This is a genomic window from Marinoscillum luteum (assembly GCF_044005705.1).
Taxonomy (GTDB): domain Bacteria; phylum Bacteroidota; class Bacteroidia; order Cytophagales; family Cyclobacteriaceae; genus Marinoscillum; species Marinoscillum luteum.
On record NZ_JBIPKE010000013.1, the window covers coordinates 1 to 57,021 of the forward strand.

Annotated in this window: 54 protein-coding genes, 3 tRNA genes and 1 pseudogene (1 of these 58 only partly in view); 23 read left to right on the plus strand and 35 right to left on the minus strand. The window is 44.8% G+C overall.

Annotated elements, in window-relative coordinates; genetic code table 11:
* Nucleotides 1-341: 341 nt before the first annotated feature.
* A tRNA-Pro gene (locus tag ACHKAR_RS04860) sits at nt 342-415 on the minus strand.
* Between the two features lie 462 nt (nt 416-877).
* Between ACHKAR_RS04860 and ACHKAR_RS04865 the strand changes: the two genes are divergently transcribed.
* The 3 genes from ACHKAR_RS04865 (at nt 878) to ACHKAR_RS04875 (ending at nt 4,350) form a co-directional block, all read left to right on the plus strand.
* Nucleotides 878-1,294 (plus strand): Fur family transcriptional regulator, encoded by a 417-nt coding sequence (locus ACHKAR_RS04865; protein WP_159580997.1) that lies wholly within the window; start codon nt 878-880, stop codon nt 1,292-1,294.
* Nucleotides 1,284-3,689 carry a TonB-dependent receptor gene (locus ACHKAR_RS04870; RefSeq protein WP_395416405.1) on the plus strand — a complete coding sequence of 802 codons (2,406 nt, stop codon included), beginning with the start codon at nt 1,284-1,286 and terminating at the stop codon, nt 3,687-3,689. The genes ACHKAR_RS04865 and ACHKAR_RS04870 overlap by 11 nt, the downstream gene beginning before the upstream one ends.
* A 70-nt stretch (nt 3,690-3,759) precedes the next feature.
* Nucleotides 3,760-4,350 carry a hypothetical protein gene (locus ACHKAR_RS04875; RefSeq protein WP_255465172.1) on the plus strand — a complete coding sequence of 197 codons (591 nt, stop codon included), beginning with the start codon at nt 3,760-3,762 and terminating at the stop codon, nt 4,348-4,350.
* Here the strand turns inward: ACHKAR_RS04875 and ACHKAR_RS04880 are convergent.
* Nucleotides 4,341-5,219, minus strand: a complete 879-nt coding sequence (locus ACHKAR_RS04880) for a diacylglycerol/lipid kinase family protein (RefSeq protein ID WP_395416406.1) — start codon at nt 5,217-5,219, stop codon at nt 4,341-4,343. The two genes, ACHKAR_RS04875 and ACHKAR_RS04880, sit on opposite strands and share 10 nt — an antisense overlap.
* A gap of 26 nt (nt 5,220-5,245) precedes the next feature.
* Here ACHKAR_RS04880 and ACHKAR_RS04885 point away from each other — a divergent pair, with 26 nt between their 5' ends.
* Genes ACHKAR_RS04885 through ACHKAR_RS04905 form a run of 5 tightly spaced genes read left to right on the plus strand, consistent with a single transcriptional unit; the run spans nt 5,246 to nt 7,826 of the window.
* Nucleotides 5,246-6,151, plus strand: coding sequence for a phosphatase domain-containing protein (locus ACHKAR_RS04885; protein WP_395416407.1), 906 nt, complete (start codon nt 5,246-5,248; stop codon nt 6,149-6,151).
* A gap of 14 nt (nt 6,152-6,165) precedes the next feature.
* Entirely contained in the window at nt 6,166-6,801 is a 636-nt protein-coding gene (locus ACHKAR_RS04890) for a pyridoxamine 5'-phosphate oxidase family protein (RefSeq protein WP_395416408.1), read from the plus strand.
* A 2-nt stretch (nt 6,802-6,803) separates the two neighbouring features.
* Complete coding sequence (locus ACHKAR_RS04895) at nt 6,804-7,082, plus strand: GNAT family N-acetyltransferase (RefSeq protein ID WP_395416409.1); 279 nt, start codon at nt 6,804-6,806, stop codon at nt 7,080-7,082.
* Nucleotides 7,072-7,383: a GNAT family N-acetyltransferase gene (locus ACHKAR_RS04900; RefSeq protein WP_395416410.1), complete on the plus strand. Its 312-nt coding sequence runs from the start codon at nt 7,072-7,074 to the stop codon at nt 7,381-7,383. Before ACHKAR_RS04895 ends, ACHKAR_RS04900 begins: the two co-directional genes overlap by 11 nt.
* A gap of 17 nt (nt 7,384-7,400) precedes the next feature.
* The gene (locus tag ACHKAR_RS04905; RefSeq protein WP_395416411.1) at nt 7,401-7,826 is read left to right on the plus strand and encodes a (4Fe-4S)-binding protein; all 426 of its coding nucleotides are present in this window, start codon (nt 7,401-7,403) and stop codon (nt 7,824-7,826) included.
* 3 nt (nt 7,827-7,829) lie between these two features.
* Here ACHKAR_RS04905 and ACHKAR_RS04910 read toward each other — a convergent pair whose 3' ends face one another.
* Entirely contained in the window at nt 7,830-11,891 is a 4,062-nt protein-coding gene (locus ACHKAR_RS04910) for a hypothetical protein (protein WP_395416412.1), read from the minus strand.
* Between the two features lie 358 nt (nt 11,892-12,249).
* Here ACHKAR_RS04910 and ACHKAR_RS04915 point away from each other — a divergent pair, with 358 nt between their 5' ends.
* Entirely contained in the window at nt 12,250-12,705 is a 456-nt protein-coding gene (locus ACHKAR_RS04915) for a hypothetical protein (protein WP_159580979.1), read from the plus strand.
* On the opposite strand, the gene ACHKAR_RS04920 is transcribed toward ACHKAR_RS04915, so the two are convergent.
* Nucleotides 12,694-13,944: a tetratricopeptide repeat protein gene (locus ACHKAR_RS04920; RefSeq protein WP_395416413.1), complete on the minus strand. Its 1,251-nt coding sequence runs from the start codon at nt 13,942-13,944 to the stop codon at nt 12,694-12,696. The genes ACHKAR_RS04915 and ACHKAR_RS04920 overlap by 12 nt on opposite strands.
* A 101-nt stretch (nt 13,945-14,045) precedes the next feature.
* Complete coding sequence (locus tag ACHKAR_RS04925; RefSeq protein ID WP_159580975.1) at nt 14,046-14,222, minus strand: hypothetical protein; 177 nt, start codon at nt 14,220-14,222, stop codon at nt 14,046-14,048.
* Between the two features lie 111 nt (nt 14,223-14,333).
* Here ACHKAR_RS04925 and ACHKAR_RS04930 point away from each other — a divergent pair, with 111 nt between their 5' ends.
* A complete protein-coding gene (locus ACHKAR_RS04930) occupies nt 14,334-14,837 on the plus strand; it encodes a DUF4920 domain-containing protein (protein ID WP_395416414.1) in 504 nt (167 codons plus the stop codon).
* On the opposite strand, the gene ACHKAR_RS04935 is transcribed toward ACHKAR_RS04930, so the two are convergent.
* Both ACHKAR_RS04935 and ACHKAR_RS04940 read right to left on the minus strand, forming a co-directional pair.
* Nucleotides 14,828-15,199, minus strand: a complete 372-nt coding sequence (locus ACHKAR_RS04935; protein ID WP_159580973.1) for a hypothetical protein — start codon at nt 15,197-15,199, stop codon at nt 14,828-14,830. The two genes, ACHKAR_RS04930 and ACHKAR_RS04935, sit on opposite strands and share 10 nt — an antisense overlap.
* 1 nt (nt 15,200) lies before the next feature.
* Nucleotides 15,201-17,618 (minus strand): penicillin acylase family protein, encoded by a 2,418-nt coding sequence (locus tag ACHKAR_RS04940; protein WP_395416415.1) that lies wholly within the window; start codon nt 17,616-17,618, stop codon nt 15,201-15,203.
* 186 nt (nt 17,619-17,804) lie between these two features.
* On the opposite strand from ACHKAR_RS04940, the gene ACHKAR_RS04945 reads away from it, so the two are divergent.
* On the plus strand, nt 17,805-18,389 hold the full coding sequence (locus ACHKAR_RS04945; RefSeq protein ID WP_395416590.1) for a sugar transferase: 585 nt from the start codon (nt 17,805-17,807) through the stop codon (nt 18,387-18,389).
* Nucleotides 18,386-19,495, plus strand: coding sequence for a DegT/DnrJ/EryC1/StrS family aminotransferase (locus ACHKAR_RS04950; protein WP_395416416.1), 1,110 nt, complete (start codon nt 18,386-18,388; stop codon nt 19,493-19,495). Before ACHKAR_RS04945 ends, ACHKAR_RS04950 begins: the two co-directional genes overlap by 4 nt.
* Before the next feature lie 3 nt (nt 19,496-19,498).
* Here ACHKAR_RS04950 and ACHKAR_RS04955 read toward each other — a convergent pair whose 3' ends face one another.
* The 5 genes from ACHKAR_RS04955 to ACHKAR_RS04975 form a co-directional block, all read right to left on the minus strand.
* A complete protein-coding gene (locus ACHKAR_RS04955; protein WP_395416417.1) occupies nt 19,499-20,326 on the minus strand; it encodes an outer membrane beta-barrel protein in 828 nt (275 codons plus the stop codon).
* Nucleotides 20,327-20,481: 155 nt separating this feature from the next.
* Nucleotides 20,482-21,999 (minus strand): amidohydrolase family protein, encoded by a 1,518-nt coding sequence (locus tag ACHKAR_RS04960; protein ID WP_395416418.1) that lies wholly within the window; start codon nt 21,997-21,999, stop codon nt 20,482-20,484.
* Nucleotides 22,000-22,242: 243 nt separating this feature from the next.
* Nucleotides 22,243-22,782: a DUF7010 family protein gene (locus ACHKAR_RS04965; RefSeq protein WP_395416419.1), complete on the minus strand. Its 540-nt coding sequence runs from the start codon at nt 22,780-22,782 to the stop codon at nt 22,243-22,245.
* A gap of 308 nt (nt 22,783-23,090) precedes the next feature.
* A complete protein-coding gene (locus ACHKAR_RS04970) occupies nt 23,091-23,699 on the minus strand; it encodes a hypothetical protein (RefSeq protein WP_395416420.1) in 609 nt (202 codons plus the stop codon).
* Nucleotides 23,700-23,949: 250 nt separating this feature from the next.
* Nucleotides 23,950-24,390, minus strand: a complete 441-nt coding sequence (locus ACHKAR_RS04975) for a hypothetical protein (RefSeq protein ID WP_395416421.1) — start codon at nt 24,388-24,390, stop codon at nt 23,950-23,952.
* A 132-nt stretch (nt 24,391-24,522) separates the two neighbouring features.
* Between ACHKAR_RS04975 and ACHKAR_RS04980 the strand changes: the two are divergent.
* Nucleotides 24,523-24,705, plus strand: a pseudogene (locus tag ACHKAR_RS04980) (IS1182 family transposase); the annotation flags it as partial.
* On the opposite strand, the gene ACHKAR_RS04985 reads toward ACHKAR_RS04980, so the two are convergent.
* The 4 genes from ACHKAR_RS04985 to rpsA all read right to left on the minus strand — a co-directional run bounded on the left by ACHKAR_RS04985 (nt 24,655) and on the right by rpsA (nt 29,345).
* On the minus strand, nt 24,655-24,801 hold the full coding sequence (locus tag ACHKAR_RS04985) for a hypothetical protein (protein ID WP_395416422.1): 147 nt from the start codon (nt 24,799-24,801) through the stop codon (nt 24,655-24,657). The pseudogene ACHKAR_RS04980 and the gene ACHKAR_RS04985 sit on opposite strands and share 51 nt — an antisense overlap.
* Before the next feature lie 199 nt (nt 24,802-25,000).
* The gene (locus tag ACHKAR_RS04990) at nt 25,001-25,804 is read right to left on the minus strand and encodes a myosin/kinesin family protein (RefSeq protein ID WP_395416423.1); all 804 of its coding nucleotides are present in this window, start codon (nt 25,802-25,804) and stop codon (nt 25,001-25,003) included.
* A 1,295-nt stretch (nt 25,805-27,099) separates the two neighbouring features.
* Nucleotides 27,100-27,170, minus strand: a tRNA-Cys gene (locus ACHKAR_RS04995).
* A gap of 69 nt (nt 27,171-27,239) precedes the next feature.
* Nucleotides 27,240-29,345, minus strand: a complete 2,106-nt coding sequence (gene rpsA, locus ACHKAR_RS05000; protein ID WP_395416424.1) for a 30S ribosomal protein S1 — start codon at nt 29,343-29,345, stop codon at nt 27,240-27,242.
* Between the two features lie 216 nt (nt 29,346-29,561).
* On the opposite strand from rpsA, the gene ACHKAR_RS05005 reads away from it, so the two are divergent.
* Nucleotides 29,562-31,229 carry an amidohydrolase gene (locus ACHKAR_RS05005; protein WP_395416425.1) on the plus strand — a complete coding sequence of 556 codons (1,668 nt, stop codon included), beginning with the start codon at nt 29,562-29,564 and terminating at the stop codon, nt 31,227-31,229.
* Nucleotides 31,230-31,323: 94 nt separating this feature from the next.
* Nucleotides 31,324-32,340 (plus strand): UDP-N-acetylmuramate dehydrogenase, encoded by a 1,017-nt coding sequence (murB, locus tag ACHKAR_RS05010; protein ID WP_395416426.1) that lies wholly within the window; start codon nt 31,324-31,326, stop codon nt 32,338-32,340.
* 20 nt (nt 32,341-32,360) lie between these two features.
* Here the strand turns inward: murB and ACHKAR_RS05015 are convergent, their stop codons facing one another.
* The 7 genes from ACHKAR_RS05015 to ACHKAR_RS05045 all read right to left on the minus strand — a co-directional run bounded on the left by ACHKAR_RS05015 (nt 32,361) and on the right by ACHKAR_RS05045 (nt 38,828).
* Nucleotides 32,361-32,804, minus strand: coding sequence for a response regulator (locus ACHKAR_RS05015; RefSeq protein WP_395416427.1), 444 nt, complete (start codon nt 32,802-32,804; stop codon nt 32,361-32,363).
* Nucleotides 32,791-34,383 carry a sensor histidine kinase gene (locus ACHKAR_RS05020; RefSeq protein ID WP_395416428.1) on the minus strand — a complete coding sequence of 531 codons (1,593 nt, stop codon included), beginning with the start codon at nt 34,381-34,383 and terminating at the stop codon, nt 32,791-32,793. The genes ACHKAR_RS05015 and ACHKAR_RS05020 overlap by 14 nt, the downstream gene beginning before the upstream one ends.
* Before the next feature lie 157 nt (nt 34,384-34,540).
* On the minus strand, nt 34,541-35,338 hold the full coding sequence (locus tag ACHKAR_RS05025; protein WP_395416429.1) for an NIPSNAP family protein: 798 nt from the start codon (nt 35,336-35,338) through the stop codon (nt 34,541-34,543).
* 18 nt (nt 35,339-35,356) lie between these two features.
* The gene (locus ACHKAR_RS05030; RefSeq protein ID WP_395416430.1) at nt 35,357-35,602 is read right to left on the minus strand and encodes a CBU_0592 family membrane protein; all 246 of its coding nucleotides are present in this window, start codon (nt 35,600-35,602) and stop codon (nt 35,357-35,359) included.
* Nucleotides 35,603-35,695: 93 nt separating this feature from the next.
* Nucleotides 35,696-36,574: a sugar phosphate isomerase/epimerase family protein gene (locus ACHKAR_RS05035; RefSeq protein ID WP_395416431.1), complete on the minus strand. Its 879-nt coding sequence runs from the start codon at nt 36,572-36,574 to the stop codon at nt 35,696-35,698.
* Between the two features lie 15 nt (nt 36,575-36,589).
* Nucleotides 36,590-38,287 carry a GMC oxidoreductase gene (locus ACHKAR_RS05040; protein ID WP_395416432.1) on the minus strand — a complete coding sequence of 566 codons (1,698 nt, stop codon included), beginning with the start codon at nt 38,285-38,287 and terminating at the stop codon, nt 36,590-36,592.
* Nucleotides 38,288-38,294: 7 nt separating this feature from the next.
* Nucleotides 38,295-38,828, minus strand: a complete 534-nt coding sequence (locus tag ACHKAR_RS05045) for a gluconate 2-dehydrogenase subunit 3 family protein (protein ID WP_159580937.1) — start codon at nt 38,826-38,828, stop codon at nt 38,295-38,297.
* Between the two features lie 171 nt (nt 38,829-38,999).
* On the opposite strand from ACHKAR_RS05045, the gene ACHKAR_RS05050 reads away from it, so the two are divergent.
* Entirely contained in the window at nt 39,000-39,374 is a 375-nt protein-coding gene (locus ACHKAR_RS05050; protein ID WP_159580935.1) for a transmembrane 220 family protein, read from the plus strand.
* Nucleotides 39,375-39,437: 63 nt separating this feature from the next.
* Here ACHKAR_RS05050 and ACHKAR_RS05055 read toward each other — a convergent pair whose 3' ends face one another.
* The 5 genes from ACHKAR_RS05055 to ACHKAR_RS05075 form a co-directional block, all read right to left on the minus strand.
* On the minus strand, nt 39,438-40,547 hold the full coding sequence (locus ACHKAR_RS05055) for a Gfo/Idh/MocA family protein (protein WP_395416433.1): 1,110 nt from the start codon (nt 40,545-40,547) through the stop codon (nt 39,438-39,440).
* 87 nt (nt 40,548-40,634) lie between these two features.
* Nucleotides 40,635-41,531, minus strand: a complete 897-nt coding sequence (locus tag ACHKAR_RS05060) for a DUF2279 domain-containing protein (protein ID WP_395416434.1) — start codon at nt 41,529-41,531, stop codon at nt 40,635-40,637.
* Nucleotides 41,532-41,735: 204 nt separating this feature from the next.
* Complete coding sequence (locus ACHKAR_RS05065; RefSeq protein WP_395416435.1) at nt 41,736-42,491, minus strand: helix-turn-helix domain-containing protein; 756 nt, start codon at nt 42,489-42,491, stop codon at nt 41,736-41,738.
* Between the two features lie 139 nt (nt 42,492-42,630).
* A complete protein-coding gene (locus ACHKAR_RS05070; protein WP_395416436.1) occupies nt 42,631-43,050 on the minus strand; it encodes a nuclear transport factor 2 family protein in 420 nt (139 codons plus the stop codon).
* Between the two features lie 72 nt (nt 43,051-43,122).
* A complete protein-coding gene (locus ACHKAR_RS05075; RefSeq protein WP_395416437.1) occupies nt 43,123-43,668 on the minus strand; it encodes a carboxymuconolactone decarboxylase family protein in 546 nt (181 codons plus the stop codon).
* 238 nt (nt 43,669-43,906) lie between these two features.
* Between ACHKAR_RS05075 and ACHKAR_RS05080 the strand changes: the two genes are divergently transcribed.
* From ACHKAR_RS05080 to ACHKAR_RS05090, 3 genes are all read left to right on the plus strand, one after another.
* Nucleotides 43,907-44,293 carry a nuclear transport factor 2 family protein gene (locus ACHKAR_RS05080; RefSeq protein ID WP_395416438.1) on the plus strand — a complete coding sequence of 129 codons (387 nt, stop codon included), beginning with the start codon at nt 43,907-43,909 and terminating at the stop codon, nt 44,291-44,293.
* Between the two features lie 67 nt (nt 44,294-44,360).
* A complete protein-coding gene (locus ACHKAR_RS05085) occupies nt 44,361-45,848 on the plus strand; it encodes an alpha/beta hydrolase (RefSeq protein ID WP_395416439.1) in 1,488 nt (495 codons plus the stop codon).
* Between the two features lie 96 nt (nt 45,849-45,944).
* The gene (locus tag ACHKAR_RS05090; RefSeq protein ID WP_395416440.1) at nt 45,945-46,421 is read left to right on the plus strand and encodes a DUF3291 domain-containing protein; all 477 of its coding nucleotides are present in this window, start codon (nt 45,945-45,947) and stop codon (nt 46,419-46,421) included.
* A gap of 96 nt (nt 46,422-46,517) precedes the next feature.
* On the opposite strand, the gene ACHKAR_RS05095 is transcribed toward ACHKAR_RS05090, so the two are convergent.
* Both ACHKAR_RS05095 and ACHKAR_RS05100 read right to left on the minus strand, forming a co-directional pair.
* On the minus strand, nt 46,518-46,943 hold the full coding sequence (locus ACHKAR_RS05095) for a response regulator (protein WP_159580919.1): 426 nt from the start codon (nt 46,941-46,943) through the stop codon (nt 46,518-46,520).
* On the minus strand, nt 46,943-48,415 hold the full coding sequence (locus tag ACHKAR_RS05100) for a sensor histidine kinase (RefSeq protein WP_395416441.1): 1,473 nt from the start codon (nt 48,413-48,415) through the stop codon (nt 46,943-46,945). The genes ACHKAR_RS05095 and ACHKAR_RS05100 overlap by 1 nt, the downstream gene beginning before the upstream one ends.
* 298 nt (nt 48,416-48,713) lie before the next feature.
* Between ACHKAR_RS05100 and ACHKAR_RS05105 the strand changes: the two genes are divergently transcribed.
* Nucleotides 48,714-49,076 carry a helix-turn-helix domain-containing protein gene (locus ACHKAR_RS05105; RefSeq protein WP_395416442.1) on the plus strand — a complete coding sequence of 121 codons (363 nt, stop codon included), beginning with the start codon at nt 48,714-48,716 and terminating at the stop codon, nt 49,074-49,076.
* A 465-nt stretch (nt 49,077-49,541) separates the two neighbouring features.
* Here ACHKAR_RS05105 and ACHKAR_RS05110 read toward each other — a convergent pair.
* Nucleotides 49,542-49,614, minus strand: a tRNA-Met gene (locus tag ACHKAR_RS05110).
* 119 nt (nt 49,615-49,733) lie between these two features.
* On the opposite strand from ACHKAR_RS05110, the gene ACHKAR_RS05115 reads away from it, so the two are divergent.
* A complete protein-coding gene (locus ACHKAR_RS05115; protein ID WP_255465170.1) occupies nt 49,734-49,862 on the plus strand; it encodes a hypothetical protein in 129 nt (42 codons plus the stop codon).
* A 2-nt stretch (nt 49,863-49,864) separates the two neighbouring features.
* On the opposite strand, the gene ACHKAR_RS05120 is transcribed toward ACHKAR_RS05115, so the two are convergent.
* Genes ACHKAR_RS05120 through ACHKAR_RS05135 form a run of 4 tightly spaced genes read right to left on the minus strand, consistent with a single transcriptional unit; the run spans nt 49,865 to nt 55,822 of the window.
* Nucleotides 49,865-50,398, minus strand: a complete 534-nt coding sequence (locus ACHKAR_RS05120; RefSeq protein WP_395416443.1) for a hypothetical protein — start codon at nt 50,396-50,398, stop codon at nt 49,865-49,867.
* A gap of 2 nt (nt 50,399-50,400) precedes the next feature.
* Nucleotides 50,401-51,699: a TolC family protein gene (locus ACHKAR_RS05125; RefSeq protein WP_395416444.1), complete on the minus strand. Its 1,299-nt coding sequence runs from the start codon at nt 51,697-51,699 to the stop codon at nt 50,401-50,403.
* The gene (locus tag ACHKAR_RS05130) at nt 51,696-54,755 is read right to left on the minus strand and encodes an efflux RND transporter permease subunit (RefSeq protein WP_395416445.1); all 3,060 of its coding nucleotides are present in this window, start codon (nt 54,753-54,755) and stop codon (nt 51,696-51,698) included. Before ACHKAR_RS05130 ends, ACHKAR_RS05125 begins: the two co-directional genes overlap by 4 nt.
* A 2-nt stretch (nt 54,756-54,757) precedes the next feature.
* Nucleotides 54,758-55,822, minus strand: coding sequence for an efflux RND transporter periplasmic adaptor subunit (locus tag ACHKAR_RS05135; RefSeq protein ID WP_395416446.1), 1,065 nt, complete (start codon nt 55,820-55,822; stop codon nt 54,758-54,760).
* A gap of 383 nt (nt 55,823-56,205) precedes the next feature.
* Between ACHKAR_RS05135 and ACHKAR_RS05140 the strand changes: the two genes are divergently transcribed.
* Nucleotides 56,206-56,928 (plus strand): GntR family transcriptional regulator, encoded by a 723-nt coding sequence (locus tag ACHKAR_RS05140; RefSeq protein ID WP_159580907.1) that lies wholly within the window; start codon nt 56,206-56,208, stop codon nt 56,926-56,928.
* A gap of 2 nt (nt 56,929-56,930) precedes the next feature.
* Nucleotides 56,931-57,021 carry the start of an ROK family protein gene (locus ACHKAR_RS05145; protein WP_395416591.1) on the plus strand. It continues 824 nt past the right edge of the window, so the window shows 91 of its 915 coding nt (coding positions 1-91); its start codon is at nt 56,931-56,933; its stop codon lies beyond the right edge, outside the window.

Genomic DNA, 57,021 nt, shown 5'->3' on the forward strand with positions numbered 1-57,021 from the left:
TTTGGCCTTGTTCGTTCTTGTGATGAACTGAACTCCGAAGGTGTTTGTAGTTCTCATGACAATTCAGCTTTTGAGTGTTTGTGTTAAAATGATTCCTCTCGTGGTGAACTGCTTCCACAAGGTCACTCAAACAGACCTAAAGCAGTTCAAAATACTCAATGCAACTATCTGTTTTACAGCTATTTGCATCAATCTGGTGAACTAAAATAAACTATTCATTTGGTTCACCGGATAGGTCTCATTTTTGCTGAAATTGTCTAAATCGAACTGATACATAAAAAATAAAAAAGCCCGCAAATCGTAAGATTTGCAGGCTTTTGGGTTCTGATGAACCTTTGTTGTCGGGGCGGCAGGATTCGAACCTGCGACCCCCTGGTCCCAAACCAGGTACACTACCGGACTGTGCTACGCCCCGAACAGTTTTGCTCTGATTATGTGCCGGAACTGCTTCCCTGCTCAAAATCAGGATGCAAATATAGAATTTTTTGCCTCCATAAAAAGGGATGCCAGAAAAAAATATCCATTAATTCAGTAAAGCGTGTGAGCCACACCTTTTCCCACTCTGGAGGTTACTTTTAATCAGTTCGTTGTATTAAAAAAGGTATAAAAAATCTTTATATAATTATAAATAAACCAGCTATGTCTTTTTTTACACGTATTCTTATTGCCGTCATTTGCTTGACTATTTTGGCCTCACTTGGTTCCTGTACCGCCACGAATACCAAGAATTATTCATGGACTGACCTCCAGCACTCCAGAGATTTAGACAAGAAAAAGGGGAAGCAGTCAAAAAAGTACCAACGTAGTTTTGCGAAGACGCATCACTATTGATTAAAAGTTTGCAACACTATTGCATAAGACTTACTTTTGCAATGGAATGAAATATAGCGAACTCAAGCAAATTTTAAAGAATCATAAACTCCGGGTCACAGACTCACGGATGGACGTGTTGGAGCACTTTCTTACCCATAAGAAGGCACTCTCCTTTAAGGACCTGGAGGAAAAGTTTTCAACCTACGATCGTGTAACACTTTATCGCACACTGAATTCGTTTACCGAAAACGGAGTTTTGCACAAGATACCTGACGACAGTGGTTTCGCCACCTTCGGGGTGTGCTATGATACCTGTAGCTCCGATCACCATCATCACAATCACATGCACTTCAAGTGCAATGAGTGTGGGAAGATCGAGTGTGTGGATGAGCATCTGCCTGTGATAGAACTCCCGGGTTACCAGATACAGGAGGCAAATCTCATTTTGAACGGCATATGCAAGTCCTGCGGTGAGGCTTAAGTTATTTATTGTTCTCGTTTTTGGGGTTAATCTGTTTGCCTGGGCTCAGGATTTGTGTGTCAATCAAATCCAGGGGCAGGTGCTCGATCTCGATACCAGGCAACCCATTCCGTACGTGACGGTGATCGTAGAGGAAGAGCCCGGCAAAGGTGCTATTACGGATGCGCAGGGCGTTTTTGAGATTAAGGGCTTGTGCGAGAAGGAATTCACCCTGGTGGTATCACATGTGGGGTACAAGGAAGCAAGCCATCATCATGATAGTTATCATGATCACCCTACCATTTTATTAGCTTCGGACGATCACTTGCTCGAAAGTGTGGTAGTAGAGGGTATCTATAACCAGACGAGCCTACAGACCATTAGTATCGATCGGCTTTCCAGTGAAGATTTCATTGCGGCCCAATCCGAATCACTCGGTGAGCTAGCGGGCCGCATCACGGGAATCAGCACCATTAGTACAGGACAAAATGTTGTGAAACCTATTATCCATGGATTGCACAGCAATCGGGTGTTGATTGTTAATAATGGGGTTCGGCATGAGTTTCAGAACTGGGGGATAGAACATGCCCCTGAGATAGATCCTTCACTGGCCGGTTCGGTGGAGGTGGTGAAGGGTGCCGCAACGGTACGGTATGGGCCAGATGCCCTGGGGGGTGTGATTCTGGTCAATCCACCAAAACTGGAGTTGGGAGCTGGTTTTGAGGGTACAGCTGGAGTGGTGGCCAAGAGTAATGGCAGATCAGGGGAAGGCGATTTACAATTGAGTTACGGAAGTGATAACCTGGTGGTAGCGGTGAGTGGCGCCATGGTCGGGCAGGGTGACCTCCATACTCCGGATTATGTATTGACCAACACAGGAAAGCAGGAATATAGCTACGCCTCGTCGTTGCGGTACCATAAGCATAAGTTCGATTTGGAAGGTTACTATAGCCACTTCTATCAGAGTTTGGGAATCTTGCGGGGATCTGTGAATGGGAGCCTGGAAGATCTGGCCAATGCCATGGAGAGTGAAGTTCCTCCTGGCACCAGTCCGTTTTCATATGACCTCAATAATCCCAGGCAGCAGGTTACTCACGACTTGATGAAGCTTAAAGGGGGCTATGTCTGGGACAATCAGGATATCTCTTTTCAATATGCTTATCAGCTCAATCATCGTCAGGAATATGATGTGCGCAAGGGTACCAATAACGAGATACCTTCAGTAGATCTGAAATTAGCTACACAAACCTTTGAGGTAGATTGGAATCACCCTGATCTTGGCCATGTCAACGGAAACATGGGATTGCAATGGTTCTATCAGGATAACAACAATGTGCCGGGCACCAATACGGTTCCTTTTGTGCCTAATTACAATGTTATGCGGGCCGGACTTTTTGCCGTGGAGCGATTGGAAGCGGGTAGTACCACTTATGAGTTGGGGCTCAGATATGATTTTCAATACAATTCAGTGCGGGGGAGGGCTCCGAGTAACGAAATTTACAGCAATGAGCTGACTTACTCCCAATTGACTGGTTCTGCAGGTTTGAAACAAACGCTTAAAAATCACCTGAATTTCAGGTCAAACGTGGGCTTAGCCTGGAGGCCACCAAACGTTTCAGAACTATACATTTTTGGAAAACATCAGGCTTCCATAGAGTATGGCTTATGGCGATACGCCTATGATGAAGAGGGAAAAATTTCGGTCAGCGAGGTTTTGTCTGAGGAGAATAAACCAGTGAAACCCGAAGTAGGCATCAAGTGGATCAATACCCTGGAAGGTGAGCAGGATGGAAATCATTGGGAGCTCACGGCTTATACAAATGTGATTCGAAACTATATATACACTCGTCCGGCAGGCATCACCAATACGGTTCGGGGGGCTTTTCCTTATTTTATCTATGATCAGGGAGATGCGTTGTTTTGGGGGTTGGACGCTGCTTACCGGCTGGAGTTGACTCAGTTTTGGAAGCTCGAAGCTAAATCCAGTTATGTATGGGCGATGAATTTGAAAGAGCGGGAAACGTTTATCAACATTCCTCCTGCCAGAGCAGATGTAGGGTTGGACTATGAAAGAAAACCCGACTTTCTTTCCAGCTCCAGAGTGGCGCTGGGATTGTCCTATGTTTTCAGGTATTTTCAGGAACCCAGAGTAATTACCGTGAGGGAAATATTGGAAGCAGAAGCGGAGGGTCAGGACCTTTTTGCGGAAAATAACGAGATGTTTGATTTTATGGCTGCTCCCGATGGCTATTTCCTGGCCAATTTATCCTGGAGCGCCGCAGTGGGGAAATGGGAGTGGAGTGCACGGATTTCGAATTTACTGAACAAGAGGTACAGGGTGTATACCGACAGGCTGCGGTACTTCGCAGACCAAACAGGCAGAAACGTCCAGTTGTCTCTCAGGTATCGAATTTAATTAATGCAATAGAATTGCATTTATCATTAATATGCAATATTATTGCTTAAGTAAATTAAATCGAAAAACTATGCTTAGAAACAATTGGTTCAGCGCATTTGCCTTACTCATTCTGACTACCTGGACAACAGGTTGCTCAGATAAGGATGTGCCGGATGCAGAGAACGAAGAAGAGATCATTACCAAAGTACAACTCATTTTTTCTCCTACGGAGGGAGCCCCTGTGGTGGTCACGGCATTGGATCCTGATGGTGACGGACCGGAAGATATCGCTCCTTCAGGGCCTATCGTGCTGGCTCCTGCCACAGAGTATGAGTTGTTTATCAAGCTGGAGAACACCATCAGTGATGAAGACATTACCGAAGAGGTGGAGGCTGAGGGGGACGAACATTTGTTCTTCTTTGGTTTTTCAGAAGGGATTTTTGAGAGCCCTACCGGAGATGGTAATGTGGATCAGCGTGCCGATGTGGTCAATTACCTGGATAAGGATGTCGATAATCTCCCCATTGGCTTAATTACCGCTTGGATTACCGGAGAGTCAGGATCGGGGACTTTTCGGGTGATGCTCAAGCACCAACCCGGAATAAAGTCAGCGACTTCTGAGTCTACCGATGGTGAATCCGATGTGGACATCACCTGGACGTTGAATATTCAGGACTGATCTGGGACGACGATCCTGAGCTGGTCTGATAGCACCCTGATGTGAAGGTCTGTAAGTTCACCAATGTATTCCCCATCAGACTGGAAGTCAATCGGGGTACTTGACTGGATCTGCACTTCCTGGTAAGAATAGATGTCAAAAAGCTCAGAGTCCCTGTCAGGTTGGTTTTGTAGGAACAGGTTGTTGATAATAAGTTCGGCTGAAAGCGGTTTCATCATGCAGAGTTCTACCTGCTGATCATCAAACTTGCCCACCGGATTTACTTCATAGCCTGTTCCGTACATCCTGGTATTGGCGATCACAAGAAAGTTGGTTTCAAATTCGGTTTTACTGTTACCTGAGGTAATAATCACCCGGAAATGCCGCTGGAGCATAGGAAGCTCCTGAATAGCACTTATAGCATAACCCATAAAGCCGCTTCTGTTTTCTTCCTCATAGCGCCTGACCAGAGAGGCATTGAGCCCCAGGTCTGCCATATGCAGCATGTAGTGTCGGTCATTGATGAGTGCTACATCCAGGTGACGAGTGCGTTCACCCAGGATATTTTGAAGAGCATTGTCCATGGAGATGCCAAACTCCCCGGCCAGTCCGTTGGCGGATCCTGAGGGGATAATCCCCAGTGGTATCCCCGTGGAGATAAGCAACGGAGCTACCATGTTGATGGAGCCATCACCCCCAGCTACCCCCACTACATCCGGAAGGTAGGTATTTAGTGCATGCTGGATAGCAGCAGCGTCATTACTTCCGGTGGTCTGCAATATTTTGAATTCAGTATGGGAGGTTGAAAAGTGACGGTCTATATCATGAAGAAGTTCATGTGTATTGGCTGATCCGGATACCGGGTTGATAACAAAAAGGTGCTTTTTCATCTTTTATGTTTGAATAATAGATTCTCATGCGCAATTCAGTACCCTTTCTAAAAGTTTACCAAAGTTTCGCAAGTGACCATCTCACTATGGTAATGGGGCATGTTTTGAAAAGTCCGTCTCACCAGCGAGATCGACCGACGAGAAATCCGTTTAAAAATGCCCTGGAGATGTATCGCAGGTATCACGTCAAACCATCTGCGGGTGAGAAAGTTTTTTTGACCCTTGCCGGAAAGGCCATGGAAGTGACTACAGATGGGAAGGGCTTTTTCCAATTTAAGCTATCCACGCCAAGAGATGTGGATACCCTGGAGGTGACAGTAGCGCTCGCAGATTTCCCAACAGAATACGAACACCTGAAACTGGAAGTGCACAGACCTGCCGAGGTGATAGTTTCAGATATTGATGATACCATTTTGGTGTCTCACTCCACCAGCCTGATCCGTAAACTCTATCTTCTGCTGACCAAAAATCATCAAAGTCGACAGGCGTTTGATGGGGTAAAGGATTTTTATGATTCACTAAAGGAGGGTAGGACAGAACCTCTGTTTTTTTACGTGAGTAGCAGTGAATGGAATCTCTATGACTTTCTGGAAAGTTTTGTGGCTGATAAACAATTGCCAGCCGGAGTGTTTTTACTTCAGGATATCAAGAGTGGTATTCTGGATCTTTTTCGCAGTGGTGGTGGTTCTCATTCTCATAAGAAATCAAAAATAGAGACCCTGATAAAGGTGTATCCTGAGGCTAAATTTACGCTGATTGGCGATAGTGGTCAGAAGGATCCCGACATCTATCAGGCCGTTGCTTTGACATATCCTGAACATATTGCTAAGATTTATATCCGGGATGTGAGAAAATCCCGTAGAAGCAAAGTGAAGCAGATGGCCAGTGCTCTGAAAAATTCAGGCGTGGACATGGTATTTTTTAGCGAATAATGGAAATTAACCCTATGAAAGAATCTTTACGGACTTCCAGATATCCCAATCGCACCTTGGAAGACAAAGAACTGATTTACAATATTTTGGATGAAGCGCTGTTTTGTACGGTGGCTTATGCAGATAGCCAGGTGGCTCACCAAATTCCCACAGGATTTTGCAGGCTGGGTGATGAAGTATTCATTCACGGTTCGGTGAAGAGCCATTTTATCACCAAACTTCTGGAATCAGATGAGGTGTCGCTCTCTGTGATGCTTTTTGATGCCCTGGTTCTGGCCCCTACAGCATTCAATCATTCAGTCAATTACCGTTCAGTAGTACTTTACTCCAAAGCGAGGGAAGTGCGCGACGAAGCCCAGAAAGCACGAGTGCTGAGTGCCTACACTGATAAGTACATTCCCGGACGGATGTGTGATCTGCCTCAACCCACCTCGGAGGAACTTGGCGTTACCACAGTGCTGGCACTATCTATAGATAAGTCGCTGGCCAAAATGAGAAGCGGGGGCGTAGGAGTGGATACATCAAAGAGTAACGTCTGGTCCGGGATTGTACCATTTCAGACAGGGTACGGAGCTCCCGAAGTGGATCATGGGAATAGCCAGGTGGAAACGCCCCACTATCTCAATCAACTAATCACCCGAAATACATAATAATGGAAGTAAAACAAGAAGAAACAGGCCATAAGGGGAGCTTTTATGTAGAGCAGGAGGGCCTCCGACTAGCAGAAATGACCTACTCATGGGCCGGTAATGACCGCATTATCATTGATCATACAGAAGTATCAGATAAGTTGCGAGGGATGGGTGTTGGCTTGCAACTGGTAGAGCAGGCCGTTGCATTTGCCAGGGAGAAAGGGATTTCCATTATTCCACTATGTCCATTCGCCAGGTCTGTTTTCAATAAAAAAACCGACTTGAAAGATGTCCTTTGAACCGATGCATCAGAATGTGGAAAAGAGCCAGTTTGAGCTCAATCACAAGGGACACACTGCTTTGTTACTTTATAAGCAAAACAAGGGATCTAAAAGGATTTACCTGGTTCACACGGAGGTGCCGGAAGCCATTCAGAATGAGGGTGTTGGACAGCAATTAGTGAAAGAGGCGCTGGATTTTATAGTGCAAAACGAACTGAAAGTAGTTCCGCTATGTCCGCTGGTAATAGCTTATCTGAAAAGGCATCCTGCATATCATGGGGTGATTGATGAGTCGAGTAAGAAAGACTTTGTGAGATAGTTGTTATATTCACTGACATGGCAACTAAAGAATATACAAACGGAGAAGTAACAGTAGTTTGGAAGTCGGATTTATGCATTCATTCCGAAAGATGTTTTCACGGCCTTCCGGAAGTTTTTAATCCCAATAACCGACCCTGGATCAATGCTCAGGGAGCTCCCACTGACAAAATAGTGGAGCAAGTGAGTAAGTGTCCATCTGGTGCTTTGTCTTACTATCTCAATGCGGACGGCAAGCCCGTGGCTCGGGAGGTGATCACAGAGGAGCAGATCGTAGAAGTAACCCCCAATGGCCCACTGATGGTTTATGGGAATCTGAAAGTGAAGTTGACCGATGGGAGTGAAGCTACTAAAAACAAGGTGACAGCTTTTTGTCGATGTGGAGGATCTTCTAACAAACCATTCTGCGATGGTACGCATAAGAAGATCGGGTTCGTTGGCTAGCAACTAGTTTGTGCTCTTTTCCAGTTTTTCGAGGATCTCTTCATTCTTCTGCCTGATTTCCTTCTTATTGTTAGTGGCGCCTATGCTGCTGACTACCCCGCTGAGCATGGCTTTGCCCCAGTAATTAAAAATCGACTTGGATTGGTCTCTTTCGTGAAAAATATCACCTTCCCGCACAAAGAGAAAGTGCGGATTTCGGGTATTGACCACAAAAGTATTGGCAAAAAATGACTTCATCGAAACACCCAGACCTTTCGTCTGAAGAGTCTCATGGTTCAATACAGACAACTTGAGGTTGTCATAGTAGAAGCGCATTTCGCCCACGGCATTGTCCTCATTCCCTTCAAAGGAAAACGTCAACGATTTACTCATTCCATCCCTGATTTGAACGAAAGCAGTGTTTTCAAGAAACCGGTTCATTTCTGTCAGATCCATGTTTCCTACCCGACCACTGGCGGTGTACAGGTCAAGTTCACTGGCCAGATCGAACTTCACCTGAAAGAGGAAGTCACCACTGTTCATAAGTGTGCCTTTGGTTTTGAAGATCATAAATTTACGATTGCTAATTCTGGCCGGATCGTTGGTGAAGTTGGTCAGAGAGCCACTGATATCCCTGAAAAAGATTATTCCCGGAAGCTCGCCATTCTCTGAGAACTCAGAATGTGATACGTACGATGAAGCGATGTTGATGGTGTCTATCATGACACTCATGGGTATGGACCGCATTGAGGTTTGTGGTAACGCTTTATAGAGTCCTTCTTCTCTGGGTAACCTTTTGTCCCTGTGGGTATCCAGATCCAAGCCAGCCACATTGATCACACTAACCTGTAGTTTTTCCTTGAAAAGAAGTGAGTCCATTTCGAAACCCAATAACTCCATGCGGGTCAGCGTGCCGTTGAACCAATCCTGCTGATAGTCAATTTTGTTTTGAAACTCGCCCCTGTTAAAGATGGGCTCATACCTTAAGTTTCTGAGGTCTATTTTTTTTAGGTTGTGATCGTAGCTGTAATTTTTAATTTTTATTCTGAAAAGGCTATCAGGTAAGGTGTACTCGAAGGATTCTCCTGAAAAAGCGATGGATTCAAAAAGATCACTAGATATATTGATTGCTCTGCTGGGAGCATAATCAAGGCGATCAACCGTAACAGAAAAGTGACGGAGGTGCAGGCTGTCCTGGTGGCTTATTTTGGGGTGTTGCAAGGCGAATGAACCGTCACTGATGCTTGTGAATCTGACGCGGGTGTCGGGTAGTTTCGAATCATTTTCGTTGGCTATTTTCCCCAAAGTGAGGGTGGGGGAGCTCATGGAGAAAGTATCCATGTTGATGGTCTTTTTCTGAATGAACTCATTGATGTCGAAGCCCGTCAGTTTTAGATCAGGGATGAATGCCGTAAATGAATGGGGTTGATTCAGGTGAAGGTCTGAGGATCTGAAATAACCGGTTTCAGTTTGGAAGAAAACAGCGTTCATTCGGATGTCGTCTTCCAGTTGTGGAATGCTCACTATGGCATTTTGTGAGGAAAAGGCATAGTTTCTCGCAAAAAGGGGTTGGTTTTCTGCATTGAGGCTCAAATCTTCGATTAAAAGATCGAACTGTGGAGCGGATAAGGTCAGCTGGCCATCAGGAAGGGTCAATTGGAGTTTCCCATTTGTGAAGAGGAAAGATTCGAATTTCAGAAGATCGTCGGAAAGGGGTTGTTCAGAGTGGGATAACGCGCTGATTTTAAGGTTGAGGTCACTGTCATTAAGCGTTCCCTTTGAGAAATGTAATTGCTTTTCATTGATGAGTTTCTGAAAGTCAATTCCCTCCAAATGTAGCTGGTGTCCTTCTATCCTGTGCTGGCTGGTTTCTTGTGTCGACCCAATCGGATTGAGTTTGAGAAAATCTGCATCCAGGATGGTACCAGATTGAGAAAGTTTGAGTTTGGTCCCCTGGAGACGATGGTTCCAGCCGGCGAATAGATGATCCGCTGAGTCAATCGAGAGGCCAATTTCGAAGGAATAACCGCCTGTAAGTGAGTCGAACTTGTACTTATTCAGGTTGCCCGTCACTCCATGGGCATGTGAAATTTCGTTCGGTCCGTTGTGTACTTTTAGCGTACCATCAGTCACAGAAAAGCGGCGGAATGCCAATCGCTGTAGTAGTGAAAAATCACTATCCTTTTGGGTTGCGGCCACATCAAGTTCTATCTGAGGCCTTGTGAGGTTCAGCGTTTTGAAAATAATTTCCTTTTTTTCGGTGAAGGCAAACAGGTCAAACCCGGTGAGTGCTGCGGCGGAAACCTTCAGCGGATAGGCGCTGGTGGTTGGCTTGAAATAAACCCCAGACAGGTTGATGTTCTTACGGTTTTCACTGATTTCCGATTTTGCCACGGACAGCACAAAGTCCTCATGGGAGAACAGTAAGCGGCCAGACTGCAGGCGGTCGATTCTTAGGTAATCCAGTAAGTGCAAGTCTCTGACGGATTCAGGAATGATGTTGATACCTGATAGGTTGATGCTGAGGTCATCCACGTCCAAACTTTGATCTCCTCTGGTGAGGTGTACAGAGGCTTGTGGTATTTCAAAAGATGTTGCGATCAAGCGCTTGATGAAGGTGCCGAGCTGTGATTTTTGATCTTTTTGAATTGCCGGGTTGATGTTGAGGCGAATTTCCGGACTTTCTATTTTGGCAGATCGGAGTATTAGAACTCCCTGGGTAGAAATTCGATTAAAATCAAGCCCAGCGAGCCCGATCGTTGGTATGTTGGCATCCAACCAGTACGGAAGGTCCTTTTGGTCCTTCAAAGGCGTGATAGAAATACCGTCTATGCGCAATGTGGAGTCGCGGGTGGAAACAAACAGGTCTTTGAAACTGATGAAGTGGCTGCTGTCTGGCATTAAGAAAGAGTGATCCCGGGAGATCATCTCCAGAGAGGAGAAGAAAGCATGGTTTTGTCCAAAAACATTGGTGGAGTCAAGAATGAATTCATCTATGACCAGGGTACTATTGCCGGATCTGATGGCGTGATTACTATTGTCAATATCCATTGTGATGCTGGTGACAGCATCATCAATGTATAGCTTCCCGATTTCGATCTTATTGAAGATGGAATAGACCAAGTTGGTGATGTCATTTCCGGAGGCAGAGAAACCCGTTTTACGGATCGAAATGGTGGGCTTGACAATTCGTACGGAGTCCAGGAAAAGCTCGTTGTCCTGATAAGCTTTGGGGAAGTTGAGCCCACGAAAGTTGAGCTCGGGAAACTCAATGTTATAGTGGTTGAGGCCGCGGATTTCAGCATCCGGTCTATCTGCCCGTTCCTTGAGTCTGAGATTCTTAAAGAGAATGTCCTGTGACCGGGTAGAGAGTGAAAATTCATCAAATGCGATGTAATGAAGACTGTCTGCCAATTTGAAATGCTGATTGGTTAAAATCAGGTTGATGTTTTCGGTAAAGAGGAAATTTTTGCTTCTGGTGGAATCAATCATCAGGCTCTGAACCTGAAAATCAATGTCTTTGAGCAGGATCCCAAATTGGTCCTTCATAAGGGGTTGATAGTGAACTGACGCACTTTTCACCCCCAGGCTGTCAATGGAAAACTTCAAAAGGTAACTATTGATGAGCTGATAGAGATCACCCGTTTCCATCGAAAACGTCTCTCGTTTTTTGCCCGGGTTTATCCTAATCATTTTGATGGCCGGGTTGGTGATGGCTATATTTTTGAATAAGAGCTCTTTGCGGGTGTAAATGCCCATAATTGATGTCAATGTGATCGATAAATGGGGGACCCGTACTTCGTAGAGGTGACTCAGGCTATCAGGTGTCTTTTCGGTGTTTGGAAGCAGGGTCAGGTTGGTGATGTCCAGTCGCTTGTTGACCAGTGAGATGTCTACCTCGTCATAGCCCAGCTCGTAAGTGTCCTGACTCTGCTCCAGTACTAACTTTTTGAGAATCTCTCCTGAGATGGCTGAGCCGTAGGTAAAAAGGAAATAATGAAGGAGGAGAAAAACAGAGAGCAGCCCCAATACCAGAAAGATTCTTCTTCTGAAGACGATGTTCTTTTTCACATTATTGCGGCTCATGAGGCACAAAGTAATTAATAAAAAAGATCATTTGTTTCACCTCGGAGCTCAGTTTCAAAATAATAATTAACGTTGGGGTCTTTGAAAATTTACGAAAATCCGTTACTTTGAATTCGATTCTCATTAAGGAATCAGCGGTGGAAAATAAGGCTGCACGTCATGTGCGGCCTTTTTTTATCAATTGATATAAATTTCGATAAAAAAAGATCGATTTTCTTTTGGAGTACTATCAAATGATAGTAAATTAGCATCATAGATAGTGAGTATCTATTTTCCATAGCTGGTTCTTAATGAGGGAGGGTTACGAAAAGTAACCCTTCTTTTTTTCAAAAGAACTTCTTTATTTTTGGTGTATCATATGGCAATTAATGATCGCATATCAGATTTAATTGGAGAGCTGCATACGAATCCCAATTCTTTTGCGGACAATATCGGGGTGAAGAGCCCTGTGATTTACAACATCATCAAAGGAAGAAGAAGCAAACCCAGTTTCGACGTACTACAGAAAATTTTGATGGCATATGAAGCAATCAATGCCAATTGGTTGCTGAAAGGTGAAGGGGAAATCTGGAAAGAAAAGGAGAATAACTTTGCCCTTGATACCGGATATGCCAGCATAGAAGATCGCATTGTGTCTCTGGTGAGTGCACTAAGAGAAGAAATCGGTCTAAGTCCATCTCTTGAGGAATTGTCGGAGCTGATCGGCACCTTATTGACTGAAAACATGAAGCAGAAAGAAAAGATTGCGGCACTGTATGTGAAGCAGGACAAGATTCTGGAAGTGTTGAGAAACAAGCTGAATTTAGACTTCTGATAACAACTCAATTGATTTGAGTTGATTTTCAATTTCCCTCTTTACTCTGTGGTTGCGGTACAGTACGATGAGCAATAGTCCCAGGAAAAAAACACTGCTGCCGGCTATGCCGAATTTGGCCATCCGCTCGGTTTCCCTTTTCTCGGTGTTTGCGGCCAGTAAATCAAAGTATCTGTCGGTGAGGAGTTGAATGTTGTACTTCTTGTCCAGTTCTTCAATTTCCTTTTGCTGAGCAATGAATTGCTCCAAATGTTCACTGTATTGTCGACCATACTCTAAGGCAGTTTCGTACTCGCCCAGGATGCTGTAGACCTTGCTAACCTCTCTGAAGATCTCATAGGAGGTAGGGGTTTGATTACCTTGTTCTATGAGCTCGATTGCTTTTTGATAATAGTTCAGGGCTTGACCGTAATCACTCAGCTCAAAATAGGTTTGACCTATTTTTCCTAGCGTTCGCAGTGCTTTTTGATTGTATTGTTTATCAGAATCAAAATCGTAAGTCGCCAACAAATACTCAAGTGCTTTGGAGTACTCTTTTTGTTCAAGGTATATTCCGCCGGTGTTTTCCATACACAGAGCATAAGTCTCGGGTGATACATCAGGGCCTCTATCTATTACGTATTTATAATTTTCCAACGCAGCCTTGTGATTTCCCAATTCTCCATACGCAGCGCCGAGCTTATTTTTCATTACAAGAAATCTTTTTTCGGAGACATGAAAATTGGCTAATAAAGAGTCAATTTGCTTTAAGCCTTCATTTAATCGTTTTTCAGATAAAAGTTCATGAATCCTATTGTTCAGCAAAATGATGATTTGTTGTTCATCCTTCAATTCCGAAGCGACTCGGAGGCCCTCATTAATAAATTTATGAGATAACGAATAATGGCCGTAGTCCCCTAATATTAATGCAAGGTTCTTATATATAGCTATTAGACTAGGCTTGAGATCATCCCTTTCACTGATTTCGGCATGTCTGGCACCTTCGAGGTAATAGATGATGGCATTGCCGAAATCATCGGTATGAGTGCATAGATAACCTAAGAGATAGTACGTTTTTGTCATGTAGTAAGTATCATTCTGCTCCTTGGCGATACTTAGGAAATCAACGGCAATTTCCTTTGTAACGGAATGATCACCTTTACTGTACACACTCATAACGTTTTCATAAGCCTCAGATAGGTCTTCCGAAAACGCTGTAAACGCGCTGAAAACAAACAATAGAATGATGGTTACCCTCAAAAGTTATTACTTTGGTTAATAACGGAATTAAAGGTAAAAAAAAAGTCGCGAAACTTGTCACGACTTTTAGATGAATTTGGTTTATTTCTCGGTTAAAGTAATCAACCGCCTGTTGTTGGAGGTTCTTCTTCACCATCTGTTTCATTTCCTGTAGGAGAAGGACTATTGATTTCTGTGTTGTCAATCAGTTCGTCCATGGTATCGTCTTGTGAGCAAGCGCCAAAGGTCATACCCATTGCTAATAATACTAATGCGAGAAAGTTTCTTGAATTGTTCATAACTTGGTTTTTTTTGGTTAATAAAGTATAAATTTACTCATTTATAATTTGCTTAACGGTTCGAGTATTGAACAATCGATCCACAGCTAAATCGCTTAAAATCAGTTGCTTGTGAACATTAAAAAGGACATATCAAGACTCTTATCCACGAATTGGGTGGTATTGATCATTTCAGGAGCATTTTTCGTTGTAGGTGGCTCTTCTTGTGAAAACAAGAAGGCGAGTTGGGATTCTTTTGGAGATCCAATAGCTCCTGAGGCTGCCATCACCACCGATGCCATGTTGACGGGGGTTGCCTCCGCAGATAGCCTGGCTGTCAAATTTGAAGCTGAGATCACCGAGGTATGCCAGATGAAGGGCTGTTGGATGACTTTGAAATCTGCCGATGGGAGCCCTGTACGGGTGACGTTTAAAGATTATGGCTTTTTCGTACCGAAGGATGCTGCCGGGAAAAAGGTCATCATAGAAGGTGTGGCACTATCAGAAGTGCTGGATGAGGCCACAGCCAGACACTATGCCGAAGACTCGGGCAAACCATTTGATGAAAACGCCGATTTACGGCAAGTATCAGTCATTGCCAGCGGTGTACTGATAGCGAAAGAGGATCAGCTGTAAAAGCTTTTTGTTTTTCGCTTCACAAACATTAGTCGGAAGCTATTGCCGGTTAGTGCTCCCAATCCGGCGCATAGGCCACCTACCACTCCTGCACCAATGATGAGGAATATATTGTCATTGAAAGGGAAGAGTTCTACGATTTTCTCAGAAAGAATAGCGCTGGTCTTAATGTCGAGGTACCAGGCGTAGCTCAGCCAAAGCAGACCTCCGCCCAAAAAACCGGAGATAAATACGTTGAACCCATTGCCATATAGTGCAAAGCCCACCAGAAACGAGATGGCAATGATGATCCACCACTGAAGGACAAATGACAACAAATAGGTGAAAAGGATTATCAGAATAATTCTTGCTATTAACTTCATCTTATTGAGGTTGGATGGTTTGAGTGAAAATCACCTGATCGGAATTTTTAATCTCCGGACCAAAGAGTAGTGGATAATATTCCCCTGAGGCCCATCGGGAAATCATATGACCGTACAGTGGACTGCCCGGATTGCCTGTTTGGCTGCCAGGATACACTCCCCACGCTTTGGTACCCGCCGGATCCATCTCTACCACCATGCGCCAGGACGGGCCGTGACCCTTGCTGGCAGCATTGACGATGCTGGCATATCCGCCTACACGCACCTGATCCACTGAGAATGGATCCAGTCTGAGCAGGTGGCGAACGGTGGTGTTTTTGAAAGTGAACCAGCTCAGGTCTTCATTATTCTGAGACATGCGTACATCCAGTGAGTCAATGGCTTTCTGGTAGGTCAGGTTGATGAGGTCCCGGGTCGTTTCTCTGGCGCTGGTGGCCAGAATATCAGCAAACACCAAAGATGAATCCCGTTTCAACAGGTCTATGGTCACGTATTTGTTGGGTCGGTCTATCGCTATGGAAACGGTATCTATTTCATCCCAAATTTGCTGGTAAAGGATATCCCACCAAAGCTGGTATACCGAAGGTGCCTTCAAAGAAGGTTCATTGAAATAGTCCCATTCGCTAAGTGTTTTGTGGTAGTTCCAGGCCTGAGTATCGAAGCTCCCGGTATCCAGGTAGTTCAGCATCATGGGTAGACTCTCAGAAGCCATGTAATTAAAGTTGTCGTTTTGAAGCTTCATCATGTCTTTAGGGATCATGTCTTTGAGAATTCTCAATCGATCATTGATCCGGCGCCCACGGTAGTATTCATAGTTGTGATCGTAGGTATAATAAGGGTAGAGTGTATCCACAGGGTGTTGATTGGCGGAGCTCAGAAATCCCCGCTCTGGATTTTTGGCGAAGAGACTGTGCTCAAATGGAATATATGCCTTCCATTCATACGCAGGATTCGATCCATCCATGAGGTATTTTCCTTGTTCGCGCCACTTTACAGGAAACTTCCCGGGCAACCACACGGCAATGTCCCCTTTGGTAGAGCCAAACATGAAATTCTGAGGGGGTCCCTGAAATTTCACCATGGCTTTGGTGAAGTCTTCATAATTTTTGGCCTTATTGATTTCGTACATGGCATTGATGGTAGTGCTCGGGAAGTGAGCGATCCATTTCATGGCATAGTTGGTCTTACCATTTTGAGGAAAGAAATTGCGGTCATAGACCACCGGACCATGGTGTACATAGATGATGGTATCCGTATAGGTAGCACCCCCGGCAATTTTGAATAACTCGATCTGTTTTTCTGCTTTGAACCATTGATTGTTGTAGAGGTACTCGCTGCGATTTTCATCCCTGAATTGGATCGAATACCAATCTACCTGATCCCGGGGCGAATTGGTCACTCCCCAGGAGATGCTGTCATTGAAGCCAATGAGTATGACCGGAGTGCCAGGTACCGTCACACCCATTACATTCTTATCATCGGTGTGAAGATGATACGCATACCATATAGAAGGCAGGGTCAGTTCCAGGTCGGGCTCGTTAGCCAGCATGACATGGCCACTTTTTGATTTGCTCCCTGATACCGCAAAGTTGTTGCTCCCATTGAGCGGATGAGGCTTCTCTATCGTTTTTTTAGTGGTGGTGAGCGGGTACGGAATGTTGGGTTTGATGACTTTGAGTGGGTCAAAACTCCACTTTTTCTCTTTGGGAATAACCGGGTCCAGATTGCCCAACTGGTCTGGATACAGCAAGTTGAACATGTCCTTACCAAACAGGGCAAGGGCATTGGTGTTCTCCAAATCGGATTCACCTCGCGAAAGGGTGTTGCTCAGCATGGCATAGGCCAGGCATGACTTCAATGGGGACCATGCCTCGGGCTCATAATTGAGCAACTTGAATTCCAGTGGATACTGGGCGTAGGTGAGTTGGTCTATATAAGCATTCACGCCATCGCTGTAGGCATTGAGTACTGGCAGCAGATCAGGATCGGACTGAATGGTCTCCAGCAGGTCTTCGGTCATTTTCTTCAAACCAATTCTTCTGTTGAACCGATCGAAGTTAAGCGTGCGTTCTCCCAATACTTCTGAAAGTCTTCCGAAAACGAGCCTGGAAAAGAAGTCCATTTGCCAAAGCCGGTCTCTGGCTGTGAGATAGCCCTGCACCCTATGAAGATCCGTTTCGTTTTCTGCATAGATATGTGGAATGCGCATTTCGTCGTAGTAGACCGTCACCGGAGCGGTCAGTCCTTCCATGTCCAGTGTTTCTTCGTAGTTGATTCCTGCTTCTTCAGCATTTTGCCAGAAACCATGGAACGGGCTAAGAAACTTACCCAAAGGAGGTACTCCGGCTATTCGCGTGTTCAGCGAAACCCCTAAGGCAATGGTAATGGTGAGAAAAAAAATAAAACGAAATGTCTTCATCGTGTTTGGATCATTTAATTCATCAAAACCTGCGGAAGAGGATATTTCAGTGCGGCGGGGCTCTTCTCAGCTCTCTAATGAATATGTGTGAAGGCGGAGTATTCCGGCATAACCGAATGTCGCCTTTATTTCAGATCGGAAAAATATTAAGAAAAGAGGAGATTGCATACATTTGAAGCCATCAGTATGTCCAGGCACTCAAAATACTTTAGATATATAAAACCGTCATTTGATTTTTTGATGGCCGGTTGGCTGTGTATTGTGCTTTTGCCCCTGATGTGCGCCATTGCATTATGGCTTTTGCTGTCAGGTCAGCCGGTTTTCTTTGTGCAGGAGCGGCCCGGTCTGGGAGGGCGGTTATTTAAGATGCTGAAGTTTACCACAATGACCAACGTCCCGGGAGACCCCATCTTCCCCATGGGTAAATTTTTGAGGAAGACCTCATTGGATGAATTACCACAGCTGTTCAATATTCTGAAAGGGGAGATGAGCTTCATTGGCCCCAGGCCACTGTTGGTGGCGTACCTGCAGAAATATACGCCGGAAGAACACCGCAGGCATGAGGTGAAGCCGGGCATTACAGGCTGGGCGCAGGTGAATGGTCGCAATGCCCTGGATTTCAAGGAAAAAATGAAATTGGATTTGTACTACGTTGCGCATTGCTCCCTGTGGCTGGACCTGAGGATACTTTTAAAAACCTTTGTCCAGTTGATCAAATGGTGGGAATCTGATTATCACGCCGTGCATGTCAAAACCTCCGAATCGCATTGAGTCCGGATCGCATTTATTTCTCGCCACCCTATATATCAGAGACTGAGATCACCGCAGTGACTGAGACTTTGAGGCAAGGGTGGATTGCCCCGGTGGGCCCGCAGCTGGATTTGCTGGAGCAGTCGCTTGCTCAAAAGTTTCATTTTCCTCATGTGCTGGCCCTCAACTCCGGTACTGCAGCCTTGCACCTGGCTGTACGGCTGGCGGGAGTGCGGGCAGGCGATCGGGTGATTGTGGGGTCATTTACCTTTGTGGCGGCCGCCAATGCTGTTCGATATGAGCAGGGAGTACCGGTATTTATGGACAGCGAGCCAGATACCTGGAACCTGGATCCCGGCCTTTTGAAAAGCTATTTATCTGAGCAGGCGGGCAAGCCGACATCCCCCAAAGCAGTAATCGTGACGCACATTTTTGGCCAGCCCGCTAAAATCAATGAGATCGCCGATATCTGTGCGGAGTACGGGGTGAAACTGATAGAGGATGCGGCCGAAGCCCTGGGCGCGACCAGCACCACCGGGCAGTTTGTTGGAGGGGTGGGCGATTTTGGAGTACTCTCATTCAATGGCAATAAGATTATCACCAGCGGCGGTGGGGGAGCACTGATTTGCAAACATGCGGAAGACCATGAGCATGCGAAGCATCTGGCCTCACAGGCTAAGGTGTCGGCCAATCATTACCTGCATGAGGAAGTAGGGTATAATTACCGCCTGAGTAACGTGCTGGCGGGGCTCGGCCTGGCTCAGCTATCCCGGTTTGATGCGATTCTGGAACGTAAAAAAGCGGTTTTTGATGACTACCACCAGGCGCTCGAAAGCCTGAGTTGGCTGACTCCAAAGGTGGTTCATGGAGCTAACTGCTGGGTGTACCCCTGTGTGATGGATCATGAAATGGGAGTGGATGAATTAATCCGGCGATTTGAAGAGGCCAATATTGAGGCCAGGAGGTTTTGGCGGCCGTTGCATTTACAGCCCCTGTTTTCAGATGCCGGGTATGTGGGTGGTTCGGTGGCAGAGGACCTATTCAGAAAGGGAATATGTCTGCCAAGTGGTGCCGGGCTCACTTCGGAGGAGATGGAGAGAGTAGTAGAGGTGTTGGAAAAGGTTTAGGCTTTATTTTCCTTTGAAAAGTCCTGGCGGAAGAAAAAATTCAAATTTCAGGTTTAAAAACAGGTAGGCATCCTTGTCCTGCTGATCTCCCCTGGGCGCACCAGGAACCAGTTGATCGTACGCTTCCTGGTTGATCACACCCACTTCGTCCTTGCGGTTGGAGAGCAGGTCCGCACCCGGTCCCGGGTTTTGAGGATAGTTCCCTGAGACATCATCCAGGTAATCAGAAAGGGTAAAGCGGTAGGTGATTTCTGTAGTGAAGTTGAGGAATGGGTTGATTTTCCATTTGAGGCCGGCTCCCACCGGAAAAATCATCGTAAACCTGCTGTACTCAGTGTCTTCTGTTTGGAGGTCGTAGAGATTATACTGCTGCCCGGCCAGCTCGGCCGTGGGGCTGATAAAAGTGGCGCCCACACCCGCCAGGAGGTAGGGGTCTACTTTGTGTCTTTTGTAATAGGCGCCCGCATACTTTTTCATGTAGAAAATGCCCTGCACGCTGATTTCATAATTGGTGGAGCTGAATGAGAGGTTTCGCTGCTGCGCATAGGAGCTGTCAGGGGCATGCCTGTCATGACCTCTGATGCTGTAACGGCCGATTTCTATCCTAGCCCCCACCTTGGGGAGAAGACGAGCTTCTACACCCAGGCTGATGTTGGAGATTTCGTTTTGGATGCTGCCATTGTGTTTGAGTTCACCCCGATAGGAGGCAAAGCCAAAGCCTGCCTGAGCGGTAAAGTAGCGGTCGTTCATCTGCCATGAAAGGAAGTCCTGAGCCATGACGAATGACCCCAGAAGGAAAAGGAAAAAGTAAATGATGGCCTGTTTTTTCATCCAATGTCAAAATAAGGGAAAATTATTGAATGGTGAATTGAAAACCGCAAGAATGGTAGATTGATGGCTGTGCGTGGTGACGATATACGGGCAGTCTACCAATCTTATTTAGATGTTGGAGGGGTGTGCAACAGCTACGCTTATTGTGCGCTTTTTTAATGTCTATTGTCTTTCATGAGCCTAAAAAACATTTTTACAGAAATAGATAATCCATTTAGGCCGGAAGCATTGTTTTCAACATATAATTTCATGTTATCAATATCTTCTTTTTCATATAGGTTACCATTAAAAAAAAGGCTTTCTATAGAAGTGGTATTCTTTATATCCTCCAGAGGATTTTTATCCAAAATAAGTAAATCGGCTATTTTATTTTCCGCTATAGTTCCATACATCTCTGAAACATTAAAATATTCAGCAGGGGTTATAGTCGCACTTTTTAATGCTTCTGCTGGAGATAGCCCTGCTTTTACCAGTTCTTCAAGCTCACTATGTAAGCTGATTCCGGGAAATGAATACGGGTCATACGAATCAGTTCCTGCTAATATGTTCACTCCCTTTTTATGTGCCAAACCAGTTAACTCTAATCCTTTTAGATAAAAGTCTTCAAGATACTGTTGATTCCCTTCCACCTCTACATACTCCTTCATTTGCGAAATATCATCTTTCCATATTAATGATACTAAATGAGGTATATACTTCAGGTTTGCATCATCTAAAAATACTTTATCGTTCGCAAAGGCTTCATATTTTCGGGTAATGTGAGTTGGGCAGAAGTAGGTGTTGTTTTTTACCATGGTATCTACCAGTTCATAGAACTTTTGGTAATCAAAACTGGCTAACATGTCGATTGGTGAAGGTCTATCATCTTCGTCAACCTCTTCATCTGAATACAAAGCCTGATAATATTGACGATTTTTTTTAGCTAGTGGGTTGGCATGTTTTAAAAATAAATGAGCGTGTTCAAAGCTCCGTTGCCCGGCATTTGAGGCATCTATAGGATTAATTGCATTCGGATAATGTCCAGCAAAAACAACGCCCTGCTTTTTGGCCTCTTCTGCTAAGGGAAAATATCTATCAGGTAATATTCCAGAATAAATCTTAATAAAAGTCTGGCTATCTTTTGCTGTTCTATTTACTAGTTCAAAAACATTTTGTTCATCATAATTCGCACCAACTATTTCATCAGCAAAACCAATTAATCTTGGTCCTAATAGTTCTTCTGAGTCTATTTCCTTTCTCCATTGAATCCTCTCTTTGTTAATGTTAACAATGCCTTGCATGTCCCTGATATATGTAACTCCATTTGCAATATGCAGGGGCATAATCACTTGTGGTGCAATCTGGAATGCTAAGTGCGAATGCATGTCCCATAAACCAGCCAAAGCATACTTTCCTTTACCATCAATGATCTTAATGTGGTCGTTTTTTATAATAGAACCTTTTGAAGTGACTTTTACTATCCTGTCATTTTTAATATAAACAGATTGGTTTGTTATGATTGAATCGTTTGCTACATCTATAATGTTGATGTTTGATATAATATAGTCGTTAGTATCTGTTTTTTGACGTAATGGTTCCGCAATAGGATATACATACAGTAATAGAATAATACTTAGAATCAAGCCAATTACTATAAGTCCGTATTTGAGTATTTTGAGAATTAATTTCTTCACTAGATTTCCTGTTGTTGGGTCTATTTGCACATAATGTCATCTGTGAGGCTGTGCGCTCAATAAACTGGCTTTTTTTATGAATTTGCTGACATTGCATACAATTGTTTGTGCGTGAGCAGTAGCGGATTTCTACTCACTAGCTTTTCAGTTTTGCACTGACCTTTGTTTTATGTTTATACTTTCGTATTATCGCTTAAACCGCTATAATTTATACGCCGTGTTATGCCTTGTGTTTTTTTAAGTTCAAGTTTCATTTGTTTTTCTTTCCATTACAATAACCATGACTCCAAAAATTAATTCAATAATTCCACCTGTGATTCCACCAAAATGAAAAGGTTGGTTTGAAATCAAACATAACATCCCCGATACTATTAAAAACAGCCCCAGAATCCAATAGACTTTCATTCCGTAAATTGATTGAAACACTAAATACCTTACGCCAATTATCATCAGCATAACTGGAAAAAACCACGATTTTTGTATTTGGAAAATCGAATAGGCTATAAAAAGTCCAATAAACAATATTGCGGTACTTTCAATAGCTAACTTGGCGAGAGGATTATTTTTTTGGTGTTTTCCACTTCTATTTGAGAGCTTTGCAGAAAATACTCCCAAGGGGTAAATTAACATTCCACCTATAAAGAAGATCAAAATACTTGTTTCTTCGGTTAAATACATTCCAGCTAATCCGGAAATTAGCCAGATTACACCCGAAACTAAAATGCCTGTTCCTCCACCTAAATAGGCAATACGCATGTCTTTTTGAAATTCCTTAAAGTTCATCTAATTATTAGTTTGAGTTTTTTTTCTTATTGGTTGACATAAGGCATAACGCCAAGCAGGAGTGTGCTCCGGGCTTACATTATTTCGATAAAAGTAGCTTATCTGTCGTGCCTGACCAAGGGGTGTATTCAAAGTATCAGAATGGCACTGCGTCCAGAAAGTGAATAAATCCTGCGAGTTGAGCTCGGTAGAAAATAGAGCAGTTTCTTCAGCGGCTGATTCATGGCAATGTCCGCACTAAAGTCTGCAAAGTGGCTCCCGGTAGCCATCGGGAGGCGCATTCGTGCTAGTGATTGTTGGTTGTAGTTTTAGTACACTTTAGATCTTAGAAGTTGGCCCTGTTCCGTTATCTCGCCAGTTACAGCGTTAATGTTCACGAAATCCGAATAATTCTCAAATACCAAATCTTCAATTGCCCAAATGTATACTTGAGTTTTTAAGTCAAAAGTGAGTTGACAATTGACTTGATTTATTCCGTTCTGTTCTAAAATGGGTTTGGCTATTTTCAGAGCCTCTTCTTCTGATATAAAATTGCTCGGTTCACTATTAATGAGAAATTCAGGTAGAAAATTAGTGTTCAGACTATCTGCCAATTCCAAATTAGCATTGAGTTTGATTCCGGTATAACCTGTTATCCAGCAATGCTCTGGGTGTTTAAAGTCGAAGCGAACGTTTGTGTTCACGAATTTTCCTTTGGTTTGGCCTTTCTTGTTCAAAGTCTCCCAACTGGTTTTACCATTTTTCTTGACGTATTCGTAATAGGAATCCGAGTCATAGGTATAGAACTGGTAAAGACGTTCGTCAACTGAGGCTTTGAGAATACTGTCAGCCTTTTCTATTATGAAGGCGGTTTCGAAAGTTTGAGCCTTAAGTTGAAAAGAGAAAATTAGAAGGATGAACGATGCTACTAGCTTCATATAATTACAACCAATGTCCATGTATGAGGCGTGTGCTCTCACTAGGATCGAAGTAGCAAAATAGCTTATCTGCCGGTGCATTCAAAGTATCAGAATGGCACTGCGTTCAGAAAGTGAAAAATCCTGCGAGTTGAGCTCGGTAGAAAATAGAGCAGTTTCTTCAGCGGCTGATTCATGGCAATGTTCGCACTAAAGTCTGCAAAGTGGCTCCCGATAGCTATCGGGAGACAACATGCCTTCATACAGCCTGTTAGTAGCTTTTTGAATCTATGATCAGAATTACTTGATAGATTTCTCCTAATAATCCTAGACTAGCGATCAAAAGACCAATTGTTGCTAAGGGTTTCTTGTTTGTTAAGAAATTCATAAATCGAAGTAATTGGTTAAATATGTAAATCGGGAATGGAGCCAATATGATCAGAGGTTGAATTAGAAAGCTGGCGATTATTAGAAGCGCAAGTAATGCGGAAACTATTTGTCCTCGGAAATAGAAAGGAGTGACTGCTCTACTCCATAATTTCTTTAGGTCAGTATTGTTGATTAAAATTTCAACTTTCTGTTCAAGACGATTTCTGTTCTTAGGGAATTTCAGTTCCATAAGAAATAAAGCCAGTCCAGTTAGTTCGAAGAACAGCGAGATGATTTGTATTACAGAGATGATCTGTTGTTCGGTGAATCTCGTCTTTTTCATTATTGTATCATTTAAAGTTAGCAATCGCTTCGCTTTTCAGCTCAGCCAACTCTAATTTTAAATGGACGAATTCTTGGGAAGCTTACAACCAGAAGAGCAGATTGTAGAGATTGTCCATTCAAGGAAGACTGTATAGGTAAGGGTACCGAAAAGCGCTTCAAAGTAGTCAATCATTTGGGGGAATATCAGCGAGCGATTGAGCGAGTAAACAGTCCAAAAGGCCAATATTACAAACGCAAGCGGCAGTCCACAGTAGAGCCTGTCTTAGGAGTGCTCACTCAGTTTATGGGCATGCGCAAGGTCTACACCAAGGGCATCCACAATGCTAATAAACAGTTCATCATGGCTGCTATTGCCTACAATCTGAAGAAGTACCTGAAATTTGAGGCGAAGAACTGCCAACCAGCTCATGGAGGGATTAGACAGCCTTCTTTACAGTGGCTTTATTCAATAATTAGCTTGATAGAGGACTTCAAGACTCATTTTTGGCACCTATTCGGGGTTCCCGGCTATCATAAGTTCGCTTGAGTATTTTAACTCCCAGCACAAGTCTATCTATCATGTTTAGATTTTGGAGGGGTTGTGCAACAGCTACGCCTGTTATATTCTTTTACTTTTTAAGTTCTTGAAGTTCTTTTTTCATGCCTTCCATTTCCTCCATAAGTTGTATTTGATAAAGAGTTAGTTCCTCTATCTTCTTCAAAAGTCTCATGTTCATGTCACCAAGATCAACCCCATTTGCTTCCATTTCTTTTGCTGATGGAATTTCAGGGAGGTGTTTATTTTCTGTGATAAATTCCTTTGTTTCCTCCAATGTTCGGAGTTCATAATCTGGTTCAAAGACATAATCAGGGCCATTTATGATTTCTACTTTTACTTCTTCACTTCTAATTTTTCCATCTACCACAAGTTCACTGCTGTTCAGCATCATTATTGCACTTGTTCCTTGGTCAGCATTCGTATTAATGTACCAGTTATAACCCGAAGCAGCTTTATTGTAAAGAACCCCGCCATTTGTTTCGATTCCAAAACCATACATATTAGTGTTCCCTAGTCGATCCCCATATAAAGAAATTATGTCCCCTAATGAACCGAGATTTGAAACAAGGCTTATTTTATCTGTCGACCTTAAAATAGTTTTTAGAGTCAAGCTACTAGCATCGAGTTCCATCTTTGAGCTAGTTCCACCATCAGCATTTTTTGCCACATACCATCTATGTATTCCTGCAGTTTTATAATACATAGTATTGCTTTCCACTCCAAAACCATACATGTTCGTATTTCCAAGTCGATTATCTATCAAGGAAATTTTATCTTCAACTCCATATGTTCCATAAAGTTGAGTAAACTGTTCTTGAGCCTTTGATGTTAAAATCAGGCTTGTAAAAAACAAAGTTAGCAGGGTATGTTTCATTTTTTGTAGAATTTTTGATCTGGTGAAATTGAATATAACGCCCGTGTATGTGTTCGTGTGCCACCTTACATAGGTTACCACCAATCTAGCGCTTTTTGAGCTTCCGTTCAAGTCTGGAAAACTTGGCGAGAAGTCCAGGTACACTAAGCATGCCGAACTTGAGTGAGGCCAGGGAGATAAAAGAAGCTCTGGCGGGTAATACTGAATTAAACTATCTTGAGAAGCGCAAAAAGCAGCGGTAAGACATACGGTCTCTTTAGATACGTATTTGATACGCACTTTAGCACATGACACATACACCGTGTTATGATTCGTTCTGATCCACACCGTTGGTTTACCCACTAGAAATGCTTTCTCCTCAGGTCGGAGGGACCCCTACTTTTTCTTGGTCAAAAAGTAGGCAAAAGACATTGGAAAATGAATGGGTCCCACGGCCTCCCGCACCCGTCGCTCAAAGCCATTACGCCCCGCAGCAACACGGCACTGTGCGCATCCTTCCGCATTTTCCGGCCAGCGCGCCACTGTGAAGTTCATCGGGTTGACCTGTTTGATTATGACTACAAAAGAAGGACAGGAGATGGGCTGTTAATGTTGGACTGCGGGTTTTCAGCTAAAGCGGCTAACAGAGCATTGCTTCCGACCCTGCGCCATCCACTTAAACACTTGTTTCCCACACACTCTACGTGTAAGCATGCTTGAGTTTACCGCAAAGCTGAAAACAAATGAGATTTGACAAAAGTTCCCCATTCCGCTCTGTACAATGTGGGTAAGAATGTTCCGAGAAGAGATGAATCATAACAACCGCCTAACAACCAGTGGTGCTATGCACTTGTAACACTACCAAATCTAGCAGATTTTCTATCCTGAACAAACCATTGTTGGCTATAGGTGCACTGCACGGCCTTCTTGAATCACTGCACGGTCGTCTTGGACCTTTGCACGGTTTCTTGAACCCCTGCATGGTTGTCTTAAACCCTTGCACGGCTGTCTTGAACCCTTGCACGGCTGTCTTGGAGCACTGCACGGCTGTCTTGAACCTTTGCACAGCCATCTTGAACCTCTGCACGGTTATCTCGGAACACTGCACGGCCTTCTTGAAGCACTGCACGGTCATCTTGAAACGCTGCACGGTCATCTTGAAACGCTGCACGGTGATCTATTCTAAAACCGATGTGGGGTTTCCGGGTACCTGGTAGCCAGTTGTTGATTGAGTTAAATCCTGCAAGACGTTTACAACCCTTGGGTGGGGTACCAACAAAAACACCCCATCAAAAATGATGAGGTGTTTGTAGAAGAGGTCGAGAGCGGATTCGAACCGCTGTACGAGCTTTTGCAGAGCTCTGCCTAGCCACTCGGCCACTCGACCCTTTTTGCAGGTGCAAATTAAACAAGAATAAAATTAAACCGGAAGGGAAATCCCTTCCGGCTCATTCATTTATTCAGAATCTTTTGATTCTTCTTCCGATCCTTCGGCTTCTGGCGCTTTTTCTTCTGCCTTAGGCGCTGCTTTTTTGGCAGGCTTGGCGGCAGCAGGCTTAGCAGCTGATTCCATCTTGTCTTTCAAAGCGGAAAGTGCTTCCAGATCACCTAAGGTAGACTTCTCAGTTTCCTGATTGATCTTGTTGAGTGTATTGCCTTTCGATGATTTACCTTTCTTAGGGGCCGGTGCAGCTGCAGGAGCAGGCTGCTCAGCACCTTCTTTCCAGGTAGATGTATGTGAAAGTACAATTCTTTTCTCATCCTTAGAGAATTCCATCACTTTAAAATCAAGTGTCTCACCTTCATTGGCTTGTGAGCCATCTTCTTTCTGAAGGTTTTTAGTCGTCACCTGACCTTCAAGGCCGTATGGAAGCTCTAGCAAACCACCTCTGTCATTTTTAGAAATGACGGTACACTTGTGTACAGAACCTCTGGTGAATACAGTTTCGAACGTATCCCAAGGATTCTCTTCCAGGTGCTTGTGGCTTAGGGCCAGTCTTCTGTTATCCACATCCAGCTCCATCACTACCACTTCCAGTTCGTCGCCTACTTTCACGAATTCAGATGGATGCTTGATCTTCTTAGTCCAGCTAAGATCAGAAACGTGTACCAGACCGTCGATACCTTCTTCCAGCTCGATGAACAAGCCAAAGTTGGTAAGGTTTCTTACGATACCTGTGTGCTTAGTGCCCACAGCGTAGTTAGTCAGTACATCCTGCTTAGTCCATGGATCTTCAGTCAATTGCTTGATACCAAGAGACATCTTACGATCATCTCTGTCGATGGTCAATACCACTGCTTCCAGTTGGTCACCTACGCTGATGAAATCCTGAGGATTTCTGAGGTGCTGAGACCATGACATTTCAGATACGTGGATCAGTCCTTCTACTCCAGGGATGATTTCGAGGAATGCACCGTAATCGGCTACATTCACAATCTTACCTTTCACTTTAGAACCTACCGTCATGTCTTTGTCAAGTGAATCCCAAGGATGAGCAGTCAATTGCTTCATACCCAAAGAAATTCGCTTCTTGTCATCATCAAAATCAAGAACAACAACGTTCACTTTAGCATCCAAAGAAAGCACTTCTTCCGGATGGTTGATACGTCCCCATGAGATGTCTGTAATGTGAAGCAGACCGTCTACACCACCAAGGTCGATGAATACACCGAAGTTGGTCATGTTTTTGATCACACCTTCCAGTACCTGACCTTTCTCCAGGTTTTCGAGGATCACAGCTTTCTGCTTCTCGATATCCTTCTCGATCAATACTTTGTGAGAAACCACCACGTTATCGTTAGCGTAGTTGATTTTCACTACTTTCACTTCCATTTTCTTACCTACAAAGACATCAAAGTCTCTGATAGGCTTCACATCGATCTGTGAACCTGGAAGGAAAGCCTCTACTCCAAAAATATCTACAATCAGACCACCTTTGGTTCTTCTCTTCACCATTCCGTTGATCACCATGTCTTCATCCAAACCTTTCTGGATGTTTTCCCATGCTTTCACGATTTTGGCTTTTCTACGAGAAAGAACAAGCTGGCCATTGGCGTTTTCCTGCTCTTCTACATATACCTCTACTGCATCACCCGGCTTCAGGTCTTCCACATCTCTGAATTCAGAAAGGGCTACCAGTCCGTCAGATTTGAAGCCAATGTTGATGATCACGTCCCTGTCAGTGATACCCACTACAGTTCCTGCCATCACTTCTTTCTCTGTGATTTGGTTGAGGGTAGCCTCATAAAGGGCTTCCATTTTTTTGCGGTCTTTGTCAGAGTACTCTTCTCCAAAACCGTCATCCACTGCAGTATCCCAAATGTCTACTTCAGGCTCTGCGATCGGCGCCTGTACCTCAGGAGCTTTCACTTCTTTGGCTACGGGAGCTTTTACTTCTTCTTTCGCTGGCTCAGCTTTCACTTCCTCAGCTACTTCTTTTTTGGCTTCTTCAGCTGGAGTCTCCTCTGCTGCTTCTACTGCTTTTGTCTCCTCTGGAGTCTCAGCTGCCTGAGCTTCTGTGTTCTCCACGTCCTGAAGCTCGTCTTTTTTATCTTCTGCCATAATTAAAAAATGACTCTATTTATACACGTTCATTCCTAGAGTCAGGGGAATGAAGGATTTAGTTAACAATACATCCCGACGAATCGAAATGCCCATTCACCTGAATGGAGGCGCAAAGCTAAAGGAATTAAACAAAAAAAGGTAATTTCGATTCTATTATCTGATTGAAACCTATCACTACTTCACATGCGAAAATTATCTGTTATCACGCTTCTAATGGCCTTAATAATAGGGGGTTGCCAAAAGCCCCAAACCAAGGCTGATCTGGTTTTGCTGAATAGCAAAGTGTATACACTGAATCCCGATGCAGGGGAGGCAGAGGCCATTGCCGTGAAAGATGGCGTGATCCTTTTTGTGGGGAGCAATGACCAGGTTCGGGATTTCGTGGGTGATAGCACAGAGGTGTTGGATATGAGCGAAAGCTATATTTATCCGGGTTTTATAGAGGGGCACGCCCACATCATGGGCATTGGAGCCAATATCATCAATGTGGACCTGATGCAGGCCCGGAGCTACGAGGAGGTGGTGCGCATGGTGCAGGAGCGGGCCGCTGTGACGCCAGCGGGTGAGTGGATCATCGGGCGTGGCTGGCATCAGGATAAGTGGGATGAGGTGCCCGAACTGATGTTCAATGGTTTCCCAACCCACCATCCATTGAGTGAGGCGGTGCCTGATCATCCGGTGCTGCTCAGTCATGCCAGTGGTCATGCCAGTCTGGCCAATGCGGCGGCCATGAACCTGGCGGGGGTAAATAAGTCCACTCCAGACCCGGAGGGTGGCGAAATCTTCCGGGACGTGTCCGGTCAGCCTACAGGGATTTTTAATGAAATGGCAGAAAAACTGATCGTTGAGAAACTACCCCTCAAATCGGCTGAGTACAAGTCTGATTTATTGGAGCGGGCCATTCAGGAGTGCCTGAGCAATGGACTCACTGGTTTCCACCAGGCCGGGTCAGATCAGGCCGATGTGGCCTTGTTTGAGCAGTTTGCATCGGAGAATCAGCTAAAACTCAGACTGCATGTGATGCTTTCAGGTGCGGACACTACTTTGTTAAAAACATATTTTGCATCAGGCCCCCGCAGTGGTCTTTATGATCAGCATCTCAACATCCGGTCTGTAAAACTCTATGCGGATGGTGCCCTTGGTTCGAGAGGCGCCTGGCTACTGGAAGAATACAGCGATGCCAGAGGCGTGCATGGCCACAACGTGACCCCAATGGATCAAATTGAGGATGTGGTGATGCGCGCAGCGGCCAGTGGGTTTCAGGTATGTACCCATGCCATAGGTGATCGGGGCAATCGGGAGGTGCTGAATATTTATGAAAAGGCGCTAGAGCGTTATCCGGAGATTGCGCAAGATCACAGGTTTCGCATAGAACACGCGCAGCACATTCACCCAGATGATATCCCGAGGTTTGCCAGGCTTGGGGTGATTCCGGCCATGCAGGCCATTCATATGTCCTCTGACAGGCCCTGGGCCATTGACAGACTGGGCAGGGAGCGCATTGAGAATGGTGCCTACATGTGGAGTGAGTTGATCGACAATGGATCGGTCATCGTAAATGGTACAGATGCTCCGGTAGAGCCCGTCAGTCCGCTGGCCAGTTTCTATGCATCGGTCAGTAGAAAGACACTCAAAGGAACCCCCGAGGGAGGCTATGAACCGGCGCAAAAAATGACCCGCGAGGAAGCGCTGAAATCCTATACCCTCTGGCCGGCCTATGGGGCCTTTATGGAGGCAAGCGTAGGGAGTGTGGAAGTAGGTAAACTGGCTGATTTCACCATATTAGATCGGGACATTATGACGATTCCTGAAGACGAGATCCTCAAGACTAAGGTGAAAATGACGATCATCGGTGGGGAAGTGGTGTATGCCGACCGTTAATAAATCCCCAAACTTAGGGAGGCGGCCGTAATGCCGAAATGGTTAAAATTGCGTTTTAATTAATACGTTTGTTTTTCATTCTAACCCATCTACAGTGCTGATTGAGGAGAACTTTTCATTGAAGGACCATAATACCTTTCGTCTGGATGTCCGGGCCAACTTTAAGGCAGGGATCACACAGCCGGAAGAGCTGCAGGAACTCTACGCTAACCCTAAGTTTAAGACTGTCAAAAAGCTCGTTTTGGGTGGAGGATCGAATGTGTTGTTCACCAGGAATTTTTTGGGGTTGGTGCTGAAAATGGAGATTGGAGGCATCGCTGTGGAGCAGGATAGTGCCGACTCTGTGATTGTAAGCTTTGGAGCAGGCGAAAACTGGCATCAGTGTGTGCTCTGGGCAGTGGAGCATGGCTATGCAGGGATCGAAAACCTTTCGTTGATACCGGGCACAGTAGGTGCAGCCCCAATGCAGAATATAGGGGCCTATGGTGTGGAGCTGAAGGAAGTTTTTCACTCCCTGGACGCTTATGATGTGAAAACAGGGAAAATCAGCCGTTTTTATAACGAGGACTGCAAGTTTGGCTACCGCTATTCTGTATTCAAAGGTCCAAGAAAGGATAAATATATCATCACCCGGGTGTATCTGAGGCTTTCCAAAAAGCCCAAATTCAACATTACCTATGGCAACCTGAAGGAGACTCTGGAGCAAATGGGCGTGGAGGAACTCACCCTTAAGAATGTAAGTCAGGCGGTGATCAACATTCGCCAATCCAAGCTACCTGATCCGCTGGAGATTGGGAATGCGGGGAGCTTTTTCAAAAATCCGGTGGTGGAAAAGGTGTATTTTGACTCGCTGAAGGCCGCTTTTGAGAAAATTCCGGGCTATGAAGTGGACGAGGCCTCAGTGAAGCTTCCGGCGGCCTGGCTCATCGATCAGTGCGGATGGAAGGGTACACGCATCGGAGATATTGGCGTGCACGACAAACAGGCGCTGGTGCTGGTCAATCATGGGAACGGCAAAGGAAGAGACATCCTCAAACTCTCCACGGAAATACAGAAGTCCGTCTTTTCCACCTTTGGGGTGGAGCTGGAGCGGGAAGTCAATGTGGTCTAGTACCGCACTCCTTTTGGGTTTTAATGAGAAGATGGCTGGTTGAGTAGCATCCAGTACATACCAAGCTCAGATACGGCTTTCATAAATGATTCAAAGCCTACGGGCTTTACCACATAGCTATTGGCGCCCAGATCGTAGCATTTGTCTATATCCGGATCTTCCTTGGAGGAGGTGAGGATGATCACCGGAATCTTCCGTGTGCGCTCGTCACCTTTTATCTGTTTGAGTACTTCTATACCACCTACTTTTGGCATATTGATGTCCAGTAAAATAAGCTTTGGAACATTTTTGACTTCTCTTTCGGAATATGCGCCATTGGCAAAGAGATAGTCTAATGCTTCGGCTCCATTTTCCAGGTGCACCAGTTTATTGGCCATATTGTGCTTCTTCAATGCCCTGATCGTCAGCTCGGCATCACTTACACTGTCTTCTACGAGTAGAATTTCAATTTCATGTACGCTCATATTGATTGTGATTTAATGGAAGTGAAAAATGAAAAGTAGCTCCTTGATCCACCTGGCCTTTGGCCCAGATTTCCCCATCATGTTTGGTAATGATTCGGTGAACGATGGCCAGGCCCACACCTGTTCCTTCAAATTCGTGTGGCATGTGCAATCGCTGAAATACGCCGAAGAGCTTATTGGCATACTTCATATCAAATCCTGCGCCATTGTCTTTTATTCTGAATATCAGCTTTGTATCCTTGATTTTGGTGGAAATATGCACCTGTGGGTTTTCTCGTTTTGAGGAATATTTTACCGCGTTGGCAACCAGGTTGTAGACCACCTGATGTAATAACGTGTAGTCTCCATAGACTGAATGTAATTTTTTCACGACAACTTTTGCCTGATGTGGCGTGGATTTTTGAACCTGGGAAAGTACGTTCACTACGAGTTTGTTGAGATCAACTTCCGTCTTTTGAATTTCCTTTCTTCCTAATCGGGAGAAGGCCAGCAGGTCGTCTATCAGCCTGCCCATCTGAACGGAGCTGGTGGTAATCATGCCGATGATCCGTTTACCTTCGTCATCCAGGATGTTTTCATAATCCTCCTTGAGCATTTGGGCGTAACCATTGACTGCACGGAGCGGTGCGCGCATGTCATGAGCCACCGAGTAGGAGAATGCCTCCAGTTGTTGATTGACCTTTTGGGTTTCTTCCTCGGCTTCCTTTCTTAGTGCATCCTCTCGGTTGAGCATTCTGGTGCTTAACCAGATGAGTACCAGAAAGACTATGATAATACTCAGGATCAATAAAGCAGAGCCTAGTTCGATGGAGATGGACATTTTCCACGCACTGTATAGTCGCAGAAACCCCAGTAGAGTGGGGATGCAGATGGCCGCTGGAATGAGAATTCGCGCCGTTTTAGCGCCCGAATAGTCACTGGTAAACTCCGCCATGAGTCCCTTATGTGGTTTGGCAAACAATATCCCGAGGGACAGCAATAGAAAGCTGACTGCCGTGTTGATGGCCATGGGAAGATGCTTCAGGAAACCGTAAAACACTTTTACCTGGTAGAGGTATCCCAATATGGAGAGGATGCCCACCATGCCGATACTCATGGCAATGAATTGGGCAGGCACATGATTACCTCGTGTGGTATAGTTGAGGATGAAGAGCGCAATGGAGGCGAGCAGAAATGCCAGAGCTGTATTCGGGGCCATTCGGTTGCTGATGTTTCCGACGAGATCATTCTCCAGTTTCTCATAAAACAGTAGTGTGTCCACATGGCTGTCTACTTCCAGAAGAACGCCCACTATCTTCACTGTGGCAATAATCAACACCAAACAAGCGAGCATAAGGCCATACTTATACTGATCTGGATGGTTCCTGGCCGAATTAGAGGTCAGCAGCCAGAGTGAAAGGCCGGAGAGTATAAAGCAAATCGCCGTGGCAGGGTTCATTGCTACCAGCCCGGGTATGGGCCGTTTGATAAATTCAATATCAAGAATCCAGCTCAGTAGAACCAAAAAACCGATCAGAATAACTGGTGAGGCAAAAGCCCTGCTGCTATTCCAGATGGTAGGCGAAAGTACTCTTTTCATCTATCAGGAATGAAAGGGTTGCATAGAATTAAACATCATATTTTTTGGGGATCATTTTAAATCTAGGCAAAAAGAAGGTAGTGGAAAAGTTATTAGACACATAATGTATCGTTATGTGATAAAATAACTATTTGAATGAAAATAATAGAACGAATTGTCAGTAATCCGAGTACTCAGTTGGGTATAGAAAGTAAATATCAGAATGTGACACGGTATTGGCATACCTGGGCATCACCTTAAGGGCTTGCCACTCCGGACTCTCACCGAATGCTTTCCAGTGAGTATCACGACTTTGCTGATCGGTAAAGGTGGTCATATACATCAGGTTGGGCATTTTATCGCCTGAGATGACTTCACCATAGAACACTGCGTTGAATTCTAATTTTTCAAAGAGACTGACTTCTCCGCCGGCGTTAAACATATCCACTTTACTCCAGTAATACTTTTCTGTGGCTGATTCATAGCTCCGAAGTTCATATACACGGTCTGCACTTGCTCCTGATAGTTTCGGCGTTTGCATCATAGGCATCTCCGTGAAGGCCCTCAAAAGCACAGATGCTATCCGCTCATACGGTGGGTTATCATGTGGCGCATTGAGGTAGTTAGCACCCGCGGCCTGATAGATACTGTCCTCAGCGAGTTGATCTGTGATGGTCAATAGCTGATCCATAGAGGTGAGTGGCAGGAGCACGACGATTTTTTGGCTAGAGTCTGCTTCGCTTGGTCTCGGTTTGAATACGCCAATGTTAGCGACTCCCAATCTTTTCATTGCCGGCAGGTATGCCTCACGGAGGTATTGATCCGTCATGCTCACCTGCTGGTCAGTAGCCATTGTGTAAGTTTTTAGCTCATAATATTGACGTTCAGGAGCGGGTTCGGAGTTCGCTGCTTTTTTGCTCTGACAGCCCAGGGCCATCAGGCAAATCAGAAGAAAGAACGAGTTTGTGGGTTTCATAGGCTATTTGAATTGTGGTTAATGAAGAGGATTTCTCAGGTATCGGACCAATGAAAAACAGGATACCACTGTCCATGCACCTTCCAAGATAATGAAAGGAAGATAATCTAAAAGGATAGAAGCAAGGCAAGCGAGTGCTGCTCCGGTCAGGTTGAGCAGGATAAATGCCAAATCCTTTGTAGTGAGCTTTCCCAGGGTATTGAGCAGGTAGGCGAGCAGGATGAGAAAGACGCCAATGGATCCTAGCCAATCTGTGGTGTTCATAGAGTGATATCTGTTAATTCCAAAGGGTAAATTAAATCAAAAAGGAGCTGCCGATCCGGTGCTCCTTTTTAATTTAATTGGACGTGATGTTCTTTATATTTTCAAGCTCCTCAGGTATTCTATGCTTTTTGGGATTTGAGTAATGATCCGGTCGCTTTCGTCTTCTATGAAGTAATGTTTGATTCCAGCACGTTTGGCCGCTTTCAGTATGGCGGGGATGTCTAGTTCTCCATCACCTACGGTAACGTCATTGTCTGTATCGGTGAGGCCGGTCAGGTCTTTCTGAACTCCTTTTCTGAGGTCTTTCACATGCATGAGTTTCCACCGGCTACCGTATTTGTCCAGCAGGGCAGCAGGATCTCCGCCACCAAACTGAATCCAGAAAATATCCATTTCAAATGAGACATATTCCGGATTGGTGTTTTGGATGATATAGTCGAGCAAAGTGCCGTCTTCATAAGGCTGAAACTCGTAGCCATGGGCATGGTAGCAAAAAGTGATACCACTATCGGCCAGGATCTTACCAAAGGTATTGAAGTCCTCCACGGTTTTCCTGGCATTTTCCAGTGTGAAGTTTCCTTTCTCATGTGGCAGCCAGGCACACATGACATATTCAGCCCCCAGGATTTTGGCTCTTTCTATCACTGACAAAGGGTCTTCTACCAGCGTGTTGTAGCCTGTACCCATGGAGGGAATGGTGAGCCCTTTTGATTCACACAGTTTTTTATATTCGTAAGGATCCATGTCGCCACCCCCACCTTCTATGGAGGTGAAGCCCATACTCACGATGGTGTCCAGGGTTTCGGGGGTGCCATTTGGAAAGCTTCTGCGAAAAGTAAAAGGCGCGATGCCTAAAGGTTCGGTAAAGAGTGGCTCCTCAGCGATGGTTTCTTTGGCTTGTTCCTTTTTTGCCAGCTGGCAGTTGGTGAGGAATAGGCCCAGTAGGAGAGCTGGTATTAATATTTTCATCATTTTGTATTTTAATAATTATAGGTTTCTTTTTTTCATTTCATCCACGGCATAATTGGCCGCACGAGCGGTCAGAGCCATGAAGGTAAGTGTGGGATTTTGCGTGCCGGTAGAGGTCATACAGGCTCCGTCCGTCACGAAGACATTTTTACACTGATGGAGCTGGTTCCATTCATTGAGGAGGGAAGTCTCCGGATCATGCCCCATGCGCACGCCACCCATCTCATGGATATCTGATCCGGGAGGTGAGTGAGTGTCTTCTGCGGTGATATTGATGAAACCAGCTTTTTCAAACATCTCTTTGGATTGCTCTACATAGTCCGCGACCATTTTGTCGTCGTTTTCCGTCCAATCGCAGCTCATCACGATTTGAGGGATGCCATATTTGTCTTTCAGCTCTGGGTGTAACCGGAGGTGATTTTCTTCTACAGGTACACACTCGCCCATCATCCAGCTGCTAATGCTCCAGAGTCCATGTTTGGGGTTGAGCAAATTTTCAGTCAGAGACAAACCGATCCCTTGTGTATCCGGCCCCATCCATCGGCCACCACCTATCCCAATGGCGTAGCCTCTTAAGAAATCGGTTTCCTGCTTCCTCAGGTTTCTGAACCGGGGAATGTAGGCGTTACTGGGGTTGCGGCCACTAGTCACTTTGTCTGCAAATCCTTCAAACTGTGCATTGGCCTTGCCTCTATAGTTATGCCAGGAGATGTACTTGCCCATAAGTCCATTGTCGTTGCCCAGGCCGTTTGGAAACCGACCAGAGGTGGAGTTGAGCAAGATGGCGTTGCTGTTGAAAGTGGAGGCGTTGACAAAGACAATGTCTGCGTAGAATTCTATCATCTCCTTGGTATGCGCATCGATGATTCGTACACCGGTGGCCTTTTGCTTTTCTTCGTCATAGATGATCGAATGTACCACGGCATCAGGGCGGAGGGTCATGTTTCCGGTTTTCATCGCCCAGGGGAGGGTAGAAGCATTGCTGCTAAAATATCCCCCAAAATTGCACCCTCTGCGGCACATGTTTTGGTTTTGGCATTTGGATCGGCCCTGCTCTATGTGAATGGGCTGCGGATCAGTTAGATGGGCACATCGGGCGTTGATCAGGTGCCTGGTGTCGCCATAGTTTTTCTTCAGGCTTTCCTTGAAATGACTCTCTATACAGCTCATCTCAAAGGCCGGCATCACCTCACTGTCGGGTAATTCCGGAAGGCCATCTTTGTTGCCTGCGATACCGGCAAATTTCTCCACATGGGTGTACCAGGGTTCCAGGTCTTTGTATCGGATGGGCCAGTCCACAGCAAAGCCGTCACGCACCGGCCCTTCGAAATCCATATCACTCCAGCGTTGGGTTTGTCTTGCCCAAAGGAGCGACTTGCCGCCCACATGGTAGCCGCGAAACCACCTAAAGGGCTTTTCCTCCACAAAGGGTTGCTCCTCATCTTTGATGTTCCAATGGAGGGAGTCTGCACTGACTCGCTTTAGGTTCTGATAATCCATTCGTTGGTCGATGGGGACAGTCCCGCGAAATTCAAACTGCCAGGGCGCCTTGGAGGCGGTAGGGTAGTCTTGCACGTGCTTCACATCCCTGCCTCTTTCCAGCACCAGGGTTTTGAGCCCTTTTTCGCAGAGTTCTTTGGCCGCCCATCCACCACTGGCTCCAGAGCCAATGACGATGGCATCGTATGTTCTTTTCTTTTTAGAATCTTGCAGCATGATTGGATTATGATACGAAAGGTTGATGAATGTCTACACAGCCCAGGAAATGGCCGGGTACTACGCGGTAGTGGTAGTGATTGGTCATCACTTCCTCCGTGGTGCGAAATCCTGTGATGGTCTCGGCTTTCATCAGATTGAAAAAATCCTGCTCAGCTTCTACTTTGGATTCGGACCATTCGGTGAGGAGCTGTTCCCTTTGCTCTGTGGTGCAGTCCACAAAGTCATTATTGAATTTTTCATTGGCGGCCATGTTTAGTGCAGCCAGCTGCAATTTCAGCTTATCCTGTTCCTCTTTTTCCTGGCACTTCTCAAAAAAGCCCAATAAATAGACCGGTACGCCCAGGTCTACAGCTCCATAGTAAGCTCCTCTGGGGATGATGGTATCTGCAATGGAGGTGATGAGGTCCTGCTCACTTGGTTTGAAAAATGAGTTACTCATCAGGTCCTTGATGAAAGTAAGGTCTTTGGCCCAGTAGCCAAGTGCCACGGTGCCCACCGAGGCGGCCGCCAGTGCCTTGAGTGTATTGCGTCTGTTCATACGGGTTGGTATGTTGTTTAGGGAATTTAAGATACCAAGCCCAAGCTCAATCCAGAAGGAAATAGACATATGGATACTATGTTTCCATCAAATGATGCTGATCAATAGCACAAGGCTATAGATTTAGTCAGGGGTGAGGCTGTGATTATTTCTCTCATTAACTTTGGCTTCATGAGTACAAAGAACATCCACTACCTGATAGCCGTCATTTTTATCGCTTTCGCGGCACTGCAATACAACGATCCTGATCCATTACTCTGGATGCTGATCTATGGTGTGGTGACGCTGGTAGCAGTTCTGAAGGTCTACCTTCGTCAGCTCAATTTCAAGCCACTGGTCACTACTTTTATGGTCATTTTTGGGCTTTATTCACTGATGTATGTGCCGGTTTTTGTGGAGTTTCTGGGCAATCCTGATAAGTCCGAACTTTTCGGAGCCATGAAAGTGACTAAATCATGGATAGAAGGTACCCGGGAATTTCTCGGACTGCTGATAGCCATAGGAGCGCTCGAGTATTTACGCCGCAGTAAGGTGAAAGGGAAGTAGGTTATTAGCTTCCTGGGAGTACTAGTCCGAAAAGGTGATTGTTAGCCACAAAGAAGTGAAAGGCTATTTGTCCAGGGTAATTGTTTTTCCTGTTTCAGCACTTTTACGAGCAGCTTCAAGTATTTCCATCACAATCATGTTATTCTGGAGTGAGGAGGGCTCGTAAGCACTCAACACGACCTCATTGTGGATGACGGCAGCCAATAGGGCAAAGGGGTCATTCAACGGTGCTGGTCGCTCTTCCAATTGATGGAATTCCTCCTGATAGCCATCGTAGCCCTCGGTCATTCTTACCCGAAGTTGGTTGCGATTGTCGGCATAAATAGCTCCGGTTAGCCCATAAATGTCCATGTCTTTTCTCCCGATGGGCCAGTTCCACAATGCTTCAATGATGGCATTGGAATCATCATAAGTCAAAATGATAATCGCTTCGTCATCTACTTTTGGGTTGTTTTCGGGCTGTAGTTGTTGGGTTATGGCAGTTACAGTATTGGGCTTTTGTCCATCTTGTAGCCAGGTCATCAGGTTTGCGCCGTAACAACCAAAATCCATAATGGCTCCACCGCCGTTTTGAACGGGGTCTGTAAGCCAATCTAAGAACTCATCATTTACTCCTATTTTCTTGGGTCCTTTATGTCCGTCGCGTATGATCACCTTTCGCAAATCTCCCACTGCACCGGATTTCAGCAGCTCATAAGCTTTATGGTTGGATGGATACCAGGTGGTCTCATAGTTGGTGAGCAGGTGTATGTGATGAGCTTGGGCAAGTGCTTGCATCTTTTTCGCATGCTCCAGGCTTACCGCCAATGGTTTTTCCACCATGACATGAATGCCCAAAGGCGCACACTTTTCCACAACTTCCAGATGTTCATATATGGTACCAAAGGCCGTGACAGCTTCCGGGTGGGTGCGATCAATCATTTCATCCATGCTATCAAAGACTATACTCATGGGAAATCCGTGCTGGTCTGAGTATCGCTCGGCCAGGTCTCGATTGGGCTCCACAATACCAACCACCTGTATATCGCCCCGGTCTTCACGTCCGAGTATCCAATGCACATGGGTATGCGTGAGCCCTACCACACCGACTTTCACAGGCTCCTTTTGAGCCAATAACTGAAAGGAAGTCAGTATCATTATGCCTAAGGAAAGCAGAAATTTGTACATCATCATTTTATTCAATTTACATTTTTACAGGAAGATTTAAACCCCAAGAGAACCCTTAAGATGGTCAGTAATCCTGCATATTTCCTAAGTTATTTAAAAAGCCAGCCAATGATATTTCCATCCATTTTCCGGGTTATATTCTATTCCCGGTAAGGGAATCTTTATGAAGTTTAGCGCCCCGAGCAGGCCCCTTATCAGATTGGATCTGGTCTCTATTTTAGTCAGGTCCACGTCCAGTGAGAGATAGTATTGACCAGAACGAGTGAATTTGGGCAGTGTCTGACCTGCCTCGTTTTCTGATGGGTTACTACTGCCGCCTGTGTATCCATCAATGCCATAACCGACGGCCAGATTGAGCCATTTAGGTAAGCGCGAAGCGTTTTGAAAAATAGTGCTTCTGAGGTTGGTGGAGAGCCAATAAGTCTGACCATTGTAATCTTTTAACCACCTCTGGCTGCTGCTGGAGCCGAGCAGCTCGGGTCGGTACTGCGCATATGGTGAGCCGGAGTAGGACCATTTCAGCATGACTTTTTGTTCGCTCCAGATGAGCTCCTGACTGATAAACGCAGCGGAACCCAGGGTGTTGGCGGCAAAGTCGCCGATAGAGAACCCCCAATCCTCAGATAGTCCATCAAAAACTTCTACGCTTGTCAGAAAGAACAATCCGGTCATTCCACCATACCAGGTGGCCTGCTGATGGTCTAATCCCGACCATGCCAGGCTTTTTGCGCTTAGTCGTCCTATTTGATAGGCGGTGGTAGTATGTCCGAGCTTGTCCATATAGCCCCAACTGTTGTTGTCGTTGAAAAAATGGAACCTTCCGAAATCCTGATACCAAACCGAACCCAGACCGATTATGCTGACGGTATATAGTGTACCCCCACCTATCAGGAGTGTATTGAACCTCTTCTTATTTAGTTTTTGTTCCTGAGCGAGTAGGCCGAAAGGAATTAACAATAGCAGGATGACTTTACTGACTTTTGAAGTCATTCTTTATATGGGAGTTTTGTTGTTCAACGAACATTAAAAGTAGCTTGTCGCCCGGGCCTTTGCAAACGAATCAAAACGAACAGAGGATTGCTATGTCACCATGGATAAGAGTCATTGTCACATAGGCGATTATCACATCTGTGTAGGGGCTCCATTCACTTGCTGAGGGCGGAATTTCTTTCTTTACTGCATTCTTCGTTTGCCCTACAAGGAGGAAGCTTTATCAAAACCGATTGTTTCTCTGTATAGTTGAGGAGATACTTCAGTGTTCTTTTTGAAGAACCTGCTAAAGTAGTATTCATCATTATAGCCTAGTTCGTAGGCGATTTCTTTGATGTTCTTATTGGTTAAATATAATTCTCTTTTGGCTTCAATTATAATGCGCTCAGAGATCAAATCAGTTAAAGTTTTGTGGTAATGTACCTTGGTTAATTTGGTTAACGCTTTCGGTGTAATGGAGAGCATATCTGCATAGTCACTGGCGGTATGCTTTGTTTTATAGTGAGTTTCAATATAATTTTTTAGGTTTTGGAGGATAAAAGGCTCTTCATTTTCTGCAGTCACCTTTTGAGCGTCGGCCTGCTGTTCTGTTTTGAGTCTGGATGCTGTGATTAGGAATATTTTTAGATATGAAATCAATAATTCGTACTGAGCCAAAGCTGGTTTTTGTAATTCTATTTGAATTTGGCTGATGATCATTTCAATATTTCCCTCTGTTCCTTTATCAATATTGATCAACGGAGGGGCGTAAATGTTATTGAATAATACACCGTGGCACGCAACTTCCTTGTGATGCTTATGGATGCAGAAAAAATCGGGATGAAAATTGATAACCAAACCGCTTAAGGGTTCGGTGGCATTGAGCATAAAAGGTTCGTATGGTGAAAATGAGAGCAAGGAGTTTTGGCTGAATGGATACTCAGAAAAATTGGCTCTTAGTTTCCCATTTCCTTTTTTCACCCAAATCAATGAATAATAGCCCGGCCTCTGAATATGATCAAATGGATTGTTCCTTTCGAAAGTGTAAAGCTTGAAAGCCAGATTCCCTGTCTGAGGATTGATGAGGGTTAAATTGTTTTGTTTTTCCACGGTATCAATATTATGTCAGCCTTCTGGCACTTTCGTCAATCTTTAAGTCATTGATGCTAGCAAAACGTTTTTGCATGAGTCCATTCTCATCAAACTCCCAGAGCTCATTACCATATGCTCTATACCACTGATTAGTTTCATCCTGATACTCATATTCAAATTGCACTGCGATCCTGTTTTCCCTGAATCCCCAAAGTTCCTTTTTTAGTTTATAACTTCTTTCTTGCTGCCATTTCTTTGTTAAGAATTCGACAATCTCTTCACGGCCATTGATAAATTGGGTTCTGTTTCTCCATTCGGAATTTTGTGTATAAGCTTTTGAAACGTTTATCGGGTTTTTCGAATTCCAGGCATCTTCGGCTTTTTGCACCTTTTCGAGTGCAGTTTCCAGGGTAAAGGGTGGAAGTGGGTATCTTTTTTCTTGATTCATTTTAGAATAATTTAAGGTAAAATTCAAAAGAGGGAATGCAATCTTGCCACATTCCCTCCTTGAGCTGTTGATTTATATACTTTCGGCTACCGGAAAATCTACAGGAACCTTGGTGAGGTTGTGTAGGTAATTCATAGCCGTCTTGTCACTTATCTGAAGGATCAAATCAACAAGGTTTTCTTTGGTATAGCCTTGGGAGAAAAAGTCCTCGATGTTGCTATTACTTGCATTACCCCTGTTTTGAGTAATGTCTGCGGCCAGTTTCACCAAAGCATTGAGTTTTGGGTTTTCATTTTGTCCCTTTCGGATGTCCAGTAATTGATTGTCATCAAACCCATTCATCCTTCCTAGTACAAGGTGAGCACTTTGGCAATAGATACACCCATTTACCTGGCTGACCACAAGGTTTACGGCTTCCTTTTCTTTGTTTGATAAGGATGTTTTGGCATTTTGATAGTCCAAATACCTTTTGAGACCATGATCTGAATAGGCTATGGTCGCGTAGAGGTTCGGGACAAAACCCAATGCGCCATTTAGTTTGTCAAAAATCTCCTGATTGGTTGGAGATACTTCACTTTTGGTAGGGACATTAAAGTCCACAACTGTTACATTTTCCATTTTCTTGTTTTTTTTGTTCTGGTCATTATCGACAAGACAAAATTGGGGAGTGCGTTACTTGGATAAAATGGACAAATCCCGTCAATGGATGGATGATTTTCACGAGGTGGATTAAAGCAATGGATAACATCCGTTTAGCGTATTGAGGTTCTAAACCAAGTATAAATGGACCAACCACCGAGGTGAGTTGCGGAAAACCTCTGATTTTACTAAGTTCATTTGAGTAAATCCGGAAGAGATGAAATTGAATATCAGAACCAGTTGTGAAAATGCGCCCAAGAAGGAGCTGATTAAAGACCTCACCGTATTATTTGCGGCCTATGATATTTCACAGGCCATGCAGTACCTGGAGGACGACGTTATTTGGACTTTGGTGGGGGATGAGCCTATCGTCGGCAAGGAGCCATTTGCAGCGGCACTTATGGAAATGGCCCACAATAAGGCGACCGAGCTCACCATTCACAGCATTGTCACCCATGGCAAGGAAGCTGCCATCAATGGAGAGATGGTGATGGGTGACGGGAATGTTTTTGGATTTGCGGATTTCTACGAATTCACCAGTGTCAAGGGCTCCAAAGTGCGCTCGATCACGTCTTATGTGGTGCAGAAAGTCAAGTCTGAATGATGCCTCTGAGCAAGCAAACGTCAAGGTGAAAGGCTATGCCGTATGGCGTAAATCATTATCTTTTCGCATGCAAAAATCATTAGCCCTACTCACCCTGTTTCTGATCCACCAATTTTCCTTTGCGCAGACCAGCGCGGAAGCCATCAAGGATCAATATTTCGCAGAGCAGCAAGTGTTTGCCCGGCAAATAATCAAGGATATCTATTCCGATTTCGCTTCATTCAATGCTGTCGACCCGATTCGTTTTAGCACCTCCATTGACTCGCTGGAGGGTATCTTCGATGCCCACTTGAATAAATACAGCGACCAGTTGGATGCTGCAGTCATTCGAGATGAAAACGTAGGGATTCAGTATTTTTTCGATAAGTTCTTATTGGAGTATCCTTATCATCATCAGGACTATACAGGGGAGCAGGTTTCTCTTCCCGCCGAGAAGCAATCAAGGATAACCGGGCATGCTGCCGACTTAAACAATCCGGATTTACTCTCCAACAGAGATTTTCGAGCGTATGTGCAGGCGGTACTCACCATAGATGCCAACGAAGCGATAGCCACTGGAGCCTACGACCAAAGCGATAATCAGCAGTTGGAAGCTGTTTGGGCTTGTATTAACAGGCGCTTCTCTGATTCAGCGGTCAGAGATTATTGGCGAGCGGAATATCTAATGAATCACATGGATAACTATGGAGTCAAAAACATCAGCCCCATCTATGATGAGTTTGTAGCCACTTGTAGCCAGGAAGAAGCCATAAGTAAAGTGAAGGCGGCTTACGAGAAATATGAGCACGCAAGGGCAGCGCATCTCATCGAGATTTACAAGAAAGTGGATGGGTATGAGTTGGAAATGCATTTGTTTCTTCCGGATGCTCAGAAATTCACCGGTCAGCGACCAGCCATCCTCTACTTCCATGGAGGTAGCTGGTCAGAGGGAAAGCCAGACTGGTTTTTTGGAGAAGGTGAGGAGTTCGCCAAACGGGGTTGGGTGGCCGCAGCCATCGAGTATAGGATAAAAGGACGACATGGGACATTGCCTTTTGAGTCTGTGAAGGATGCTAAGTCTGCAGTGCGTTGGCTCCGGGAAAATGCTGTGAAATACAAAATCAATCCGGACCAAATTGTGGCAACGGGAAATTCAGCCGGAGGGCATTTGGCTCTGGCGACTGTCCTGGCAGAAAGCTGGAATGAAGAGTCTGATGACCTTAATTTCAGCGCGAAACCCAATGTATTAATGGTTGTTTCCGGGGTTTTTGATTTGACTGTGGACAATTCAAAATGGATCGTAAAGACCTTGAATGACAAAGAGCTGGTGAAGGAGATTTCTCCGAATCACCTGATCAAAGAGGGTTTGCCACCCATGCTGATTATTCATGGCGAGAATGACGGAAATTGTCTTTACTCAACAGCTGAGTATTTTGTAACAGTATCCGAAAGCCTGAACAATGAAGTGACGTTCCGCACCATAGAGGGTGCGGGTCATTTTATCTGGTTTGGAAGATATGGAGGCAAGGTTTCGGCCATCCAGAGCGAATACCTGGATGCCTTAGGTTTCGACTGAAAGTACATTAACTTAACATGTCAAATGAACCTGGGCAGTGACCCGAGTGTCCCTTTTGACGCTGCAATCCTTCTGAAAACATCTTCTCTACTAAGCATGAGCAATAATCAATATCACCTGGCCCAATTTAATATTATCAAACTAAAGGATTATCTGGATTCTCCGGTTGTAAAGGAATTTAGGGATTTTCTGGCGCCAGTGAATCAGCTGGCTGAGGAGAGCCCGGGTTTCGTGTGGAGGCTAAAGGATGATCTGGGCGAAAGTGCGGCTAATATAGAAACACCCTATGAAGATGAATTGATATTTGTGAATATGTCTGTGTGGCAAGATTACGAATACCTGAAGGCGTACACCTATCAGACAGTGCATAGCTATTTTTTGAAAAGCCGAAAGAAATGGTCTCTTGAAATCGAAGGACACAGAGCAGTGATGTGGTATGTCAATGAGGGGCATGTCCCTTCTTTAGCAGAAGCCAAAGGAAAACTGGACTTGCTTAATGAATCTGGTTCTTCCAGGTTAGCATTTAGTATGACTGATGTTTATCATTCCGATGGGTCCAAGCTGAAAAAGTAAGCTGGGTCGGTAGAAAACTCTTCAGAAATGAACCTGAGGCTTGGTGTTAGACACTCATCCACTTCACTGTTTTGGGAAAGGGCTTCAGATGTTAACTTATCGAGAAGCTTTTTGTTGAAAATCGAATCTGGTCGGGAAATGATCTACCAAAATCTGCTTTAGACTAGCTTCATCAAGGTATTTAGATTGAAAGCCCCCAACTATGTCATAGGTTTCGGCTAATACACGATCATCCGGATTTAAGGAGGAGGAGAGCATGATCACCACGATCTTTTTCTCAAAAGTGTCTTTTATTTTTTTGAGCTCGTTCAAAAACTCCCAACCATTCATTTTGGGCATATTGATGTCAAGAAAAATGAGCTCCGGAGTGAACTTTGCTTTTTTGAGTATTTCCAATGCCATTTCTCCATTTCTGGCTACTTCCACATATTCCACCCATGTTGATCGCAGAATGGTTCTTTTTTGAAGGAAATTGCAATCTTTATCATCGTCAATGAGAAGGACGCACTTCAGTTTTTTCATTAGGTTTTTATTGTAAAATAGAATGAGCTTCCAATTCCAACTTCTGATTGGGCCCATATTTTTCCATGGTGAAGTTCGACAATTTTTTTGCAATTGGCTAGACCCAGACCGTATCCTTCAAATTCCTCATTTTCATGAAGTCTTCTAAAGATAGAAAAAATTTTACCTAAATCTTTTTCAGGGATTCCAATCCCGTTATCATTTATTTCAAAGAGATAGCCCTCTCCGGTTTCCATTTTTTGAGATTTGATATGGATGACCGGCGTGATCTTCTTCTTTCGAAACTTAATGGCGTTGAGGATGATGTTTTGAAAAAGTTGGTGCATTTCCATTTCGTAGCCATCTATAACAGGTAGCGGATCAGTGATGATTTTTGCATCCTGTTTTTCGATGGTAGCACTTAGGTCCTTGATTACATCTTTTACTACTTCGTTGCAATCTACCGTTTCGCGTTGTTTCTTTTGGCTGAGTCTGGCGTATTCCAGCAGGCCCGTGATGAGTTTGTCCATTCGGTCGGCTGATTGGCTGATGGAGTTAAGGTATTCTTTAGCTTCATCGGTCAGGGAATGACCAAAATCCTCGTCAAATGCTTTGATGTAATTGATGATCGTCAATAAGGGGTGTCTGAGGTCATGAGAAGCGATATAGGCAAATTGCTCCATTTCCGTGCTTTTGGCTTCTAATATCGAAGCATTTCTCAATAGCTCTTCATTCTTCAGGTTTTCGGTCACATCCTGGCATGTTCCTACCATTTCTATGACTTCATCATTGTCATTGGTGAAAATTTGACCCACCAAATGGATGGTTTTCACCCGGCCATCCCTGAGTAAGATCTTGTGAAAAAAATGATGAAATTTTTTGTCTGCGATAGAGGTTTGAACCCGCTCAGTGACATACTCTATGTCATCAGGGTGAACGTAGCTAAAGTAAGTATCATATTTGAGCCCACCTACCTCATTTCTGCCAAAGACTTTGTATAGATTATCCGACCATATGACGTCATTGGTTCGAAGATCCCATTGCCAATGACCCATTCCCACGATCTCTTCCGCAAAATTCAGGAGGTGGTTCTTCCTGATCAATTCATTCTCAATGTTCACTTTCCGACTTTCATCACTTATGACCGCAGCCACCAATCCCCCAAATTCAATTGGTAGGGTGGTTAATTTTACTTTCACCGGAAATTCTTGGCCATCAATGTGATTGCCATGAAGAACTGTGTTTTTCAATTGGCTGAGAGGTTGGTCACGGATGTCACTTACCAGATTGTCTATTTGACTCTTACCAAACTTAGGGGGAATAAGGGTCTCAAGCGTCTGTCCTACAAGGCCATTTGGATCATGGCCAAAGAGTTCCCTCACCTGATGGTTGGCGTAGTGAATTTCACCTTTATCATCTATGACGACCGTGGCACAGGGAAAAGATTCCAACATGGAAAGGTGATGATGGCTGACACTTTTGATATTGTTCATAGTAGTTTTTCTGAGCCCTGAGATGAGAGGTAGGACGTTATGCTGTTCCGAAGTTGTTAGGAGTAGTACAAAACTAGCGAATTGGCAATATGATGACAGATGTACTCGGTTATTGGGATAGTGTACCCGTTGACTTGGGGAATACGCGCGTTGAGTCCTCAGGGAATAGTGTTGAATCAAGCACTTATAGATCTGTTATTTGGTATATTAACAATGTGTTACGTAAAGTTTATTTCGCTCTAAATACGTCATTGTTTTCTTGTTTTTAATATATTAATGAGAGCTTAATTACTTCATTATGAATGATTTAGATATTAAAAAAATTAGGCGCGCATATGGAATCACACAGCAGGAACTGGCTGATAAGCTGGATGTATCACTCAAGACAGTCCAAAACTATGAGGCTGGGCGTAAAATTCCTGACAAAATGAAGCAATTAGTGCGTTATTCTTTTCCCGAAAAAGGAAATAGTTACGTGCAATGGTCACAAGAGGATTATAACCAACTGAATGTTGGTCACCTGCTCTCTGAAATAAATATGCTTAAAGAGATTAAAAAATTGCAGGCGGATAAAATCAAGTTTTTAGAGTTGGAGAAGGATCGTCTGGAGAGTGATTTGCGCAAACTTATGGGTAAAGAAGCTAAAAATAAAGCGCAATAACGCTCCTTTGAATGGCCATTTTTATCCTTAAATCGGCCAATTTGAGTGATTTGAACCTTTTTTTAAACGCCGTTTTTGCCAAAATGGAAAATGATTAAAGGACCAAGCAATTTCAGAAAGTAAGGACGAAAAGGAGGGCAGGGCATCCAAGGCAAGTGTGAATCATTTTGACTCCAAAAAAATCCTAGAAGACGCACGAACCAGATTAGTCAAAATGATTTTTTGCGTTGGTGCCTTTTCTTTTGCTTCGTTTTCTTTGGGCAAGCAAAGAAAATGAAGGTTAAGTGTGCAATCAGTTTGGGATGAGCCATATAAGTATCAGACCACTACCATATCATACATTATTAATACAATCTCCTAGCAGAAATCGCGTTTGATCCATAAAAATGAATTTACATAACGTAAGTACATAACGTAGGCAATAAAAAAGGCAGTCACAAAAATGTAACTGCCTGATTTTCAGAGTAGCGGGAACAGGACTCGAACCTGTGACCTTCGGGTTATGAGCCCGACGAGCTACCAACTGCTCCATCCCGCGATGTGGACTGCAAAAGTAGTACAGTCTTTTAGATTTGCAAAGCCTTCTGCTTAATTATTTGAAAACTTTATCTGTTATGCTCTTAAAACATCCTGGTGCTGTAAATCGTTTCAATAGGGATGAAAATACAACTTACCCCTGAATACCTTAAGCTGGTTTCGGCTGCCGCCGATAGGGTGGGCCTCACTGTTAATGAATACATCGCCAAAGTAATCATCGAACACTTCGAACGGCGAAAATCGGGCTGATTTCATTCAAATTTCATCAGGTTGGCAGTGGATTTAGCGAACTGGTAGGCATGAAAAAAGGCGTAACCCGACCGGCTATCTGATTTCTCAGCAAGTTGCCACTGTGAGTTCGCTGCGAAGGTGGTGCCCCTGCTGTCTTCGGCATAGGCTTGTCCTTTTACTTCACCACCCTCTTTGTAGAGGGTTCTTATTGTGGCTTTGCCCTTGAAGAGTTCCACCTCGCTTGGCTCCAGCCGTACCTCCATTTTATATTGGGTGTTTTGTCCGATAAAGGTGGGGGATGTGCTAAAAGTAAGCTTGTCCCGGTCAGAGGATTGAAGGTCAATGTTTTGGTCTTTCAACTGCTCCAGCATCCTGTTCATCAGCTGTGAAGCAGGCAGGAACGAATAGGTAATGATAATTTGACTGCTGTCGGGGACATTATCTAGCTCAGAGGCTTGCAATGCGGTCTTGTTGGTGGTGATTTCATACCAACTTTTTGTTGTCTGGCAAGCGCTACATAAACCAATCAGCAGTAGAATGATTAATCTTTTCATGGTTAATTGATGATTTGACCACTCAATCTTTTGAGTTCAATTTCGGCGATTTTGGCCGAGTTAAGTGCTTCCAGGTGTCTGATCTGGGCATTCACAGCATTGTTTTGTGCTTCTCTGATCTCGAGTGGGTTGGATTTACCAATGCGGTATCGCTCCAGGGCGATTTCCACGTTTTCCTTGGCCACTTCCAGGTTCTGCTCTTCCAGCGCCACGAGGGTGAGTGAATTTTTCAAAGTCAGAAATCCTGACCTAATGGCGGTAAGGAGCTGCATTTTGGCTTGTTCAAAAGCAGTCATGGCGTACTCACTTTGGATCCTGGAGTTTTGTATGGCCCTTTGCTGGTTGAGCCCATCAAAGAGGGTCATGGTAGCAGAGAGGCCATAGTTGACACCATTGGTTCTGTTGCTTTGCAGGAAACCCGCTTCGGCCTTCAGGTTGGAATAGTTGTAGCCCAGGTTAAAGTCAAGTGAGGGATACAGCTCCCGCTCTCGCTCCCGCGTGGTGAGCACGGCTACTTCCCGCTGACTTTGGAGGTACTGCAGATCCGGGTTTTGCTGCAGGGCGGTCTCTTCCAGCTCAGGAAGAGCTAGTAGCCCATTCAGCTCATAGTTGTACTGAAGTGACAGGCTATCCGATGTATCCAGTCCCAGCAGTTGGAGGAGCGCCAGTTTGCTTCGGGCGATGACTTCCTGCTGACGTACCAGCGCAGACTGGTCGGTGTTGTAGTCCACCTGAGCCTGCAGGTATTCCAGCTTGCTGGCCTTGCCCACTTCATATTTCTCCTTACTGATACCCACCCGCTCCTCTGAGAGGGCCAGAGTACTTTGAAGCAGCGCCAATCGTTCCTGCTCCAGGGCCGTGTTGTAAAAGGCCTTCATTACATCTGAGAGCACGTTCTGCACCTGGGCCCTGAAGGCGTATTCGTTGGTTTTTTGAATCTCTTCCAGTCGTTCTTTTGTGGCAAACATCTTCAGTCCATCAAAAAGGGTCCAGGCCATATTGACACCAGCATTGTAATTGGTGGTTTTGGCCGCTGTGCGGGACTGTGTATCTCCTGAGAAAAACTGTTGCTCAGTGTTCTGAATACTTTGCCGGGCTTCCCCACTCAGGTCGATGGTAGGGAGCATGCCTGCATTCCCCATGGTATTATCGTTTTCCGCTAATACTACCTGATACGATTCCAGGATCAGGTCAAAATTTTTCTCCAGGGCGATAGATACGACAGTTTCTTCATCCATTACCAGATGCGGATCCTGAATAAATGAAATCATACCGATCAGAATGAAAAGTCCTTTTATCATACTCTGCTTAGTCTTTTTTGCTTGCTGGTAAGGAATGAGTAAATGGCCGGTATCACAAATAAGCTCAGAAAGGTGGCGATAATCATGCCCCCAATCACGGCTATCCCCATAGATACACGGCTTTCTGCACCTGCACCCAACGCCAGGGCTATGGGGAGGATGCCCAGAATGGTGGATAAGCTGGTCATCAGGATGGGTCTGAATCGCATTTTTGCAGCCCCTTTGATTGACTCCATGATGGAATAGTCCTGTGCTTTACGCTGGTTGGCAAATTCCACTATCAGAATTCCGTTTTTGGTGATGAGTCCGATCAGCATGATCATCCCGATTTGAGAGAAAATATTGAGTGATTCGTTGAAATACCAAAGACTGAGCAGCGCGCCTGACAGAGCCAATGGCACCGTAAACATGATGATCAGCGGATCGCGGAAACTCTCAAACTGGGCTGCCAACACCAGGTATATCAATATCAGCGCCAGAGCAAATGCAAAATAGAGGTTGCTTGCGCTTTGCTGGAACTCCAGAGACGTTCCCGAAAGGGCTGTTTGGAAACGATCATCCAACACCTCCTCGGCAATCAGGTCCATTTCTTTCAGCCCCTCACCCAGAGAAACCCCTTCGGCGAGTTTGGCTGATACAGTGGCTGAAGTGAATCGGTTGTAATGAAAGAGCTGAGGAGGAGTGGAGCGTTCCTCCAGGGTGACCAGATTATCCAGCTGTACCAGCTCCCCATTACTAGCTTTTACATAGATTGACTTTAAATCCAGAGGTTCATTTCGGTTGCTCTTTTCCAGCTGACCGATCACGTAGTATTGCTTTCCATTCATGATGAAATAGCCGAATCGATTCCCACTCAGACTCAGTTGAAGCGTCTGGGCAATGTCTTTCACTGAAACGCCCATCGTCTGAGCCTTTTCACGATCTATTCGTACTCCAATCTCAGGCTTGTTGAATTTCAGGTTCAAATCCACAAAACTGAAATGGGGATTGGCCGAGGCTTTTGCTAAAAAAGCAGGGAGCACCTCTTTGAGCTGATCCAGGTTTCTGGCCTGGATGACAAAGCTCACCGGCATGCCACCAAAGCTCCGTCCAATGGATTCGGGTTCATTGATAAAAGCCCGTGCTTTTGTGCTTTTAGCCACCTCTGGCTGTACGTCCATAACGATCTCATGCTGTGTGCGCTTTCTATTTTTGGCGTCTTCCAGTTTCATGATAATGAAAGCCGAGTTGACCGACCCGGATGATGTGAAACCCGGTGAAGTAATGGTGATGATGGATTTTGCTTCGGGTACCTTTTCTGAAAGTACAGAGGTCATTTCTGTAGCATAGGCATCCATGTATTCGAAAGTGGCTCCCTCGGGACCAGTAGCGAATATTCTGAACTGTCCCCGGTCTTCCAGAGGGGAGAGTTCTGAAGGCAGAGTGAGGGCAAAGATGTAGATAAGCACTCCTGATATGATGATGATCAGTCCTGACAACCACCTGTTGTCCATGAAGGAGTCAAGGGCATTGTTGTACCCATTATTCATCCAGATAAAAAAGGGTTCGGTTTTGCGATAAAACCACTGCTTTCGCTCCCTTTTCTTGAGCATTTTACTGGAAAGCATCGGGGTAAGCGTGAGTGCCACAAAAGAAGAAATGACCACTGCCACCGCTACGGTGATGCCAAACTCTCTGAAAAGACGTCCTGTGAGGCCCTGAAGAAACACGATGGGGAAGAATACGGAGGTCAGTGCCACAGTGGTAGATATGACCGCAAAGAAAATCTCTTTGGTCCCTTTCTTACCTGCTTCTTCGGGCTCCATGCCATCCTCTATCTTGCTGTAGATGTTTTCCAGTACCACAATTGCATCATCCACCACCAGCCCTATAGCCAGTACAATACCGAGCAGCGTAAGGACGTTGATTGAAAAATCCAGGGCGTACATGGTGAAAAACGACCCAATCAGGGCAATAGGCACCGTGATCACGGGGATAAACGTGGTACGCCAGTCTCTTAAAAAGGCAAAGATGATCAGCACTACCAGTCCGAAGGCTACAAAAATGGTTTGCTGTACCTCCGCTATGGATTCTTTGATGTACTGCGTATTGTCAAAGGCTATTTCCGTGGAAATGTCCTCTGGCAAGTTTTTCTGAAGGCCTTCAAGGCGCTTGTAGAATTCCGCGGCGATTTCCAGGTTGTTGGAGCCAGGCTGTGGTACGATGGCATTGAGTACCAGAGGTATGCCATTGTTGCGTAGTGCTGTTCGTTCATTCTCAGGAAAAAATTCGGCTCTGCCAATATCTCTGAATCGCACAATGTCATTGTCAGACTCCTTTAAAATCAGGTCATTGAATTCCTCAGGGGAGGATAACCGTCCGAAAGTTCGTACGGTAAGTTCTGTGGCCGATCCTTCGATTCGCCCGGAGGGGAGTTCAATATTCTGGTCACCCACAGAGTTCAGAATATCCAGTGGAGTAAGGCGATAGGCAGCCAGCTTATCAGGATCCATCCAAAGCCGGATAGAATATTTCTTTTCACCCCAGATCCTGACTTCACTTACGCCGGGTATGGTCTGAAAAGTTTCTTTGAAAATGTTGTCTGCTATTTCAGTCATTTCCAACAGATTGCGCTTCTCGCTGAATATCCTGAGGGCAATGATAGGGCTGGAGTCGGCATCTGCTTTGGTCACAATAGGCGGATCTGCATCCGGGGGAAGGTTTCTGATGGCCCGGGATACTTTGTCGCGCACGTCATTGGCGGCTGCTTCCAGGTCTACTTCCAGATTAAACTCGACGGTGATGGTACTGCGACCATCGGCGCTGATCGAGGAGAGGGTTTTGATGCCATCTATCCCATTGATCGATTCTTCCAGGGGCTCTGTGATCTGGGTTTCGATGACATCTGCACTGGCCCCGGTATAGCTGGTAGAAACCGTGATAACCGGTGGATCCACACTCGGGTATTCCCGTACGCCCAGAAAGTTGAATCCAATGACACCAAACAAAATGATGATCACTGACATCACAATGGCTAATACAGGGCGTTCTATACTGATGTTAGAGATGCTGGCCATGGCTATTTGATGTTGAGGTTTACTTCCATGCCCTGACCGATCTGAAGAATCCCGCTGGAGATTACGGTGTCTCCTTCATTGAGGCCACTTATAATCTGCAACCTGTTTTCCGTACGGATACCAGAGGTCACCTGCTTTGAGTTGACCACACCTTCACGGTACAAATAGACTTTTTTACCATTAAGTTCCGGAATTACCGCTTCTGAGGGCACCAGCAGGGCATCCTCAATGACCTCCAGCGTCAGACTGATCCGGGCAAACTGTCCCGGAAAAAGCTTCCCACCCGTGTTATCAGCTTTTGCTCTCAAGCGAATACTCCTGGTCTGTGGGTCTATCTGTGGCTCAATGGCATAGATGGTACCCCCAAAGCTTTGATCATATGCATCCACTGTGAAGTCTATCCGGTCTCCCACATTGACCACTCCAATGTACTTGCTGGGGATGGTGAATTCCAGTTTGATTGGGTTGATTTTGTAAAGTTCAGCTACACGCGTCCCGGGGTTGAGGTAACCACCTTCGGAGATGCTTCGAAGGCCTACCGTCCCATCAAAGGGTGCCCGGATATAATGCTTTTCAAGCCTGGCCTGTAAAACCTTAATCTCTGACCTTACCGTGTTGAGGGTGGTGAGGGCAGTTTCATATTCTTCGCTACTGATGGCTTCCTTTTCCAATAGTTGACGCTGACGAAACTCGTTGTCTTCATTCAGTTTCACTGTAAATCGAAGCTTTTCTATCTCTGCGAGAATCTCCTCGTCATTTAGTTTGAGCAGGAGTTCACCCTTTTTCACTTTTTGCCCCTCCGTGAAGGAGATGGCTTCTATTTTGCCCGCTACTTCCGCATTCAAAGTCACTGACTCATCTGCCAGCAGGCTCCCGGTGGTATTTACCTGGTTTTTGAGTTGCTCTTTCTTTAGAATAACGGCATCTACGGTGATCTGGGGGCCACTTGCAGCTTGCACAGCTTCGTTAGCTTTATCACCACCCTTTGGGATTTTCGGATAGGCAATCAAGCCAAGTATGACCAGGGCAATGATGATGTACAGCAGCCTTTTGATGTTTTTGTTCATGGAATTAGTGTTGTCTGCGGGTTCTCTCCCTTTTACTGATCAGAATCTGATTCATAAAGGTAGTGGACAAAGGTCGAAATTCAGCTCATAAGGAGGATGAGAGGTACTCAATTGGCTTAAGCGGTTTCGGTATCGTAGATCGCACCGAGACTGGAAAAGGTAAGCCAGGATATGAAGAAACTGAAGGGAATACTAGGGGATCAGAGATTGTCCAAAGCTTCTAGTCAATAAGTTGAATCAGTATTAATTAATACCTCATTATTTTGTTGGTTTTGTATCTATCTGAATGAATTGTTACGATATGTGTAAATATGAATAGTGAAATTGGTGTATTCTTGAACTATTCATTATGTTTGAACAAATAAACATATTAGATTATTTAATTGGATTTAAAAGTAGATCATAGCAGTCCTGTACCTCTTCACCTACAAGTGGAGAAATTATTGAGAGATCTGATTGATCATCCCAATTATACCAATGGTGCATTCTTGCCAAAGGAGGTTGAGTTATCTAAACTTTTAGGAGTTTCTAGAAATACAGTGCGACAAGCCACCAACAAACTCGAGTATGAAGGTTTAATATTTCGGAAGAAGGGAGTGGGAACAAAAGTCGCTAAAAGAGAAATAAGTACCAACCTGGGGGAGTGGCATAGCTTCACTCAGGAGATGAGTTCAAAGGGAATACCCTTTAGGAACCTTGAACTGGAAGTTGAGTGGGTCGTTGTTTCAGAGAGAATTAGTAATTTTCTGAATGTTGATCCGGGATTTAAGGTTCTGAAACTTTCCAGACTTAAAGGCACAGAAGAACCTCTTGTTTATTTTGAAAGTTATTTCCAGCCCCGTATAGGTCTAACAGGTAATGAAGATTTCAGTAAGCCACTATACGATATTCTTGAGCGGGATTATCATTCCATACCAGCTATTTCGAAAGAGAATATTAAGGCTGGTTTAGCGGGAAGTAAGGCGAAGAAGTTGAAGATAGGGGAAAATGACCCCATCCTCATTAGAGAGCGATATGTGTCAGATCCAGGAAATAGACCATTGGAGTACAATATTGGTTACTATCGGTCAGACATGTTTACCTACACAATAGAAATCAGACGATAATGATGTATAGCATAGGAGTAGATATAGGAGGTAGTCACATAACCTCTGGAATGTTTGAACATATGAACAAACAATTAATGAAAAATACTATTG

Excerpts from the sequence above, each read along its gene's own strand:
- ACHKAR_RS04865 (WP_159580997.1), top strand. The coding sequence starts at position 878 with ATGAAATATAGCGAACTCAAGCAAATTTTAAAGAATCATAAACTCCGG.
- ACHKAR_RS04875 (WP_255465172.1), top strand. The coding sequence starts at position 3,760 with ATGCTTAGAAACAATTGGTTCAGCGCATTTGCCTTACTCATTCTGACT.
- ACHKAR_RS04880 (WP_395416406.1), bottom strand. The coding sequence starts at position 5,219 with ATGAAAAAGCACCTTTTTGTTATCAACCCGGTATCCGGATCAGCCAAT.
- ACHKAR_RS04885 (WP_395416407.1), top strand. The coding sequence starts at position 5,246 with ATGCGCAATTCAGTACCCTTTCTAAAAGTTTACCAAAGTTTCGCAAGT.
- ACHKAR_RS04890 (WP_395416408.1), top strand. The coding sequence starts at position 6,166 with ATGAAAGAATCTTTACGGACTTCCAGATATCCCAATCGCACCTTGGAA.
- ACHKAR_RS04895 (WP_395416409.1), top strand. The coding sequence starts at position 6,804 with ATGGAAGTAAAACAAGAAGAAACAGGCCATAAGGGGAGCTTTTATGTA.
- ACHKAR_RS04900 (WP_395416410.1), top strand. The coding sequence starts at position 7,072 with ATGTCCTTTGAACCGATGCATCAGAATGTGGAAAAGAGCCAGTTTGAG.
- ACHKAR_RS04905 (WP_395416411.1), top strand. The coding sequence starts at position 7,401 with ATGGCAACTAAAGAATATACAAACGGAGAAGTAACAGTAGTTTGGAAG.
- ACHKAR_RS04910 (WP_395416412.1), bottom strand. The coding sequence starts at position 11,891 with ATGAGCCGCAATAATGTGAAAAAGAACATCGTCTTCAGAAGAAGAATC.
- ACHKAR_RS04915 (WP_159580979.1), top strand. The coding sequence starts at position 12,250 with ATGGCAATTAATGATCGCATATCAGATTTAATTGGAGAGCTGCATACG.
- ACHKAR_RS04925 (WP_159580975.1), bottom strand. The coding sequence starts at position 14,222 with ATGAACAATTCAAGAAACTTTCTCGCATTAGTATTATTAGCAATGGGT.
- ACHKAR_RS04935 (WP_159580973.1), bottom strand. The coding sequence starts at position 15,199 with ATGAAGTTAATAGCAAGAATTATTCTGATAATCCTTTTCACCTATTTG.
- ACHKAR_RS04940 (WP_395416415.1), bottom strand. The coding sequence starts at position 17,618 with ATGAAGACATTTCGTTTTATTTTTTTTCTCACCATTACCATTGCCTTA.
- ACHKAR_RS04945 (WP_395416590.1), top strand. The coding sequence starts at position 17,805 with ATGTCCAGGCACTCAAAATACTTTAGATATATAAAACCGTCATTTGAT.
- ACHKAR_RS04955 (WP_395416417.1), bottom strand. The coding sequence starts at position 20,326 with ATGAAAAAACAGGCCATCATTTACTTTTTCCTTTTCCTTCTGGGGTCA.
- ACHKAR_RS04965 (WP_395416419.1), bottom strand. The coding sequence starts at position 22,782 with ATGAACTTTAAGGAATTTCAAAAAGACATGCGTATTGCCTATTTAGGT.
- ACHKAR_RS04970 (WP_395416420.1), bottom strand. The coding sequence starts at position 23,699 with ATGAAGCTAGTAGCATCGTTCATCCTTCTAATTTTCTCTTTTCAACTT.
- ACHKAR_RS04975 (WP_395416421.1), bottom strand. The coding sequence starts at position 24,390 with ATGAAAAAGACGAGATTCACCGAACAACAGATCATCTCTGTAATACAA.
- ACHKAR_RS04985 (WP_395416422.1), bottom strand. The coding sequence starts at position 24,801 with ATGAGCTGGTTGGCAGTTCTTCGCCTCAAATTTCAGGTACTTCTTCAG.
- ACHKAR_RS04990 (WP_395416423.1), bottom strand. The coding sequence starts at position 25,804 with ATGAAACATACCCTGCTAACTTTGTTTTTTACAAGCCTGATTTTAACA.
- rpsA (WP_395416424.1), bottom strand. The coding sequence starts at position 29,345 with ATGGCAGAAGATAAAAAAGACGAGCTTCAGGACGTGGAGAACACAGAA.
- ACHKAR_RS05005 (WP_395416425.1), top strand. The coding sequence starts at position 29,562 with ATGGCCTTAATAATAGGGGGTTGCCAAAAGCCCCAAACCAAGGCTGAT.
- ACHKAR_RS05015 (WP_395416427.1), bottom strand. The coding sequence starts at position 32,804 with ATGAGCGTACATGAAATTGAAATTCTACTCGTAGAAGACAGTGTAAGT.
- ACHKAR_RS05020 (WP_395416428.1), bottom strand. The coding sequence starts at position 34,383 with ATGAAAAGAGTACTTTCGCCTACCATCTGGAATAGCAGCAGGGCTTTT.
- ACHKAR_RS05025 (WP_395416429.1), bottom strand. The coding sequence starts at position 35,338 with ATGAAACCCACAAACTCGTTCTTTCTTCTGATTTGCCTGATGGCCCTG.
- ACHKAR_RS05030 (WP_395416430.1), bottom strand. The coding sequence starts at position 35,602 with ATGAACACCACAGATTGGCTAGGATCCATTGGCGTCTTTCTCATCCTG.
- ACHKAR_RS05035 (WP_395416431.1), bottom strand. The coding sequence starts at position 36,574 with ATGATGAAAATATTAATACCAGCTCTCCTACTGGGCCTATTCCTCACC.
- ACHKAR_RS05040 (WP_395416432.1), bottom strand. The coding sequence starts at position 38,287 with ATGCTGCAAGATTCTAAAAAGAAAAGAACATACGATGCCATCGTCATT.
- ACHKAR_RS05045 (WP_159580937.1), bottom strand. The coding sequence starts at position 38,828 with ATGAACAGACGCAATACACTCAAGGCACTGGCGGCCGCCTCGGTGGGC.
- ACHKAR_RS05050 (WP_159580935.1), top strand. The coding sequence starts at position 39,000 with ATGAGTACAAAGAACATCCACTACCTGATAGCCGTCATTTTTATCGCT.
- ACHKAR_RS05055 (WP_395416433.1), bottom strand. The coding sequence starts at position 40,547 with ATGATGATGTACAAATTTCTGCTTTCCTTAGGCATAATGATACTGACT.
- ACHKAR_RS05060 (WP_395416434.1), bottom strand. The coding sequence starts at position 41,531 with ATGACTTCAAAAGTCAGTAAAGTCATCCTGCTATTGTTAATTCCTTTC.
- ACHKAR_RS05070 (WP_395416436.1), bottom strand. The coding sequence starts at position 43,050 with ATGAATCAAGAAAAAAGATACCCACTTCCACCCTTTACCCTGGAAACT.
- ACHKAR_RS05075 (WP_395416437.1), bottom strand. The coding sequence starts at position 43,668 with ATGGAAAATGTAACAGTTGTGGACTTTAATGTCCCTACCAAAAGTGAA.
- ACHKAR_RS05080 (WP_395416438.1), top strand. The coding sequence starts at position 43,907 with ATGAAATTGAATATCAGAACCAGTTGTGAAAATGCGCCCAAGAAGGAG.
- ACHKAR_RS05085 (WP_395416439.1), top strand. The coding sequence starts at position 44,361 with ATGCAAAAATCATTAGCCCTACTCACCCTGTTTCTGATCCACCAATTT.
- ACHKAR_RS05090 (WP_395416440.1), top strand. The coding sequence starts at position 45,945 with ATGAGCAATAATCAATATCACCTGGCCCAATTTAATATTATCAAACTA.
- ACHKAR_RS05095 (WP_159580919.1), bottom strand. The coding sequence starts at position 46,943 with ATGAAAAAACTGAAGTGCGTCCTTCTCATTGACGATGATAAAGATTGC.
- ACHKAR_RS05100 (WP_395416441.1), bottom strand. The coding sequence starts at position 48,415 with ATGAACAATATCAAAAGTGTCAGCCATCATCACCTTTCCATGTTGGAA.
- ACHKAR_RS05105 (WP_395416442.1), top strand. The coding sequence starts at position 48,714 with ATGAATGATTTAGATATTAAAAAAATTAGGCGCGCATATGGAATCACA.
- ACHKAR_RS05115 (WP_255465170.1), top strand. The coding sequence starts at position 49,734 with ATGAAAATACAACTTACCCCTGAATACCTTAAGCTGGTTTCGGCTGCC.
- ACHKAR_RS05120 (WP_395416443.1), bottom strand. The coding sequence starts at position 50,398 with ATGAAAAGATTAATCATTCTACTGCTGATTGGTTTATGTAGCGCTTGC.
- ACHKAR_RS05125 (WP_395416444.1), bottom strand. The coding sequence starts at position 51,699 with ATGATAAAAGGACTTTTCATTCTGATCGGTATGATTTCATTTATTCAG.
- ACHKAR_RS05130 (WP_395416445.1), bottom strand. The coding sequence starts at position 54,755 with ATGGCCAGCATCTCTAACATCAGTATAGAACGCCCTGTATTAGCCATT.
- ACHKAR_RS05135 (WP_395416446.1), bottom strand. The coding sequence starts at position 55,822 with ATGAACAAAAACATCAAAAGGCTGCTGTACATCATCATTGCCCTGGTC.